Origin of the sequence: Candidatus Nitrososphaera evergladensis SR1 (genome assembly GCF_000730285.1) — an archaeon.
Lineage (GTDB): Archaea > Thermoproteota > Nitrososphaeria > Nitrososphaerales > Nitrososphaeraceae > Nitrososphaera > Nitrososphaera evergladensis.
Genome location: NZ_CP007174.1, coordinates 2,697,441 through 2,751,128 on the forward strand (window position 1 = coordinate 2,697,441; position 53,688 = coordinate 2,751,128).

Below are 53,688 nucleotides of genomic sequence, written 5' to 3' on the forward strand. Positions count from 1 at the left end.
GCCGCCACCATCGGCTACAATGGAGTAGAGTATGACGACATGGTGGCCAGAAATGTCTATGTCTCTGTAGCAAGAACCACAGAAACAATTCCGGACAGGAACTGCTTTGGCGTCACCAGCAGAAACATGGACGAGTTTCCACATGGCCTTGCCAGGTCAATCGCGCAAGCTGATAACAACTATGCAGATGAGAAACAAGAGGTACAAGGCAACCAGCAAAAGACCACGTCCTCTTCAGACGTAGAAGGCGTCAGCAACGATCAGGCTATTGCGCTGCTTCAAAAATACCATTTCAATGCGACGGTTGAAACAACGAGGCAGAATTTCCAGCGGATTTCTGACAATGCCTATACGTTTGAATGCTACTTTGGCTATGGCGACGGCGGCCAGTACCTGATGAGGGTGTTCTTTGATACCTACTATCCAAGGTACGTCCGGTTCGTGACCGTCAACTTTACGGCAAGCAACGGCGGCAGTCCTGCAATATCCAGCCCGAATATAGTCGTGTCAAGCGGCGACGTCAACGCGACCGTGCTTTTTGTCAACAAGCTGGGTTCTGCAGTGCGCCTTGTGTACGAGGACCCGTCGCTGCTGTTGTCGTCATCTAATGGAAAAACAGAGCCGCGCACCTCAGAAAAGACGATACCTGCCGGCAAGATGTTTCAGGTCAATTATGGAAGATACAGCCCACAGGACAAAGAAGATAATAATAATGATGTCGACAACCCGCACAACAACAGGACATTCACTTACACTGTAGAGCCGTACGGCATTTCTGGCACAGTATCGTACAGGCCGCACCCAAGCTGCATTGACAGCATATCATCTGCCAAGTCGTATTACGCTCCCGATGGCGCCTTGCTGAAATTCCCTGCGTACGTGCCTGATGGCTATAGTTTTGCTTGTGGCGTCCATGCAAGCAACTATAGCTTTATTGCCACGTACGCAAACGACCGGCTGCGAGCAAAGTTCCAGGACCGGGAGGGCGCGTTCAGCGACAAGTTCCTAGTCGACGGCGGAATAAGGATCTCTTACAATAATTTCCTGATCTTCAGCGGATGGGATGAAAGCCTGCTTACCTATGACAAGTCAAAAGTTCCAGAGGAATGGGCCAACGTCACAGGCGTTACGATAGACAACATCAATGGCAATCCCGTCATCCTCGGCAGCAGGGCGGCCACCAACAGCTACGGACAGGAAGTAGGAGGCAAGATAAATACGCTCCAGATCTTTATGGATACAGAAAAGTACTATATCCAGAGCAGCCTGCCGCACAACGAATTGCTAAAGATGGCCAAGTCGCTTGGATGAATAATAATATGATATTCAAGCTAGCACTCGCATAATAAAAAATACCGTAAAGGCGCAAGACAGGCTTGCTTTATGCGATATTTGCACACTAGAGATAGGTATGTGTGCAACTAATAATGTTCCAGCTGGCGCTATCAGAACCCGACCGAATAACATGACAAGATAAAACGAAAAAAATCATTCAAGGATGTTCTTTTGTTTGAAAATCTTAACACTTTAAAGTGATTTTGCATAGTATTCTGTATGTCTACACAGGACCTGGCGAATCAACTGGCTCAGCGCGTAGGGATTACTCCGGAACAGGCAAGTACGGCAATCAATCTACTTTCAAAAACACTGTTGCAAAAAGCCGATCCAAACAAGGCATCAAGCCTCCTGTCAAAGCTTCCATCCAGTATCACGAGCATGTTCTCAGACAGCGAAAAGCAACAGTTCACGACGACCCAGCAAAGCTTGAGCGGCGAAGAAGTGGTCAACAAGATTAAGACGGATGCCGGGATAAATGATCAGAAAAAAGCCCAGCAGACAACAGAAGAAGCAGTAAAACTGCTGCAAGAGAAAACAGGAGAAGGCGATCTGCTGGATAATGTCATGGGCAGGTTCAAAAAGATAGATCTCAACCCATTTGACTAGCTGCAACACAATAGTAGCAGCAAAAGAAACACAACATAACACAATCAGCAGTACACAGATCAACGAGAATTTTATTTGAAAATAAAAAGGAAGAAGGAAGAAGCTCTTTTTGAAGAAAAAGAGCCTCCGTCACGTTCCTACGTCATCATATGTGGTTTTGTTGCCCCTCTACTGTGTGTGTATGTATATCATTCGTCACAGCTGCTGTCATCGTCATCATCATCGTCGTCGTGGGAGTGATGGCCGCCGTGGTCGTCATCGTCATCATCACTGTTGCCGCCACCATTACTGCTTCCTCCACTTTCCTCCATTGCATCCTCTATGTCAGAGTTGCCCGCAGGTATTCCTGGAGAGGTGTAAAGTATGTTTCCGTCTCCTGGATCGACGATCACGTGATAGACATTGTGGTTGGCAACGTCTACTACTGTAACCGTGTACACTAGGAAGCCCTGTACCACGTCCAGCTGGCTGTCGACTACGGTGCCATTGGTAACTTGAGCAGCTGCTATCTGGGTAGCATTGCTCTGTGGAACGGCAAGACTGCCTTCGTCAAAGTCGTCTGCGGACATGGTGCTGTTGACGATAATTGTCCCTACTATACCTGAAGTGTCTTCTGCCCCGGTTGTTGTGGCGTTCTCTTCTGGAGCGGTCATGGTGCTGTTGTTTTCTTCGGGAGCGGTTAGTGTGCTATTGCCTTCAGTAGCTGTGCTATTGTCTGCTTGACCGGTTATGCCTTCTTGGTCTGTTGCGGTACTATTGTCCATCTGGTCTGTTGCGGTACTGTTGTCTAGTTGATTTGTTTCTGTACTGTTTGTTGCGGCGGTGCTGTTATTATTTTCTGGAGCTGTCAGCGTGTCGTTGCTATTATTGTCTTCATCCTCATCAGTGGTTGTCTGCGCGAAAGCAGCAAATGGCAATGCTGCTATTGATGCCATCGCCAAGACTGCAACCAACAGGACAGGAACTAGCAACTTTTTATTTCCTGTTAGACTTGACATCATTGAGTCCCGACAGCCATGATTCTTAAGATTTGAGGAGAAGAAACAGAGGTTCAAGATTATTTGGAATAGTCACAGTAAAAATATCAAGAAGTTGTTTTTATCCTGCAAAGGGCATTGTTACCAGAGTCTTTCAGGTTTTTTGTAAAATCCCTTGGGATACTTTTTCTCGTATGCCGCAAGACTGGTTTTTTTCTGCGCCAGTTAATTGCAGTGTGTACGCACTACCATCTTTTTGATAAAAAATAGGATAGGCGTATGCGCGTAGCTATATTCAGCTACGCCTGCGCCTTTCATCCTCAGTCCGCGACCTTGCCTCTCTTGATGCCTGTCCAAACGTCTCGGTAAAGTCTGTGGCTATCCTCACCATTTCCCTTGTGTTGTCTCTTGCATGGTTCATGGTAGCCCGGGCTGCTTCAATGTTTGCAAACATCATGTTGTTGGCCATCCTCGTGGTGGCTATCGTGGCATCTGCAAAGCTGCCCGCCATCCTTGTGTACATGTCTGCCATAGCCTGGGGCGACATCGGCATTCCCCACCACGACTGCTGCTGTTGTTGTTGCATGTACTGCATCCAGCCCGACTGCATGGTATTGATGGCATGCCTCTGAGAGTCAAGGTAGCTCTCTGCAATATCCCTTGTCGCATCTATCGTTTGATTTTGATAATCGTTTACAACTTGATTGTACTTTGGAATCTCTTTTCTCGCTTCTTCTATCGCCTCCCGGATATTCTGCTTGGTTTCATCGATGGACCGCGCTACTGCTTCCTGCTGTTGCTGAAGCTCTTGCTGCTGCGGATTGGGATTGCTGCCGGCTCTGCTTCCGCCACCACCCTCTGCGGCTCTTTTTTCTGATTCTTCTTTGTCGTCCTTTCTAGACGCCATATTTTTCTCATTGCATGAACTGCATCATGAAACAAAAGGGTTTTGAGAGCACGGCACTGGCGAACCATCATACGCACGCACCGTCATACATCCACAATAACAAATAATAGCATAATACTTTAGCAAGAGTGGTACTGACCCTCCTGTATGGGCCTTTCGATAACACCTTTCCTAAAGGACGCACTTGCCGATCTGTATTTTCGCCAGACCTGCGACCAGGAAGGCTGGGCGTACGTCTCGCCCAAGGATGCCTCGTTCATAGAGAAAAACACACTTGTTTTTGCCAAGGGGCCGCGCAGGATCCAGGTCAGGGTGCACGAGCAGATCGCCCAGGAGATAAAACAGGCGATGGCTCTTTTTGATTACCTTGCGTGCAAGGTGGGCCAAAAAGAGCACAGCGCCATCGTGGTTGCCAGCCCGCTTGCGCTCTGCTGGGTAAAGACGAGGGGCGGCAGGAGCTTTACGGACGACCAGCTTGACCAGATGAGCAAGATCCGGCTTCCCCTGGCGGTATTTCGCATCCGGGATGTGCTTGTGCCGCCTGCCAAGATCGAGACAAAATGGGAAACAAAGAGCGGCAAGGAGTGGCTTGACGAGATTGACGACAAGAGGGAAGAGGCCGAGTCCGACGACGACTACCTATAGATAGATAGACCACGAGCTTGCGGCGATACTGAAAAGATTAATTCCCGCAAAATCCAACCAGAGAGTTGTATATGGGCCCAGACCTATCGCAGTTTGAAGGCCAGCAGTGCATCAACCTTGAAACCTACAAAAAGAGCGGCCAGCCGGTGGCTACCCCGGTGTGGTTTACCATAGATGGCGACAGGCTGTTTGTCGTTACAAGGAGCGAGACGGGCAAGGTCAAGCGCCTGCGCAACAACGAAGCGGTCAGGATAATGCCGTGCGGGATGCGAGGCGAGCCAAAGGGCGAGTGGCTGAGCGCAAAGGCGCGGTTTGCCACGCCAGAAGAGACAGAGAAGGCGCTGAAACAGAGGAGCAAGAAATACGGCTTTAAGGTCAAGATCGCCGGGCTTTTTTCGTCCGGCAGGGGCGACCTCGTGGCAATATCAATAGCGCCAGAAGAAGGAGCACAATAGCAGCAATGATCAAGGTAGACATTTCGCGCCTGTGCATAGAACTAAAGCCGGCGATCCTTGGCGCTTTTTCGGCCGACGACAAGGACATTGTAATAGTACATGAGGACGACATACAGAAGGTCAAGGGAGTTTTAGAAAAGGCGCTGCCAGCCGACTATGTGGTTGCAGAAAACACGGAGGACCCGGAAGAGCTTGCGGTCCTGAAAAAGGGCGACTTGGAACAGCTCAGCCTCTACTTTTGCAGCTTTTGCGCGATGGTTTTCAGGTCAGAGACGGAGCGCAACCTGCACCAGAGAGTCCACTATTTCGGGTTCGGCTGATGACGTATAGCAGACCCACAATGCAATTTCCAGGAATTTTATGTTACAAGAAATTTTAATTATTGAAATTTGTACTAGAACAAGAAAATTGTAATTTTTACATAAACAGAATATTTTAATACTAAAAACTCTATATTACTATTGCATGAAGATCGTGCCTACAACCATTGCTTGACGATGGCGCTTGGCGGCACACGCACGCATGAAAGAAAACAAAACTGCATCAGAAAAAAGGTCTAAAAAGCCGCGACTTTAACGGCATGGGCTGTAACAGGTCGTTGGTGCAGGATCGCCAAGCGCCCCTATTATCCCTCTTCTTCTCTTAGCTTTATCTCCTTCACGCCGACATCCATTACCATGTAATAGCGATCTTCGGCAGCTTGTATGATGTCGCCTGCAGCTATCGTTGCGTGCGGCCGCTTCTCCTTTAGCGGGTGGCCAAACGGCCTGCTTCTGCTTTGCTGGAAGCGCAGCCAGATCTTGCCAATGGTGATGACGTTTTTCAGCTCGTGCTCCCACACAAGGTCGTAGATGGTTTCAAGGGCCTGCCTGCTGATCCTTGCGCTGGCAAGATCGATGTCGGCAGCCTCCTCTCTGCAAAAGTAGACCCGGACCTTCATTTCTTTTGTTGCTGCTGCTTCACCTGCGGCGCCTGAAAGTTGCCGATGTCAAAGCCCTTTTCGCGCAGGTATTTCAGCGTCAGCTTGTAGACTATTTCGTCGTGGCCTGCCGCTTCAAGCACGCGGAACCACGCCACCTCTCCTGATTGCGCTATTTCGCCCACCAAAACGCCGGTGACGACCCTTGCCTCCTGGCGGCACTGCTCAAACGTCTTGCCGTTGCGGTAGGTGTGCGTTCGCGAATCGCAGGCATTGTCATCCATGCTTGAGCGATCTTTGACAAGAGATTTAAACAGTGCATCTGCTAATGCCAGCTGACGTGAACAACAAGGGCAGGGTTATCGCAGGCGTCGCTATCGGGGCGGCAGTCGCCTACTTTGCGATTGCAGTCCTTGTCCTGCCGGGGGCATACGTTCCGATGATGACGCCTCCAAAGCCAGAGCCGGTGGTAACGGACGTTTCTGTTTCCAATAGCACGATAGAGCTTGGCCAGAGCTTCGCTCTGCGAGTCAACGCCACGAACCAGGGCGACCACGCCGACAGGCAGATAGTGTCAGTCGCGTTTCCAAACGCCACAAGCACCGACGGCATTGTGACCGTGCAGGAGGAAAACTTCAAGCAGGGGGCCACCTTCATCGAGACAGGCAGGGATATTGGCTCTGGGTATGCAGGCGTAGCCCAGAAGGTAAAGGCGCAGTATCCGTCTGTCGAAATATTCAGCAGCCCGTGGCAGAAAGGCGAGTCCTTTGCCATCACGCTGTCTGTCAAGCCACCGCAGGAGGGCAGGTTCGTGTTTTTCGTAAAGGCAATCGGCTTTCCGCACAACGGCGATCAGGCGCACTGGCCTTCCAGCGGCACGCTTGACCACCAGAACGAGTACGTGAGCGTTTATTCTGTATACGTGATGACAAAGGCTTAAAATTGTCGAAGCTGGTGAATATTACGAACGCATGAACTACTTTCAGCGCGGGACGCTCATTTCTGAACCGGCACAGAGGCTCTCTACGGGGTACATCATCCTCACGCTTGGAGTCCTCATGGCAATATCCGGAGGCACGTGGGATGTCACGAACCACCTGCTGAACAAGCCGGAGACGTTCTTTTCGCCTCCCCACGCCGTGCTCTACTCTGGAGCCGGGACGGCGGTGTTTGGCGCCGTGCTTGTGCTGTCGGCATCCCGTGCCGTCAAAAAAACAGAGTGGCCTGCGAGGCTTGCGATTGCAGGAGTCACGCTCTTGCTGGTGGCCGGCCCGGTAGACTTTTGGTGGCACTCGCTCTTTGGCCTTGACGGACTTCTCAGCCCGCCTCACGCCGTGCTTGTAAGCGGCATGGTGACAAGCGGAATCGGCGCCATGATAGGAATCATTTATGCGTGGCCGAGGATTGACAACAGCAGCAGCAACAGGAGAACGCTTCCAAAGGCGCTCTTGGTGCTTGGCATGCTGCCCGTCTGGCTGGCAGCTGCCGGTTCTATCGACATGTTCTCGCTTCCATTCTCCGATACAGGCTTTTTCCACTTTAATCCGCAGCCGTGGGCAGGCGCGATTCTTGCCATGCTCGGCTTTCCGCTGATAACTGCCGCGATCATGGTTGCGACGTTCAGCCTTGCAGGCAGAAAGTTTGGAGTCGCATCTGCCCTTGCCGGTACGTTCGTGTTTGTCAGCGCGATGACGTCCATAGTTCCCAACGAGGCTCTGTGGCCCACCATCCCGTTCTATGTGTCCGTCATGGTGCCCCTTGTCGCAGTCGACGCCACACTGTCGCACTGGAGGTCCAAGAGCGCGATATTTGCGGCAGGCGCAATTGCCGGCCTCGCGTTTTTCGTGCTCTACTATCCGCTGATAACGCACACGTTCAACGAGGTAGTGATGCCTGACAGGGCGGTGTGGGCAAGCCTCACGGGAATCATCTACTTTGAGATGGTGCAGACGGTGTTTCCTCTTGTTGCAGTGCCGTCCGCGGCCATGGGCATCCTTGGAGCAATAATAGGGCAGAGGATGGCTACAAGGGCAGAGCTTGCTCTTTTGAAATAATAATAGACAGCACCCTCTATTTCTCAGGGCTGCAGGTACACACGCACGCACGCCCATACTGAAAAGAAAAACAGTGAAAATCTGCAATGACACAGGAAGAAAGGAGAAACAAACTGGCACTGGAGCGGATGAAAAAGCTCAAGATAGTGCTTGCCCTGACTTCAGGTTACCTCGTTGCAGAGGTTGTTGGAGGTTTTCTCACCAACAGCCTTGCGCTGCTTGCAGATGCGGGCCACATGCTCACCGACGTTGGCGGCCTTACTCTGGCGCTCTTTGCCGTCAGCTACGCCCGCAGGCCGGCCACCCCGCAGAGGACGTACGGCTTTTACAGGATGGAGATACTTGCTTCTCTGGCAAACAGCATAGTCCTGATACTGCTGTCGATATACATCCTGTACGAGGCCTACAGGCGCATTTTTGAGCCTCCGGAAATCCAGAGCCTGTCCATGACCATAGTGGCCGCAGTTGGCCTTGGAGTGAATTTGGCGGGGCTGCGGCTGATGAGTGGTGGCGGTGGTAGTGATGGCAGTGGTGGGCACGGCCACGACGTGCATGATCATCACCACCATTCAAGCGACCAGCACGGCCAAGAAGAAGAAAAAAGCCTGAACATTGAAGGCGCGCGCCTGGAGCTTTTATCGGATACGCTGGGATCTATCGGCGTAATTGCCGCCGGCGCGGTAATAATGGCAACCGGGTTTTACCTTGCAGACCCCATAGTCAGCATCGGCCTGGCGGTGTTTATCCTCCCAAGGACGTGGTCTCTGCTCAAAAAGTCAATCCACATCCTGATGGAGGGGGTCCCAAGCAACATATCATACGAAGAAGTGAAAAACGCGATACTTCAGGTGAGGGGGGTGACCGGAATATTTGACATGCACATATGGACCATAACATCGGGCATCAACGCCCTGTCTGCGCACGTCGTCGTGATAGACACCGGCAGATCGCACGCGATATTGCAAGAGATAAACTCGCTCCTTGAAAAGCGCTTCAAGATCACCCACGCCACCATCCAGATAGAAGGGTATCACTCTGAATCAGGCGCGCCTTGACTTCTTTGCATGTTCTTTTAATCAAACACGTGCAGCCCGCCGACCATCGACATCAACGCCACGACCACGATTATTATCAGCCCTATCACCAGGCCGACTGCAATGAGCGACATGTCGTCCATCTGGATCTGGTTCAACAGCATCGAATTCTGCTGTTGTGCGTCAAAAAGCGACTGTATGAATGCCGGGTTTATGACAAAGACAGGCGCTGCTGGCATGAAACTTGTAGCCTTGCGCTTTACTTAAGGATTACGTCTTTTGCCGACCTCTGGCATTTTGCTTAAATGCTTGGCAGGAAACTTGCAAACCGTATACACATATGAACAATCGTCCGTACAGGGTGCTGCGCTACGGCAATGACAGTACTGCCACCCTGTACCTCAAGGACTGCATCGCAGGCTTTGGCGATGACGTCAGGGAAGGCTCGGTCGACGTCGTTGTCACCTCGCCCCCGTACAACATCGGAGTCGGCTACAACTCGTACCACGACAGTATGCCCCGCGAGAAATACCTTGCATGGATTGAAGATGTCGGGGTCGCAGTCAAGAGGGCGCTTGCCGACGACGGCTCGTTCTTTCTAAACATCGGCAACAGGCCAAAGGACCAGTGGATCGCATGGGACGTTGCCTCTGTCATGCGCAAGCACTTTGCGCTGCAGAACGTCATAACGTGGGTCAAGTCAATAGCAATAGGCAAGGCAGACGCAGGCAACTATCCCGGGATTGCCGGCGACATTGCGGTGGGCCACTTCAAGCCCGTCGCCAGCGAGCGCTTCCTCAACGACTGCTACGAGTACATCTTTCATTTCACGAAACACGGCGACGCAAAACTGGACAAGCTCGCTGTTGGAATCCCGTACCAGGACAAGAGCAACATAGGCAGGTGGAAAAAAGCAAAACAAGACAGGCGCGACAGGGGAAACACGTGGTTCATCCCGTACGAGACGATACAGAGCAGAAAGGACAGGCCGCACCCTGCCACGTTTCCGGTAAAGCTGCCAGAGATGTGCATAATGCTCCATGGCCACGCCAGGCTCGTCGCCGACCCCTTCACCGGCATCGGCTCGACCGCGCTTGCCGCAAAAAGACTCGGCATATCGTTTGTAGGGTTTGAGATAGACAAGAGCTACCTTGACGAGGCAATAGATAGGTTATTGCTTATTTCGTAGCCGAGATCATCATCACCGGGTTTCGCGCAAGCATCATCGTGCCCGTCGTAACTTTTCGAGCCTTTGCAATCGTCACCTGCGTCACGTCAACATCTTTTAGGCCCATCTCGCCGACTGCTGCAAGTGCCTGGTACATCGTCTCTATCAGTATCGTGTCGATGACAATCCTGCCGCCTTTTTTCAGCCTGTCCATGGCCAGCTGTATCACCTGCCTTGTGTCGCCCCACGTGCCTCCCACTATGACGGCGTCGACCTGCGGGAGCGCCGGGAGCACGTCCTGCGCCTTTCCAAGGATTACCTGCGCTTCAGTTCCAAACTTGGCAAGGTTCTTTTTCGTCAGCTCTATTGCGTTGCTGTCAAAGTCGATTGCATATACTTGCCCTCCTTTTGTCTGCAAGCACAACTCGACAGTGATGCTGCCGCTGCCGCACCCCACGTCAATGGCTGAATAGCCTTCCTTGAGCCGGAGCTTGCTTATTGCAAGGGCGCGCACGTCTTCCTTTGTTATCGGGACATCCTCTGTGCGCTCGAAAAGCTCGTCAGGGATGCCAGGCGTGCGATAAGCCCACAACACGGGCGACGTTACGAAAACCCGCTATTTATTTTAGTATCGAACCTTGGTGCAGCGCGGTGTAGACGATGACCATTGCCAGTATGTTCATGAATATGAAAGGCACGATGCCGTCGTAGCCGGCCTTTTTCTGCACTTCCTTTGGCTGGCCCTTTGCAAACATCCTGCCAATGACTACAGAGATCAGGAAAAACGCGATTGCGATGCCAAGCGCCATCCCGACTGCCGTGCCCTGATCCGTGCCGGGCGCAATCGCAAAACCAGCTATAGTGCCGGCGATTATGCCCAGTACAATGCGCATGTAGTAAACCCTATCCAACGCCACGTTCGGCATTGTGTTTGACTGCGGCCGGTAAAATGCCTTGCGGCTACTAGCCTAACCCCAGCCCATCTTGTGCTTGTAGTAGCTTGCCAACTTGGCGTGCTTCATGCGCTCGCCGGCGTTCTCGGCCTTGTCCATCTTGCGCAGGTGCGTCCTGAACTGGTAGAGGTCGCACATGCAGACGCCCGTCACCGGCTTGTACTTTACTCTCGACACTTCGTGCTTTTTGTGGCTGGCGTACATTATCGCCAGTTTTGGTACGAGCTTGCTTGCGATTATCCCGCCTATGGCGATGTACAGCGCCGGCCCTGTTGCAAACGCGTGATAAGGATTGACGCCGGCCGACTGGAAATACAAAAGGGGCCCCAGTATAGATGCAAGGACGCCTCCAAAGGTGGCTACCGCAGAAACCCGGGAGAGCCGGTCGTACTGGGCGGTCTCTTGCTCAAACTGGTCAATCAGCTTTTCGTATTTCTCGTCTAGCTTGGCCTTTTCTTCTTCAGTAGAAAGTGCCGCTGAAATCTCCATATGTGCTCTGTGTGCGGCAAACTCGCTAATTAAGTTTATTTCAGGGAAGATTTCCAGTTATTTTTCAGTTAGAGATTTCTTCCAAAGCGTATTTTATAATGCAATAACAGGAATATGATAATTATTTGATTGTGACGGTCTGAGTACTGCAGCAAAACATCTCACAAATTACAAACTTTGAGGGGTTTAATTGCAAGTGCTTGCACGTGCCAAGTTGGCCATGATGTAATTCTTGTGTTTTATGATAATATATGGGTATATGATTTATCGTGAGAATATTAATATTTCGTGAAATTTTTTTAACTATTGATGGAACAAGGCCGTCGCCACTCAAAACAGACGCTGAAATTTTCCGCACAGAGGCTGGACAACATGACGCCAGAACTTTTGGCAAAATCGATGTGGGTGAGCACCGGCATGGCAATGATATTTTCGCTTCCGCCCCTTGGGTTGTTTATCGGCCTGTACGAGGCTGAAATGCACATTGGCGTTGCGGCAGGCATTGGCTTTGGAGTCCACTTTGCAACGCTTGCATTCTCTAGGAGAATAGCTGCTGGCCTGTCCAAGCTGTTCGACTGAGCTTTAGCACTAGATTTTTTGACACTCACGGTTTACTTGTCAGACGAAATTTTTTTCATGAAGAAGGGAAATAATTGAGCAGGATATACGAGATCCACAGATACAGGGGCGACGAGTTCCAGTACGTCGTGGCAAGAACCAACAAGCATTCTGAGGATTATGTTAAAGCAGACGTGGAAAAGATGAACGCGCTCTTGTCGCCGGAGATGCGGGCGGAGGGCATCAGGTACGTCTTTGCGCTTGGCACGGTTGACGGCATGAACAAAAAGACGGGCGAGCGGGCGAAAAAGAAGGAGAAGCAGGAGAAGCAACAACAGCAGGATGGCGCGCAGGTGCAGTTGTCCCCTGCGAACTAATGATTTGTTACAATTAATTATTAACAAAATAAAGGACTAAGGTAAAAAGGACACTAATCGCGAGTAACCCGAGTAATTTTGGGGCATTCCCCCTTCACTGAAAACGGAACAGCTGCTTCGAATATTAAAAAAGCAGCATCGAACAGGATAACACCTCATAATCGAAAAGGCTTGCCCCTAGAGCCAACTTTGCATCCTTACAAGTTGGTGCAAGATGGATGTAGATATGGCGTAAAATATGCTGGTATTGGCGCGGTCTTGTCAAGATACTTGCAACCATAGATCCAACAATGCATCCAAGACGACTTCCTGCTTTGGCCTGACCTATGGGACGTAACAGAATGTATGCTTGTCCTTACGTCTAAAGTGTCTTGGATCCTCTTCTGTTAGCTGTTTTGCTTTCCAAGTGGCGTGCCCTCTTTTCCAATCTTCATCTCCGAAGCCAGAAAATTCTGGTAGCCTCTTAACATGCTTATAGAGAGATTCTGTTGTGATGCAGCGTCTCTTATCACCTTCGCCCACGATAAACATCCGTACGATTTCCTTCTGGGACAACTTCGACGATTTGCCCCAATTGATTTCCTCTAAGAGTGGTTTTAACGTGTCCACATAGAGTTTAAGTTTTCTAGATAATTCGTTCAAAAGGCCGTCGTCAAGACTCTTTAGCTGTCCATCCCAGTCTATTCTTTCGTAAACTTTTGTCCAAGCTCTTCCCCACCTTTCAAACTTTGCATCCGGTAATTCTTTCAAAATCTGCCTAGATTTTCTTTTCATCGCATTAAGGATGACCAGATTCCTATTCTTGCTGGTTTCAATATGTAATCCGATCTCGATGAAAGGTCTCTTTTTGCCGAACCATGCCTCAAAGTGAATGTTCTCGTTTCCATATGAATACTGCACAAATTTACCGTTGTAATGCACCTTTGTCCTCGCATTTCCAACCATACCTTTCTGCCGGATTATCTTATCAAGCTCCTGCGCAGCATCTGCAAGGCTAGAATAGGTCGATGTGATCGGTATTTCCAACTTTTCTGCAGCTTTAAAGAAATCACACTTCGAACGTTCAACTAGAATTATTCCAATTTTTCTGTCGAGAAAATGTTCATGCGCCCATTCTAAGAAATCTTCTTATCTTCCACATCCTGTTTCCGGAATGCAACGTAGAATGCAACAGGAATTGTTTTTGACTCTAGCATCCTCGTTATTGTATTTAGAGGAATATTCCATCGTTTTTCATGGAGCACTGCCTCTAGGAAATCCTTGCCATTGCTGGAAATCAGGGCCGTATATGCTAAGAGTTGTCCGAATGTTCCTCCTATGTTCGTGATACGGCTTGTTATCTTGCACTCCACTATTCTCAGTAGGTTTTCGTCATCGTCATAGGAAACCACGTCGAATAAGGAACGCTTAAAGCCAAATTCTAGGACATCAGTTCGAAGACGTCTTGCAACAGGAATGGCGATTTCCTTTTTTTCTCTCGGAGTGATGCCAATTCGTCTTGTGCTAGCCATCCGTGCTTACAGTTTGCTATTAGATGGTTATTATTAAATTTGAAGATATTCAGGTTCTAAAATCTACAGCATCAAAGATCCATTTTCAGCAATGTCTACTACGTTAGTATGCCATTTCTTATGATATTCTTCCTGTTCCGTATGAATTGGAATAATACGCTTAGCATCTGAATACTGTATTATCTTTCTTATCTGGTCGCCAGACTCGTGTTCTGAAACATAGCTATGGTTCCAGTCTTTATCCTTGGAAATCAGATTATGGTGAGCATAGCCGTGAATAAAGTATTTCTAATGCCAAAATCAAGTGCATCTGTGGCTCGGGAGTCGTATCAACAACATCTCGAATCGCTTGATTATCTGAAGAAAATCTTAGATGAAGAATGGATATCGAAGCAGAGTCAAACCAAACCGCCAAAGTTAAACCGAAAACAGATAGACAACATGAGCTTCCTCCGAATTGGAACCCACAAGCACCCTCTAGTTTTGCTAATTGAAGATGCAGAACGTGATCTTGAATCTATGCTGACAACGAATGCATCACCAACTGAAGCCATCCTGAAAGCCTCAAAAATAGCAGAATCCCTGAGAATACTAACGGATAACGGAATAGCTAGAGTAGCGGAGAAGATTGAGAGTATCAAAAATGCAACTGATGATACCTATCAGAAAACAATCTATGAGATTGAAGTCGGTGCGGCGTACCTGAAAAAGGGCCATAAGGTAGAATTTGTGGCAACTCAACATAAAGCGGGTAAGAGAACATTTGATTTGCTAGTGGATTGTGCAATCGAACTAGAATGCAAGAAAAAGGATAGAGCATCTAACTCGGGAAAAAGAAACAAAGACTATTGGACGACAATTGCGACAAGAGCTAACAAGCTAATGACTTATCTTGGCTTGAATTACATGATTATCATTAAGACGCTTCTGAACCTTGAGGAAGAAGATATGGAATTCATATCAAAAAAGCTTGATGAGCTCATCCGGGCGAAGAAAGAAGGCTCGTTCAGCTATCTTGAAAAGGGTGTTAGTATTTTCTTAACAAGAACTGGTGAAAAAGACCAAGATATTGAAGCAACTGAGTTGGAATTCAGAACAAGCGAACCATTAGATTTTACGATTGGTCCAAAGGGTGAATTAATGAAACGGGATGATGGCAAGACCTATTGGAGAAATACAAGATTCTTTGGATTTAAGACAAGTCACTTGCGAGACCGTGCCGGAAGTGTAATTGACTCTATTGCAGATGCAAGTGGGCAATTTTCAGGGACAAGACCCGCAATAATCTACATTGATCTGAATATTTTCATGGCGTCTGATTTAGAAAAAGACCTTCAAGTCATCATTCCAATGATCATGGCAATACTCGCCAAAACAACAAGCATTGCAGCGGTAGTAATTACCAACGAAGTTCTGACAGAAGATAGGCAGAAAATAACTTTCATCAAACGTATACTTATTAATGAAAATGCCAAGCACCGACTACCTGAAAGCTTTGGGATTCCAGAGGATTTACCATAATGTAATTTGAGACGAAATGAACTCGATGTTGATGACCAAGACATTGTGATAAGAAGCGACAATTCAAGTTGACCGTGAAATAGCATACGCTTATGGCGGACCCACATCATGACTTAACGGTCAAGTTCTTTGCAAAGGCCTTTCAAGTTACTAAAACAGAATCTAGCGGTCAACCACAACCTAATGATTTTTATAAAGCGCCAAGGGCATTGAGACTGCGTACACATGGCTAACAAGGTCAGCATTCCAAGCAAGATCTTTGGCACCGTCCTTGCCCACAGCATGAGGGGCAAGATGCTTTCAAGGACCGAGCTCCAGACCCTTGCAGAGTCAAGGGACATTGAGGAGCTCGTAACTAGGATGAAGAACACGATATACCTTGACGCGCTGGCAAAGCTGACCAAGCCGTACACCGCTGAAAAGGTGGAAGGCGCGCTGCGCGAGCACCTTGTAAACACGCACGCCAAGATGGTCACGCTTTCAAGCGGCGCTGGAGTGCTCAACGCATATTTCGTTAAATACATCACGTGGAACCTGAAGATTATCCTGAAAGGCAAGGCGCTTGGCAGGACGTACGAAGAGCTGTTGCCAAAAATCAACCTGCGAGCCGAAGAGCTCGTGGGAAGGCGCGACCTCGTAGTCAAGGCGCTTGTCGCAAAGGACTTTGACGAGGCCGTGGCGTCGCTTCAGGGAAGCGAGTTTGGAGAAGACGCAAGAAAGGCGGCGGTCGTGTACAAGGAGAAGGGCGACGTGAGGGCGTTTGACACCTTCCTTGACCACGCATTCTACAAGTCGCTTGACAAGTCGATGTTCGGCGAGTCGCCCCTGCAGGACGTCCAGAAGCTTGTCACGGTCGACATTGACGCTTACAACGTGCTTGCCGTCCTGAGGGCCAAGTACTGGGGCCTGTCGGCGCAGGAGACAAGCGACCTTGTCGCCATCACGACGACCAAGATAAGCAGGGACACGCTCCAAAAGATGATAAACGTGGAAAAAATCCAGGAGGCAATCGGCGAGCTATCAAACACTGCCTACCGCGACCTGATACCCAAGAGCGCTGAAAACGACATTGACGCGATAATGCAGCTGGAGGAAGGCTTTGAGCGCGTCTCTGTAAGGAGGATAATGGCGTCGTACAGGACGGTGTTTACTCTTGGCAACATGCTTGCGACGCTAAAGCTGATGATGCTAGAGATTCGAAACCTTGCAGCTATTGCCGCCGGCGTCGAGCAAAAGATACCCGCCGACAGGATAATGGCCAACCTGGCCAAGACTACTGTACAGTAGTCACATCCATCTTTTCAATCCCGATATAACTGCGCGGGACATCTCTTCGGCCTTTTGCGCAGGGATGCCAAGGTTCTTTGTCATAAAGTCGACTGATCTTTTTATCATGTCCTCAACAGTCAAGTCCGGCATCGTAAACGCGCCGGCCTGGAAGCAGAACTTGCAGTACTCTTTTGTTGCACTGCCGTTGCCGTCTGTGCCGTAAAACCCGTCGCCAAGGGGTATGCCGCAGCTCTGGCATCTACTTGTAGTAGAAGAAGGATCGGACATTATTCTCCTGTAAAAAAGGAAGAGGGGCGTCGTGTACTTATTGCTTCTTCTTGCCGCTGCCGTCTTCTTTCCATACTAGGTTGGAGTAGAGCATGTTTGGCACGAGCTTCTTGAAGGTGACGCCGTCCGACTTGTACCACTTCGGGAACCACTCGTACAGGTGCAACCTGATGGTCTGGATGTACACTATCAGGCCTTCGATCATCATGATGCCAATGTTGCCGCCAATCAGGATGGCAAGCCCGCCTCCGTGCTCAAACGAGTTGTTCACGGTGACAAGGAGCGCCGAGTGCACAAGGAGCATGATGCCGATACGGGAGTACGATATTGTGTTGGCAAGCATCTCGATGGTCCTTACCATCACGGTCTCGACCACGATGCCGACCATGCCTCCGTGCGGCGACTCTTTGCCTTCTGCCTTCAGGTGCTTTTCTTCCTTCATGCCACCGATGATGGTGATTGCGATGCACGCAAAGATGACAGGCGGAGCGGCTCTTGCCACCATGCCCACCGTCACCCAGGGAAAGACGTCGCTTATCCATGGGATTGGGCCGTACGTCTTGTTTGACAGGAACATGCCAATGATGTCGTACTGGGCCCCGATGGCAGTCAGTATGAGCGAGACTACCGCAAGGTACTGGATGATTGCAGGGATGTCGTGCGTGTATACCATCAGCTTGTTGCCAAGGCGCCAGTCTGCCCTCAAGCGCAGGCCGAACGCCAGCAGCAGGTGCCCTATTCCTATGGCTACCGACACGGCAAGTATCTTTACCACCTGATCAAACGTCAGTTCTGCCACGGACAGCAGGCCGATGAACGGGAGCGCGCTGGCAAGGCCGCTAAGCACCGCAAGCTCGCTGAAGTGGAACCCAAACATTTCGCCTGTCCCAAGGCCTCCAACGGTTGCCGCAAGGCCGCTTGCGGCCACCAGCGTTCCCCACATCTTTAGCCTGCCGTTTCCGCGTATCCGAAACAACATGCCGAGGCCAAAGAGCAGTATGCCGTGGCCAAAGTCTGCAAACATCAGGCCGTAAAATATCGGCCAGACAAAAGAGATTATCTTGGTAGGGTCCGTCTCGCCGTACCTTGGCAGGCCCTGCGTCTCGGTGATTAATTCGAAATTCTTGGAATATCCCTTGTTGGAAAGCAGAGTCGGCATCGTGGGCTTGCCGGCATCTTGGAGGTCAATAGTCACGCCCGTTTCCTCGACCACAGAGACATAGTCGTCGCCGGCAAGTTTCTTGAACTTGCCTTCCATCTCTGCCGGGATATAGCCCTCTATTACTGCAAAGTTTTTCGTCCCGCCCGGCTTTCGGGTCGTTTCAAGAACGTCCTTTGCCATGCCGGCGGCCTCGCGAAGCGAAAGCACCTTTGTGATTATGGACTCTTTTAGTTTCACTACCTCCTTGTCCAGCTGCTCCATTCTGGCTTCAAGCTCCTTGACCTTGGCGCTGGCTTCAGAAAACGCGACGTTTGGGTTCTGCGGCATGTTTGCCGGTATCTGGAGCGGGTTGATGCCAAAGCTGCGCATCACCTTTGCTATCCTCTCGGAATCTTCTGCGGATCCTACTATTGTGAGGGCGGTCTTTTTCTCGCCCAGGTTTGTAGAGTATACCGCAAGGTCTTCAAGGCTCTTTCTTATCTCGGCCTCGTCGGTTGAATCGATGACGTAAATGCCGGCGTAGAATTTGGAAAGGGTGCCAAGGCGCGTCAGGTCCATGCTGAGGCTTGACGCGTTCTCGGTGAGCGCCTTCAGGTTTGAATATTCCTCAAGCGACTTTTGCGTCCTGTTGCGCTCGTCTATTATCTTTCTTGCGCCCTCCAGCTCCTTTGCGGCCCTGTCCTCAAGGTCGGCGATAAAGCCCTGGATGTTGTCGATGTGGTAGTCGGTCTTGCCCTTTGGCGCGCCCCTGAACATCGTTGCCAGGACGCCGGCCTCCGCAGGGATGCCCAGTGCCTTTATCACCTCGTCGATCTCCTGGTAGAGCTTTTGCGCCTTTAGCAAAAGGTCGTCGTAGTACGGGTTAAGGTGCTCAGAAGCAGAAGAGCTCGGTATTGGGTGGAACCATTCAAGCTCGGCCAGCTTGCTGACGGCAGCTTGTGTTTCCATCCTAGGCAGGATCACGGTTGCCTTTTTCAGCTTGGCTAACCCCATAGTATATTGTTCAGCATGAAGAAAAGACGATCTCTTTAAAATCCTTTCCCTGAGATGCAATCACGCTCCTTTCATCTCGTTATAGAAGAAGAAAAGTTCCTGGTTTGAAAATGAAAAAAGGAAAGTGTTCCCGCCATTTTTTGTCGCTGGCGGTAGCGGCTGCTGTGATGTTATTGTTCCTCTTTTACTGGCCGAGGATAATGAACATCATGACTATACCGTAGATGGCGATTGACTCGACCATACCCACGATAATGAACACGCTGGACTGCATCTTTGGGTTCTCGCTGATGGCCGCAAGACCTGCCGCGCCCACAAAGCCAAGACCAAAGCCAGCGCCAAGCGCTGCCAGACCGAATGCTATACCCGCAGCGAGGAACTTGAACGCGCTAGAACTCGTGGCTGCAGCGGCTCCACCTGCTTCCTGTGCATAGGCAGCCGGGCTTGCAAACGCAATGCCTGCAAACACAACTGCCGCGAGAATTGTCAAAAGTGAAAGTGCGCCTCTTACTTTCAGTTGCATCATTAGGGCTTTGGCATGAAGAGCCCTATTTAATAGTAACTACATTGTGAGCGTTATAGGTTCTAATCGTGTAAAATTTACACGCGCAAAAACGGTGCAAGAAAATATAGGAAAAAGGCGCTAGCTAGACCTTTGACAGCGCCTTGCGCTTGCTCTGGGCGATCTCTTCCTTTACCTTCTGCTCCATAGAGTCGCGCTCGGACTTTAGCTGCGCCTTGGCCTTTTCAAAATGATTGGTTATATCATTGCTCATGCGCTTGTTGTCGCCTCTGCCTCTGCCAGCTTTTTCCTGTCAAGGACTACTTTAACCTTCTTGATCCGGACAAACTCTTCGCGCTCGCGCTCTTCAAGCGTCGCCTTGATGAAGTAGATGGCATCCTGGTACTGCGGGATGATGATGTATTCCAGCGCGTTGATGAGTTTTTGCGTGCGTTCCAGCTCTTTTGCAAGGCTGAATATCGCGTTTTCGTACTCGGCGGCCTTGCAGACTGACGGGAGCATGTTCTTTATCAGTTTCGACGCCTTGTCGACTGACGCGTTCGTTTCTATGAAACCATAAGAGAGGTGCTGGCTTCCTTCGCGCGTTTTCACGGTCAGGGTCGGGATCTTGACGTCGACGATCCTGCGCACGTTGACGTCGGTCTCCATCACGCTCGGCGTCGAATCAGAGATGGATTCAAGAGTGGTGGTTCCAAGCGTCATGTATGCGTTGTAGACTGCAGAATAGATCTCGCCAAGCGGTGACCATATGTCTTCCCTTGCCTTGTTGGCTTCCTCTATCATCTCGTCTATCTTTTTCAGGAGCACCTCGCGCTTGTCGTCAAGGATCTTGTGCACCATCTTGGCTACCTGCATCGAGCGGCGTATCTTGATGAGCTCGATCTTTGTTGCGGTTACCCTTCTTGATGACATATTATTACTTGCTGCCCTTGTAGTATGCCTTGATGTACTTTTCCTTGATCTTGGTCAGCTCGGCCTCTGGAAGCGTCGACAGCACTTCCCACGCCCTTGCGAGCGTCTCGTCGAGGTTCCTGTTCTCGTCTGCGGCCTGCTTTAAGAAGTGGTTCTCAAACATGTCGCCTGCGTCCAGGTACTTTAGGTCGGTTCCTGTGAGGCCGGCGCGGCCGACGATTTCTGCCAAGGCGCGCACTTCTTGCGCCCTCGAATAGAGGTCGTACATCTGGTTCCCTACCTCAGGGTGGTCTGCGCGTGTCTTGCCCTCGCCCACTCCGTCCTTCATGAGCCTTGACAGCGATGACAGCACGTTCACCGGCGGGTAGATTCCCTTTCTGAACAGGTCGCGTCCAAGCACTATCTGGCCTTCGGTGATGTATCCGGTAAGGTCTGGAATAGGGTGCGTGATGTCGTCTGCCGGCATTGAAAGGATCGGCACCTGCGTGACAGAGCCGTTCTTGCCCTTTATCCTGCCTGCGCGCTCGTAGTTGTTTGCAAGGTCGGTGTAAAGGTAGCCGGGATAGCCCTTTCTGCCGGGCACTTCTTCCCTTGCCGCGGATATTTCGCGCAGCGCCTCTGCATAGTTGGTCATGTCAGTCAGTATAGCAAGCACGTGCATTCCAAGGTCAAACGCGAGGTACTCTGCCACCGTCAATGCCACTCTAGGCGTGATGATGCGCTCGATTGCAGGGTCGTCTGCGAGGTTGAGGAACAGAACAGAACGCCTGAGCGCGCCCGACTCTTCGAGGCTGCGCTTAAAGTATTGCGCCTCAGAGTACTGCACGCCGATTGCTGCAAACACCACAGCGAAATCCTCCTTGGTGCCGACGACTGACGCCTGGCGCGCGATCTGCGCGGCAAGGATGTTGTGGGGCATGCCAGAGCCAGAGAATATCGGCAGCTTTTGTCCCCTGACGAGCGTGAGCATGCCGTCGATAACTGACACGCCTGTCTGGATGAACGACGTCGGGTATTCCCGCCTTTCAGGGTTCATGGGCTCGCCGTTGACGTCGAGAAACTTGTCGGCTATTGGCTCCGGGAGGCCGTCGTTTGGCCTGCCGAGGCCGTCAAACACCCTGCCGAGGAGCTCCTGCGACACGGGCATCTCCATGGTCTTGCCGAGGAACTTGGCCTTGGTGCCAGACACCGTGAGGCCGGTCGTCCCCTCAAAGACCTGCACTACAGCCTTGCCAAAGCCCACTTCGAGGACCTTGCCAAGCCTGCGCTCGCCTTCCGCCGTCTCGATTTCAACCAGCTCGTCAAAGGACGCCTTGGTTATGCCGTCGATAACCATCAACGGGCCCTTGATTTCTGCTACTTTGGTATATTCAATTCCGGATGCTGTTGATTCAGGCAACTACTTTAACCTCCTCTGTCTTTGCGCCACCCGCGCCCAGTTTGCGGAAGCCCTCGTCAAGCGCCTTGTCAAGGTCTGCCAGCTTGGCAAGCTGGTCTTCTGGGATGTCAAACTTGGCCTTTAGGAGCTGCGGGATTATCGGCATTGCGCGAATGTCCGCAAGCGGGACTTCGGCCTTTAGCGCCTTTTGCGCTTCCTTGAAGAACTTGACCATCAGCTTTACCAGCTTTACCTGTTTCTCCGGGCTGCAGTAGGTGTCAACCTTGTCAAACGAGTTCTGCTGTAAGATGCCGATTTTTATCATCCTTGCAACTTCAAGCACCAGCTTTTCCTCGTCGGGGAGCGCTTCGGGCCCAAGGAGCCTGACGATTTCCTTCAGGGTGTCTTCTCTCTGCAGGATGTGGTACGACTCGCCGCGCAGCTCGTACCAGTCGCCTGACACGTTTTCCTTCCACCACTTGGCCACGTCCTCGAGGTATCCCGAGTAGGACTGCATCCAGTTGATGGACGGGTAGTGACGCGAGTATGCAAGCCTCGTGTCAAGCGCCCAGAAGGTCTTGATGAACCTGATTGTGTGCGTCGTCACCGGCTCGGTAAAGTCTGCGCCTGAAGGCGACACTGCGCCTACGAGCGTCACAGAGCCTGCGCGGTCTGGCGAGCCAAGGGCGCGTACGCGGCCGGCTCTTTCATAGAACTCGGCAAGCCTTGACGCAAGGTACGACGGGTAGCCTTCTTCAGCAGGCATCTCTTCGAGGCGGCCCGACATTTCACGGAGCGCCTCCGCCCACCTGCTTGTAGAATCTGCGACGAGCACGACGTCATAGCCCATGTCGCGGTAGTATTCTGCCATGGTGACTCCAGTGTAGATGGACGCTTCCCTTGCCGCCACGGGCATGTTGCTGGTGTTGGCGACGAGCACGGTCCTTTCCATGAGCGGCCTGCCGGACCTCGGGTCGATGAGGTGCGGGAACTCGACAAGCACTTCGGTCATCTCGTTTCCGCGCTCGCCGCAGCCGATGTAGACAACGACCTTCGAGTCGGCCCACTTGGCAATCTGGTGCATGGTCACGGTCTTGCCCGTTCCAAAGCCTCCGGGGATTGCGCCCGTTCCGCCCTTTGCAATCGGAAAGTAAGTGTCAATGACGCGCTGGCCTGTCACCAGCGGGACCGTCGGGTCGTAGCGCTCTGCATAAGGCCGTGGCTTGCGCACCGGCCACTTGTGGTACATTTTCAGCTGCGCCTTGTTGCCGTCCTTTTCCGTCGTAGCTATGATGTGCTCGATGTCATAGTCGCCTTCCGGCACAATGTCAACCAGTTTTGCGCCCTTGGCGTGGTCCGGCGGGACAAGGATCTTGTTTACTAGAAGCGGCGTTTCTTCGACGGTGCCAAGGATAAATCCCGGCCCTACTTCGTCGCCCTTTTTCATCACCGGCTTGAAATGATATTTCTTTTTCATGTCAACCGGCGTGGTCTGGATTCCCCTGCCGATGAATGCGCCCGATTTGGCCGCAATCTCGTCAAGGGGCCTCTGGATACCGTCGTAGATCTTGCCGATCACGCCCGGCCCTAGGAGCACGGACAACGGCTGGCCTGTTCCGACCACCGGCTCGCCCGGCTTTAACCCGGACGTTGACTCGTACACTTGGATGAATGCGACGTCCCCTGTCAGCCTGATGACTTCGCCTATCAGCTTCGAGTCGCCGACCTCGACTGTCTCGTACATCTTTGCAGCGGACATGCCGTCTGCCTTGACTGCAGGACCGCTAACCCATACAATGCGTCCTTTGGCTACCATACTATTATTCCTCTCCTGCCTCTCCTCTCAGCATTCGTGCAATATTTTTCCTTATTAAAGGTTTGAGTCGCTCGATCCTCGAGTCAAGCGTGTTGTCAAACGACATGGTGCCGTCTGCGGATTTCACGCGGACGCCTCCGATTGCGTTTATCGGCTGGTCGGAGACCCTTGCCTTCAGCTTCGGGTTCTTTTTTGACAGGTCTGCGACTATTTTTTTCACCTGTTCAGTGTCGTTTTTGTTGCACTCGACAATCACGTCGTCAGAGCCGACCGAGGGGATGGCCTCTTCGACCACCTTGGCCAGGAGCGCCCTGTAGCTCTCGTCCTTGCTGGACGACGCAAGCCACGCCTTGGCGCGCTCAAACGCCTCGTTGACGTCGGTTTCTATCATGACGAGCTCCTTGTTGCGCGCCGACAGCCTGCTGGAGCCTACGATCTGGCGCTTTAGGTTCTCGGCCTGCTTTTTTGCAGACTCGATTATCCTTGCGCGCTCGGCGTCAAGCTTGCCCCTTGACGCCTCGAGGTTCTTCAGGGATTCTTGAAAAGCCGAATCAATTTGCGAGATCAACTCTGTTTCCTTTTGAGATAAAACTTTGTTTATGGTTCGCTCTAGAGCAGAATTCGAACTCATACTGTGGACTCTGCCCGTTCCTCGTGATTTTAACCTTTTGATGCGGACAAGCGGTCCTCAAGGTTCCGGGCAAAAGCCCTTATGCGCCCAAGGTGGCCCCCGTCCCAGTACACCTTTTGGCAGTCCGTGCACTGCCAGAACCCGTCGTGCCGGGCAAGGACCGTGGCCGGCACCAGCGCGCCCACCTCTTCCGGCCTTTTCTGTACGAGGGCGCCGTTGCAGGAGGTGCACCTTGACCCTATTCTGGAAAAAAGGTTCGCAGAAATGCCGAGTTTCTCAAAAATGTGCGCCATGTCGTCAAGGTCGCTTGTTCCGTCCACGAGCACGCCCGGCGCACCCTGCTTCATCATGCGCTTGAACAGCTCCTTGTCGGCCGTGAGGATCACCCTGCCCTGCTCGGCGGCAAGGCGCAGGATTTCGTTGTCGCTTGTGTCCGGCACGTACAGCGTGTCAAAGCCGAAAATGCGCAGCTTGCGGGCGACGCTTCCAAGCATGGCGTCCGCAAGGAACTTTATGTCATCTTCTTCTTTTTCGCTCATGCAGGCTCGGGGGTGGTCGTGGCCTCGCCGCGGCATACTTCGCAGATAAAGGTCCCCTCCTCGTCGTACTGCAAAAGGTCGGACCACTCGCCGCACTCGTCGCAATAGCCAGACACCTTGCCTGCCGGCCTTCCAAGCTCGCCACGGATGATCCCGGCTTTTTCCGACACCACGTCCACAAGGTCGGGGGTCACCGCAATAACGTCAGAAGCAGAAATGATGCCCACCAGGCGATCCTTGTAGACTACGCCCAGGCGCTTTATCCCGTGCTTGCGCAAGAGGCGCGCGGCCTCCGTAATGCTCTCTTCGCTTTCAATGGAGTGCAGGTCCTGCATCACGTCGCTTGCCGTAACGGAGCTTGGCTTGGCGTCCTTTGCAACGGCCTGCGTCACGATGTCATAATCTGTGACCAGCCCCACCGGCTTGTCCTTGTCCATTATGATGATGCTGCCTATCTTTTCTGACTTCATCTTTTTTGCAACGTCGCGGACGGTGTCTTTTGGAGATGCGCTAATAACAGGACTGTTCATAATGTCGCGTACAACCACGCGAGTAGTCATGTTTGGGTCGGCGTGCTGCCTGACTGGCTTTTTTACCACGTGCAATGTTGTGCACCGGCATTTTAATTACTTTTGCTGCTAGTACTACCTTTGGAGGCAAACGAGATTTTCGACTGGCCTGTTGGAAGGGAGCGCACAAAGTCGTCCAGGCTGATGCGCTTTATCGTCTCTGCAAGTTCTTCGTTGTCGCCGGCGGCAGCGGACACGAGCGTGGCCTTGGCCTTTTTGGCCGCGTTCATAGGGTCAAGCCCGCCCTGCAAAAGGACTGCGTACACCAGTGACCTCTTTTTTACCGCCTCTTCCGGCCCACACACCAGCGCCTCCCTTTCGTTTATCAGCTCGATGCCGATTGCAAGGCGGACTTCGACGCCCTTGACGTAGCTGCGCTTGCCCTCTATCACGAACGAGCCCTTGGGCAGGAACTGGCCCGTGGGCGCGCCCTTTTTTATCTGGTCCGGAAAAACCCAGTACGCGTCGGCGCTTGACAGGCCGTCCTTCCAGGCCCTGCTAAACGACACGGTTGCCTGCGCGACCTGTACGAGCGACTGCTCCATCTTGCCTTCCCTTGCCGGCGCAGCGGCATTTTTCACGATGAAAAACGGCGAGCCGTGCACCTCGGCGTGAAAGACAATGTCGTCTTCTGTCAGGTGCTTGCGCACGAGGGCAGAGTTGGACGACGCGTCGCGCCCGCCAATCGCAAGCAGGCCGTCGCTTGTCACAAACCACCTGTAGCGCTCGTACCATTCCTTTGCGGCCTGCTTTTGCACCACCATCTTTTTGTGGATGGCAGCGGTCTGGCCGCGCAGCCTCTCGATCTGCGCAAGGAGCTTTGAACGTGCCTCCTCTATCGAGGCGTTGCCCCGTTCCATCTCTTTTGCGCGGGCAAAAAGCATAGAGCTTAGTTTTGCAAGGTTCTGCTGGGCCTCGATGTTTTCGCCTGCTACCTGCACGTATTTTACGCCCTTTTCCGTGACAAGAGAAGCCGAGTTTGCCGCAAGGACGCCCTTGATCGCGTCGTCGGCGGGGTTTGAATATGAAACTGCCATCAATTCGCCGGCAAGCTTGCGTATTGCCGCCGCTTTTTGCAACACCTCCTCCTTGGCCTTGTTCTGCTCCGCAAGGTCGTGCTCCAGCACGGCTATCTGCCTGTCGATTTCTATCGTCCTTGAGCTGCGGCCGATGTCCAGAATCTCGTTGCTGAGCACCTCGTCAAGCGCCTCCATGTAGGTGGGCGCCTTTTTCACCTCCAGTTTTTGGGCTTCCTGCGTGACTATTGGGAGTGCGTCGACAGGTTTTTCACCTTGCATGATGACCACCGGCTCGTGGTTTCTGCCCGCGCTGATGTCGTCAACAAGCGACTTTATGGTAGAAAATATCCTGCCCACCTCTTCGTCTGCCAGCTGGCCTGCCTGCCTTGAAGGCTCGATGCCTGCCCTCTTGGCAACCTCCTCCACGAACTTTTTGGGCATCGAAAGCCCCCTGCCTATCCAGCGCAGAACGTCGAGGTTTTTCGCTTCGTTGCGCAATGCAAGCATCTGCTCAAGCGACAGCGCAAAGACATCAACCCCCCTCTGCGGAGGAAACGCGTACCTAAGGCCGACTTTGAGCGTGCGGTGGCGCACCTCTATGGGCCGCAGTATGGCAAGCATCTGCATCTTTTCGTCGCATATTATGATGTTGCCGTCGCCAAAGAACTCGCACACCACCACTCGCGCCTGCCCGTCAAGCCGGCGCAGCCTTAACGTGGCTATGCGCTCGCTTCCGGCCTGCTCCAGCGACTCCACGCGGGCCCGCTCCAGCTCCGCAATTGCGGCTCGCTCCAGCGAATTGTCCTCCACGGGCTTGAACTTTAGCTTTGTAATCCAGATGCCCCTTGCCGACAAAACCAGCATGATGTCTTCCTGCGTGGGGTGGTGCAGGCGCAAAAGGAGCGAGTCTTTGGTCACGGCGTTTACCGCAGAAATGTAATGCCCGGAGGTCACCCTAGCGCCTATCTCGTTTACAAGGTAGCGCAGTTCGACTCCGGAAAGCTCCATGCGTGTGTACGCTCAATCGTAAAGCAGGCGAGGCACAATATTAGTCCTCGGATGCCACACACACATGCGCCAAGCAAGGCTTAAATTAATTCGGAACGTGGCTTGTCTCTGTGTCAGGCGGCAGCAGTAGTGGCAGCGACGACAGCGGCAAGAACCCGGCGAACATAATCGGCAGGGTGTACGCAGTGAGCACTCTTCTTGCCGTGATAATCGCGGTGCCGGCGGTGGTGGTTGCCGTAATTACGCACTTTGTGTTCCAGACTGACATTGTAGTGACGCTTGCCGCGTCGCTCATCGCGCTTTTCATATCGATGGGGTTTGGCATCAGGCTTGCCAAGCGCTTTGTGAGGGCGCCTCAAAAAGAAGAAAAAGACGGCTAAATTTATGTACGATGCCGTATTATTTGCTCTCATGATGAACAATAGCAATAGTGGAAATGCCACGTTTTTTGTGCGAATAAATGGCGTGCTGCCTGATACCAACAATGGGGCAACAACAGCAGCAGGGGAAGGAAAAGAGGCGCACACCTCGATCTCGGTTTTTTCAGACGGCTTTCATCTGTTGGTTGACGCCGGCGGCGGGGTGGCTGACAGCGTAAAAAAGGGCGCGTCGGATCTTGGCTACAAAGAGGAGCCGGACGCAATACTGGTAACGCACGGCAGGCGCGAGCACACAATCGATCTTGCTTCTTTTTCAAAAAGCAAGATATTCTGCACAAGCGAGTGCGCAGGCCAGATTGCGAAGGAATCGCCGCAGATAGACAAGTCGCGCTTTGCAAACATTGTCCCCGGCCAGCCGTTTGAGGCAGGCCCGTTTTCCATAGTGCCTGTGGCGGCGGACAATGCAGGCGACAGCCCGGGTTTTCCCGGCTCTGTCATCTATGTGATTCGCGCCGGCGACAGAAAGGTTATCGCAGGGTGGGACTTTCTCAGCCTGCAAAACGCAAGTGCCGACCTTATGTGGAATCCCGACCTTGTAGTGCTTGGTACAGAGACGTACAACGACCACCCTTCTACAGGCATGATTTCAGTTACGCAGGCGTACCACACGGTCAAGACCTGGAACGCCAAGGACTGCTACGTCCTCCACTACAGCGGCGAAAAAGACAAAGAAGACGCCAAGAACCAGTGGCACAGAGGGCCGGCTGGACCGCTGCCGCCAGACGAACTGCAAAAGACAATAGATGACTATTTGCGCATGTCAGGTCTGGACGGCAAGATCAGCATCAAAGTTGCGCGGCAGGCAATGGTATGGAGGCCAGCTGCTACTGTGGCCGCTGAAAGCGTGACAGAAGACGACAACAGCCCGGTAGGAAACAAGATCGAGATCGAGGCGCTTGAGAAATACGTGTTTGGAATTGAAAAGAGGCCTGACAACAAGCTGATGTTCGTGCTTGAAGACAGCATAAGCAGGCAGGAAAACGAGTTTGTCAACCCAAGACGCAAGAGCAGCGATTCGCTGCATGCCGACCCGATAAAGAGCATGATGATGAAGGGACCGGAACTGGACCTGGTGGTGTCCGGCACGACGGTAAAGACGAGCATCATAAAAGGCAAAAAGCCGATGTTTGCCGGCGACATACGCGTAAGCGAGCGCGACGCAAAAAAGCTGTCAAGGTACATCCAGGAGAACTTTTAGGCTGGATTTATGGCGGCAGAAAATAAAAGATTACTAGGCGGCAAGCGAATCACCTATAGTTTTGTTGTCGTCGTCCAATACCGAGGGAGATAACGAGAAAGCTTACCTCACGGTCCATGAAGGCTATACGCGCGACATAGGCAGAGGAGTTGCAAGGATCGACCGCGAGTCGATGGATTCCGCAGGCATCGCAGAAGGCGACATTATCCAGATAATAGGAAAGCGCAAAACCGTTGCCAGATGCCATGCGCTCTATCCTTCAGACGAGGGAAGAAGGAAGATTATCAGAATCGACGGCGTGATACGGGCAAATAGTGACACAAAAATAGGCGAGACCGTCCGCGTCAGAAAGATAATTGCTCCTAGTGCAAGCAGGGTTGTCGTCAGGCCACGCGAATCGATACCGCCCTTAGACGAGCATTATCTAACTGACGCCCTCAACGGAGTGCCGCTTGTGCAAGGCGATAATTTTCTTGTTCCATACTTTGGAGGAAGGCTGGCTTTTCAAGCAGTCAGTACCGAGCCGCAAGGCGCAATAGTCGTAGACCAACAAACGATATTCTTTATCGCAAACGGAGAGAGCCTGATCAGATTTACCATAACAGATCTTGTCAGGCAAGAAGAAAGGGGCCGTTCGTACCTGGTGCTAAAGTTCACCCTGCAAGGCTTTGGAGTTTCAGAGGCAGGAGAATTCCAAAGAAGGATTGAGGAGGATTCAGACCTCGCAAAGACTTGCAATAGACACTTGGACGTGATAACAAAAGAGGTTGCAAAAAAGAACGACAACCCATCAACAACAATAGACATCGTGACCGAGGCCAATCGCAAGGACATTCTCCGGGAAATCAAATTTGACATAATCAAAAAGATGATGAATCTGGAAAAATAGTCATATAGCTGAAGGCCGAATTTTCATTTGTAATAATGGCCTTTAGCCTAAAACACGTCGCAATGCAGCTCTGTACGTGCACGTGGATAGAGATCATGACGGGCGCAGGGATAACGCTGTACCTGCTGCTTTACATGCAGAACTATACCCTTGCCGCAGTCACGGTTGCGGCGTTTGGCCCGCTCATCGGCTTTCATTTTGCCATCGACAGGATAAAGCCGGGCAAGGACGGATGGAAGAAGACTGAAAACAACAGGATAGTAAAGATAAGATCGCTTTCAGGAAGGCAAAGTTATCCCCTGCTTGGCAAGTAACAGAAGTCAGGCCGCAAGAAGCCTCTGGCGTCCTGCTGACTCGATCATCGGATGGCAAGAGTAGCAGCGGCCGCACTTTATACAAGTGTGAGGAGTCCTCTTGGCGCAAACAGTACAGTACCTGTACGAAAGCTTCAGTACCGGTAGGTATTCGTGCATATGTGTATGGCTGCAAAGAACCAAATGTGCAATAAAAAGAGCAGAGCACCCCGGGGAGAGGGGGAGGGAGAGATTAGAATACCTAATATAGTAAAAATGCTTCAAAGTATCGGACCATTATAGCAAGTATTAGCAAAAAGTCTCTCATGATGTCCCTGATTGCGGCTGCAATCGTGGTTTCCGTGCTGGGGGTAGCGACTGCCGACACGACGACACGCGATGCGGTGGCAAGAAAAGTCGACCTCTCGACCGTAAGGATCACTGAGGTCGGAAAGGACACCTATACAACGAAACTTCTGAGCAACATGAACGCGGCTGCAACGGCCCAGGTACAAAACGTGGCACAAATTGATACTGCAAATATCGGCAAACAAAGTGCATTCCTGTTTAGCGCCGACTGGATCAAAGCCAACAAGAACGACGAGTCCTTCAAGCAATTCCTGAAAACAGCGATGGACAAGCGCGGTGTAGTGATGGCCGTGGGAAATAATACGGACATACTCGGCAGTGCGCTAGAAAGCGCCGGCGTGCATGGCGGGTTTGGGACAGGTGGAGCAGACACCCCGGTTGTCGCATACAAGATAACTGATTATACGGACGTCGCAGGGAACCCAAGACAGTTATACCACGAATATCATTCCGGCACGCCCGAAGGCTACTACTACGACGATTCAGACATGCAAAAGCTTGCAGAGTGGCTTACCAATTAGAGTTGTACACGCTTTCAGAAAAGCTTGCGGTCTCAGAACACGAGTTCGTCGACAGAGATTACGCGGGCGCAGTAGCGGCATTTCAGCACCAGTTTTTCCTTGTCGATGACGTCTATCTTTGATCTTATTTCTTCGCCCGAGTTTGTTATGCATTTCAGGTTCGGGCACTTGAAGATGCCAGAGATGGAATCTGGAAGCTGGATCTTGCGCTTTTCCACCAGCTTGTAGTCTTTGATGATGTTGATGGTCGCCCTCGGCGCGATGAGGGCCAGCTTGTTGGTCTCGCTAGTCTCAAGGTACCGGTTTTCGACCTTGATGATGTCCTTTTTGCCGTGCTTGCTTGAAGGGACGTTCAGCGCCACGGTCACCACGTTTCCCTCCCTGCCGGTGATCGCAAGGGCTGTGAGAACGAGGAGGGCCTTGCCGCTTTCTATATGGTCGATGACGGTGCCGTCCTTTATCCTGCGAACAAGAAGCTGGCTTGCCTCGGACATATACGGAGAAGCTCTGGCGGCGGATGATATATCAGCATATCGATATGCGCACACACATATACATATGCGATGATTGGAGCAGGCGCGTCAATCCTGTGTGCTTTGGCGCTGCACGCAGACACAATGGCAGCAAAAAGCAGCATGTTGGAGCACTGCGTAACTTTGAACAGCAAGATTGATTATTCGGACTTGTATAGAAGAATTCCCGTGGGATTGTTTAACCGCTGGAAGCCAAAAGGCAAGATGTACAGCCTGAAATGTACGCAGTGCGGAGCAGGCTTTCTATCCAGCTACAACCTGGACGCACCTATATGCGGCAAGTGCCTTCAAAAAGCCAAGTCTCTTGACTCGACTGTTGACCACGAGAAGGTCTGCGTAAAATGCGGCAACTCGGGCGTGATATACGGCAAGGAACTGTGCCACGCCTGCTACTTTGGCTTTAACAAGCAGCAAGAATAACAGTTTACCAAAGGGTCGCCAAAACATTACAGAACGGCATTAATTTTTCAAAGGGGAGAGTCGCGGCGCCGGCAACACCGGTTTTCGACGCCGCGGAGGGAGAACGGGATGCTCGGGAAAGCTTCCATTCTCTCCCCTTTTGTTATCTTGCAGCTAGAGCTGGAATTAAGGAGCGCGCTAGAGTTTGGCAGGTATCACCAGGAAATACCATTTAACGGCATTAAATGTCACTATATGTGCTTTGCCTAAAACGAGGAATTTTACCATGGGCGAGACAAGCTTTTTGTGCTCACCCAAAGGTAAAGGTGTAGATCCTGAATCCTTCTCCCACTATGTCTATTGTAAGGGTGTGGCTGGCGTATCCTCCGTGCGCAGCAAGGTTGTAGAGGCGCTGACCATTGATGTCTGCGGCGTTGTCTTGCTCGCTGACGTCGTCGCCCCTGTCAGCCCCTACCGCGTGGCCGTCTTCTGACACGTACGCCTTGCCTGTTCCGCCGGCGACGATGTTGACAGACTTGGCCGAGTACTCTAGCACTATTCTTCCTGTGTGGCTTTTCAGCTCCATGCTGTCGGGGTTGTTGAGCCAGTCGCCGGAAAGGTAGATGACGTTTGGCTCGATTTTGGCGTCATAGTCGTCTGGCAGCCTGTACGTCACCACCTTGCCGGGGTCAAAGCCCTCCGGGTTTCCAAGGTTTGCGCGGGCGTACTTGTAGCCAAAGTACAGCTCGGGCGTGTTTATCCGGCCAAAGTCGACGCTCTTTGCGCCCTCCGGCTTGGCTGTTGTTGAAGTGTTTATCGTCGCGTTCTGGCCAAGGTTTGCCGCGCGCTCTTGCAACAACGATTGGATCACCTTCTCGGTTTCTGCGTAGTTGCCCTCGCCGATGTGGTCGTATCGGATGAACCCCTCGTCGTCTACAAGGTACTTGTGCGGCCAGTAGCGGTTCTGGTAGGCGTTCCACGTGCCGTGGTCGTTGTCCTGCACGACCGGGTACTTTATGCCAAACTTTTGCACCGCGGCCTGGACGTTTTGCGGATTCTTTTCAAAGTCAAACTCGGGCGAGTGCACGCCGACGATGACCAGCCCCTGGTCGGCGTACTTTTCGTACCACGCGTTCAGGTATGGAATGGTGCGGATGCAGTTGATGCAGCTGTACGTCCAGAAGTCGACCAGCACCACCTTGCCCTTCAGGTCCGCAAGTTTGAACGGCTGCGAATTGATGTAGTTGGAGATGCCTGCAAGCTCTGGCGCTTGCTTGAATTGCGACTTGTCTATGTGTGGTTTTGCGGTCGCCGTCGTCGTTGTTGTTGTGTTGTTGGCGCCTACCGGGACGAATTCGCCGGCCGAGCCTGCCGAGGCCTTTTTGTTCAGCTCGGGGTTGTTAAAGTAAAACCCAAAGCCGGCGATGAGCACCACCACGGCGACTCCCACTGCAAGGGCGCTTGCGTTGTCGCGGTTCATTTCATATCCCCCTCTGCAGGTTGATTATCTGGTCGGCAAGCGGAAAGTTGGCAATGACTGCCAGCTGGTTCGTAAAGACCAAGATGCCAAGCACGATGAGAATGCCTCCCATTATCGGGTTGAAATACTTCAGGTGCTTGACCATCCTGCGGATGACGCCTGTCGCCTGCGAAAAGAACGCGCCCGTTATCAGAAAGGGCACGCCAAGGCCGATGGCGTAGGCAAGGAGCGAGTTGTACGCGGCTCCCGGCGAAGTTGCGGCAAGGGCAAGCGTGCTTCCCAGGATGGGACCGACGCACGGCGTCCACCCTGACGCAAACGCGGCTCCAAAGACAAACGACGTGATATAGCTTGCCTTGAATCTTGGAAGGTTTGTCATGCGCTTTTCAAAGTTGAGCCTTGCAAACCTCGTGGAAAGTATGAGGTAGGCGCCAAAGACGATGATGACAACCCCGCCGGCGGTCTGCAGCGTGCCCTGAAAGCCGGTGCCGACCCCTGCAAGCACCGAATTAAAGATAACGCCAAGCACCGCAAACACGAGCGAAAAGCCCAGCACGAAATACACGGTGTTTAGAAAGATGTTGAGGCGCGTCGAGCGCTTGAGCGTGACTGATGACGATGAGCCACTGCTGCCGCTGGCTGCCGGCTGCTGACCCTGGTTTTGATTCCGCACCTCTGAAAGCGTCGTGCCAGAAAGGTACGAGATGAACGCCGGCAGTATTGGAAGTATGCACGGGGAAAAGAACGACCCGGCGCCTGCCAGCGCGGATACAAGCACGCTTGTCTCTACCAATTCACGCGGTGCTTTGCAGATTTTGCTGATATACTTTTTTCCAGATCTGCACCAAATTAGTCAGTCAGAACGGCCTGACCGTGACCTTCAGGAGCATGGCAATGCCGGCAAGTTCTGTAATGTGCACGCCCACAAAATACGGCAAGAGAGCCTCTGCGTAAAGAGGAGCCATCGCAAAGTACCCATAGACTGCTATGGCGTTGTGGAGGACAAGCATGCTTGCAAAGAACATGAGGCCAAGCGTGAACACCGCTTTTGTGTTGCGGTAGATGCGCCCGTACATGGCAAGGAGCACGGCCAGCATCCCGATGTTTGCCAGGCTCACAGCCGCGCTAACGTCCATCAGCATTACCATGTACCTTACATTGAAGCGCAGTTGATTCATCTTATTTACTTTTTTCCAGATCTGGCACCCATCATCTTTTTGTCTATTGCCGCCTTGACCTCGTCGAATGCTTGGATGTTGTGCTCCAGGTACGGCGATACGAAATACAGCACGCCGTACTTTTCGCCCGCCCTTGTGACCATGTTGTTTTTTTCAAGCACGCTTATGTGGTGCTGGATGGCCTTGTAGTCAAGGCCCATAGCCTCTGCAAGCTGGTTGGTGTTGTACGGCCTTTCCTTCAAGAGGCCGATTATCTTGATGCGGTTTTCGCCTCCCCGGGAGCCAGCAAAGAGGAACCACAAGAGGCGCTTGGCGTCCGGGTCGGTCATTTTTTACTTACACCTTGGCGTACAGGACAAGAGGATTTAAACTTGAAAAAAGCAAAAGCAGGAAATTGCTATATTGTAGCCTCACGCAGTAACATCGTCATATGCCTACAACAAAGTGCGTCGCCTTCCATTCCTACAAAGGGGGCACCGGCAAGACCACCATTGCCGCAAACTGCGCCGCGCTTTTGGCAAAAAAGGGCTTCAAGGTGGCGCTCCTTGACCTTGACGTCTATGCGCCAAGCCTCTACACTTATTTTGGAAGCGAGCCCAGAAAGTGGCTCAACGACTACCTCCTTGGCGACGCGGCGGTAGAAGACGTCATGACCGACGTCACGGAAACGGTTCGTGAATACACCCGGAAATACGACGCGGGCGGAAGGGTGCAGGACGGCGGAAGATTGTGGCTTGGATTTTGCAGCATGCGAAAGGAAGAGGTCTACAAGCTGGACAGCAGCACGGCGGAATCTTCAAAGTCGCAGCTGCGCCGGTTCATACTGTTGCGGGAGCAGCTTATCTCAAACTATGACCTGGACTATATCATAATTGACACCAGCCCCGGCATACGGTACTGGTCCATCAACGCGCTCGCCGTGGCCGACGCGCTCTTTCTCACGCTAAAGATGGGCGACATCGACATCGAGGGCACGAACAAGCTGGCCTCGGAAATATACAGCTCGCTGACAAAGTACGGCACAAGGTCGTTCCTGCTGCTGAACAGGGTGGCAGGCTACTGCGTGCCCGAAGCCCATTTTGCGGGCAGTGATGATGTCAGGATGGCAGTAACAGAAGAAGGAGACAGCGCAGACATTGCCGGCGTGCTTGCGGGCAAGACTGGCATGGAAGTCATTTCTTCGATACCGTGCTATTGCGACATACAGTTCAGCAGGAAGGAGTTCCTGACCGCCCTTGTGCAGCCGGGCCACCCGTTTACAAAGCAGGTGGAAAGGCTCATCGAGGCCGTGCAGATCAAAGTTTAAGTGCAAACTTTGTGCTTCATAATACCTCACACACAAAAGAGGGCACATACAGCGTTTGGTCAAATCCATGCACGACGATGGTGATGTAGCAGTAGTAGAATCGATCCCCGGTCTGCGCCACGTTTTTTTCAAGGGCGCGCTCCCAAAGGGGGCTTTCTTGCTCACCGGGCCTGCCGGCTCGGGCAAGACCATGTACTGTATGCAGTTTCTGCGGGACGGGATTGCAGCAGGGGAGCGCTGCCTGTACGTCAGTTTTGATCCGCTCTTTTCCAAAGAGAAATTCAGAGAATCGCTTGGAAGCCAGAAGGATGATTATGAGGAGTCATTCATTGCGCCCACTACCGCATCTTTTTTCAAGAGCGGAAAAAAAGACCCAGGCAGAGCTGCGGCCCTCCTTGAGCAGGTGCGCAGAGCTGTTGATTCTGGCGCGCCGGCAAGAGTCGCTGTTGACTCTGTAACTCATCTGCTCCCCCACTTTTCAGAAGGCGAGGTGCTGGAGATTGTCGCAGAGCTTGCCAGTGTTTTGAGGGGCGCCAGCGCAATGGCGATAATCACGCTCACGACCGTGCCGTCAAAAGGTGATCTGTCAGACACTATCGCGTCGCTTTTGGACGGCACGCTGCAGATAAAGCTGGAAGACGAGGGAAAAGATCTTGCAAGGAGCCTGCGGCTGCTTGCAGTCAGGGGGACGTACCACAACCCTGCGTGGGCCAGATTCTCGATAACAGAGAAAGGCACCCTGATGTTTGGGCAGGAGGAGCAGGAGGACGACGGGCAGGCGCAGGCAGAGCCGGCGATAACATGCAAGCTGTGCGACAAGCCTATCGCGGGCAAGGTCGCTTATGATGCAGACGCCCCGTTCCACCCGCACTGCCTTGAAACGTACAGGAAGCTGAGCGACATTTACGGATCAAGCGTCGTCTATGCAATTCCCGTCGGCGTCATAAACGCCAGCTTTTTTTTCATAGACATCGTCGGGCTTTCTGACCCCTCTCTGTCCGTGGAAAAGCAGATCAAAAAAATAGAGAACCTCAACAGGCTCATCAGCTCCTGCGACGCAGTAGCCAGGGCGCCAAAGGACAAGAGGATAATCCTCCCCACAGGAGACGGCATGGCCATCGGCTTTCTGATGAACCCCGAGCTCCCCTTGCAGCTGAGCATGCAGCTGCACCGCAAGCTGGGCGCCTTTAACAAAAGTGCCGGCGCGGGCGAGGCCATAGGCGTCAGGATAGGGCTGAGCGCAGGGCCGGTGTTTGTAGTGTCAGACATCAACGGCAACCAGAACGTGTGGGGCCCCGGCATAATCCTCGCCCGCAGGGTGATGGACATTGGAGACGACAGGCACATACTCTTGGCCGACAGCCTCGCAGAGCAGCTGATAAACCTAAAGGACGAGTACAGGAGGATAATAAAGCTGGTCAGTCCGAAATTTACGATAAAGCACGGGCAGGCGATCAAGGTGTACTCGGCGTCGTCTGCAGATTTTGGCAACCCCAAGGTGCCCGCAAGGCTTGCGGCTGGCTAGACGAAAAAGCCGTATCTGCATACGCATATGGCACGAGGCAATAATACTAAAGCGTTAGAGCCGTCGTTTAGGGCAAACAACAACGGTAGTTAGCTAACCTTATATCCTTGTAAAAGGTAACAAGTTCTAGACAAAGGTTTTACGGTTTAAAACGGAAACGTCCGTGCGACTTTTGTGTCAGAAAAAACACACATACGCAAGAAAATACAACAAAAAAAAGAGAAAAAAGTGAAGAATGAAAAATGACGAAGACGTTTGCAGAATTGGGTCTGAGCGCGGAATTAAACAAGGCGCTCAGCGAGAATGGATTTGAGGCGCCGTTTCCTATACAGGAGGCAGCTATACCCCTTGTTTTGCAGGGTAAGGATGTCATAGGGCAGGCGCACACAGGAACCGGCAAGACGGCAGCATTTGGACTGCCCATACTGGCCCGCGTAAGCAACGAGGGCCCCGTCCAGGCGCTGGTGCTTGTGCCGACAAGGGAGCTTGCGGTGCAGGTAACTACAGAGATTAGCCGGTTGGCCAAGTACACGGGAATAAAGACCGTAGCCATCTACGGCGGACAGAGCATAAACATCCAGAACGAGAAATTGCAGAGAGGCGTGCAGATTGTAGTAGCGACGCCCGGCAGGCTTATCGACCACATAAAGCAGGGCTCGATAATCCTTGACGACGTCAAGTTTGTCGTCCTGGACGAGGCTGACAGGATGCTTGATATGGGATTCATCGACGACATCAAGTTCATCCTGTTCTACGTCAACGAGGACAGGCAGACATGTTTGTTCTCTGCGACGATGCCGCCGGAGATCCTCAGGCTGGCAGAGGAGTACATGAAGGAGATAGAGCACGTACGGCTCAACGAGGAGGAAGTAACCCTCGATACGATAGAGCAGTCGTACCTGGTGGTAGAGGAGCGTGAAAAGTTCAGGCACCTCTGCGACTTTATCAAAAAGAACAGGGACGCCAAGGCGCAGACCATAGTGTTTGCCGCTACAAAGCAGCGCGCAGACAGGGTTGCGCACCAGCTAAAGCGCGACGGCTTTTCCGCAATAGCCATCCACGGCGACCTCACGCAGAGGCAGCGCGACCAGGCGATGTTCAAGTTCCGCAAGGGCACCGAGGACATCCTTGTTGCTACCGACATCGCTGCAAGGGGAATCGACGTGCCGGCGGTCGGAAACGTCATCAACTATGACATCCCCGACGATCCCAACGTGTACTTCCACAGAATAGGAAGGACGGCAAGGGCGGGCGCAGAGGGCAAGGCCATCTCGCTCGTTTCAGCCGAGAGGATAGCCGACATGGAGTGCATACTTGCGCAGACCACGCTTCCAATACGCAAGCTCAACGACGAGATGGGCATCGCAGTCCCTGTTGCGCAGCCACGCTCGTACGGCGGAGGAGGATACCGCGGAAGGCAGTCATATGGCGGTGGAGGTTATGGAAGCCGCGGCTATGGCGGTGGCGGGTACGGCAGTAGTGGATACGGAAGCAGGGGCTATGGCAATAGTCGCGGAGGAGGCTATGGCGGCGGAGGAAGGCGCGGGTACGGGCAGCGCCGGGGCGGCTATGGCGGCAGCAGACGCGGCGGCGGGTACGGCCGTAGCAGCAACTACGGCGGAAGATACTGATGAGCGGGAATCGTTTTTAAGTCCCGCAACTCCTTCTTTTTCTAATGTCTTTTGGCGTCGACACGCTTGGCGGCCTGTCTGAGAAGCTAAAGCAGCTGTCAAACGACACGCAGAACATGTACGAGGCCTTCATAGACGCCACGCAGCTGTACAAGCAGGGCAAGATGAACGAAAAAGAGTATTTTGCCAGGATAGGCGACTACCTCGTCGCCACGTCTGCGATGAACTTTCTTGCTATCCGCGTCATATTTGAGATCAAGGGCGCGATGGACAAGGGCACGTCGGTAAAGAACCCGACGGGCGGAGTGGCAACTACCGCGCCGCCGCAGCAGGCAGGCTTTGGCATCGGAGGCTTTGTGAACGCAGGAGGGTCCGTCGGGCCGTCTGCAGGATATACGCTTCCGTCGCCCCAGGCAGAGCCGACGTTCAAGCCTGTAGATATAGAGCTTCCAAGGCCCAAGGCAGGCGGCAGCACAAAGAACTGCGTTTTCTGCGGGGCGTCCATACCGCAGCACGCCAAGTTCTGCAGCAAGTGCGGCAAATCGCAATAATATAATAGAGACTTTGCGGAAAACCACCTATGACCAAGGTCTTCAACGGCAGGTCTGCAACCGACGAGTACATGTCGACGCACTCGCTCACCTTTTCCACGCCCGAGATGACACTGAAAAAATTTGCGCTGTGGCTTGGCGAGCAGGTGAACGCGCCGGGCAAGGGACAGGTGCCACGCCTCATGCTCTACGTCGAGGAAAAGGGCGAGAAAAGCAATTCCGAGTTTGCGCCGGACACGGACGACTCGTTCAAGCCGACAGGAGCCGTTGCAGACATGTACGGCGATGTACAGGCACCAGCTCCCACTGAGCAGATGACCCCGCCCCAGCTGACGCCGTTAAACCGCGAGACGCTAGAGCCGGAGGGCAAGTTCTGCGTCAGCTGCGGAAGCAGGCTCAAGGCAAACGCCAAGTTCTGCAACAAGTGCGGAAGCGCGCAGGGCTGACTGACCTTATTATTGCTTGGCTTCGGCCAGCGTTTTAAAGCCCTCCATGACGTATTTGTGAAGGCGCCTGACGGCAAGCTTGAACAAGAACGCCTTTACAAAATCAAACGCGCCCTTTGTTTCAAACTGGGTAAGGCGGGTCAGCCTGGTGCTATCTTCAACGGCTTCAAGCAGGAACGTGTCCTGCATCTGCTTGATGTGCTTGTACATGCCTATGGTGTCAGACGTTGCGACAAACGCGAGCCGGTATGGCGGATTCCATTCCGTGATCTGCTGGTCGATAAAGCCCTTGCCGGTCCGGCACTGGCGGTGCGACCCGACACCCTTTGCTTCACCCACTATCCTGCATTCTTTTGGGGTCGGCACGCCAATCTTGAAGCACCAGGGGGCTGCATCAGGCATGTGGGCGTCGCAAAGATAGTCTCACACCTTTTCCGGCGGCGCATGGACTTTCACTTCAGTAGAGATCTGGACTTTCATGCTGGTCTGTCTCTTGTTTTGAACGCGGTTAGCAGCATCTTCATTACCGGTATCCACATTTTCTTGTCCTTTGTCTTCTCGGGGTTGGACACAAAGTATCGTAGGATCGCCAGCTATTTAAGATTATGTTGGCCGTCCAACCAAAAACAGATATACTGGCGCCATCTAGTATTTACCGGATGTCCAACCAACATAGCTTGATTGTATACCTTCTTTTGCGGAGGAAAGCTAGTTGCCAGTCTGCCGGGGCGTCTGCTGCCGTATTACCTGAGGAGTCGTACTTTGCATGAAAAAATAGTCAGATTTCTATCGATAGACGGGACCAAGCTGGCAATCTTTCTTGTTTTCTCTTTCATAGCGCTGATGTTTTTTGCCTCAATCGCAGCTTTTCTATGGCCGGCGGTGCTGGTCGGCGGCCTGTACTACTTTTTTCTTCTGGAGGTCTTTCAGGTTCCTTCCCAGCTGCTCGGACTAGATTACCATCCTCCGTTGGCCGACACGACCTTTTTAGTTACTCTTGCAACGACCGTAATGGAGTACTTTTACCTGCTAGCAAGCTACATCACCCATGTTGCGCGGAGGAAAATGGACCTTGCGAACATGCTCATGATCCTATCTCTCGTTCTGGTATTCATATCGCCTTTTGTAATTCTGTCGTATCAGCCTGCTCCATCAACGGGTGCGGTGGTGCGCTACGATATAGCTGACGGGGAATCCTGCGTCGGCGTTCCTGTCAGCGGCGCGCCGATGGAATGGGATCAGGGACGCAGAACCTGTCACATGCGCGGCAGTTTCATAGTCGGAGGCGGTGACGAAATCAGGATAGCAGGCGATGTTACTCTGGAGATACTGTCAGGCGGCAACCTTACCACTACGCGGCTTATAAGCAACAATGGCACGCTCGTTGTGAATGGAGGCATCTTGAAAAATAACGAAGGCTATATCTACAACAATGGCGTCATCTTTCACAGGAACGGGACGTTTGTCAACAGTGGCATAATTGAAAACGGCAGGGACTTTGGCGGTGCAGTTGCAGCAAAAAACCTGCCGGCACCAAGGATTGTAAACGAGGCAACCATTGAAAATAACTACTACATCTACAATTACGCAAATTTTACCAACCGGGGACTGGTTGACAACAAGGGACAGGCCCAGTTTTTTGATGAAAGCGTGGCTATCAACGCCGGAACAATTTCCAACAAAGGCAGAATCAATATGGCCGGAGAGTTTGACAATGAAGGAGGGATATCGAATTCCGGAACTATAGTGATTTATCGCCACTTTGGACCGATTACAGGCGGTGTTGTTACCGTTCTAGACAATTTTGGCGAAATCGAAAACACGGTGGGCGAAATTTACAACCTCGGCACAATCAACAACCACGGCAGGATTTCAAATGACGTGGGCAGGTTTGTGAATCGCTTGGATGAGGACAAGGCGATAATAAACAACGAGGGAGTTATTTCAAATGTAGCAGGGGAATTTCTAAACGATGGAATAATTGCAAATTCGTGCAGCGGAGTAATTGACGGAGAGATTCAGAACAGCCTGCCTGCAGACGTGTGTGATAGATAGTAGCTATTCCTTGGAATCATCGGCGTTTCTTTCCTTCATCTTCAGGTAGCACTCGTTGCACACCGTCTTTGAGAATAGGAAATTGAGCGAGTAGAACCTGACACGCCCGCACGACTCGCAGGTCCGCATATGCCGCGTTTACGGCATGCGGTCGGATAAACCTATAGCGGCGGCAGGCGAAAAGCAGATAGCCAGACGTGCGCTCATGTACACTATTATTTGAAAAAAGCAGTAGTCAGGCTGGTCATCACGGGAAACCCGGGCGTGGGCAAGCACACGAGCGCCCAGATTGTTGCAAGAGAGCTGAAAGCAGAGATAATCGACATCAACAGAGTCGCGCTTGACAATGGCGCAGTGCTGGAAAAGACAGGCAAGGGAATCGAAATCGACACGAAAAAGGCCAGCAAGATAGTTGCAAGCATGTTAAATAAAAAGAAGAAAAGTAGTTTTGTCATAGTTGGCCACCTTGCGCCCTATGTTGTAAAACCAGCGGGCATTGACATGGTCGCTGTCCTGCGCAGGTCGCCCCGAAAGCTTGAAGAGTCATTGCTTGAGCGCAAGTACATTCAGGAAAAAATCAATGAGAACGTCTCGGCCGAGATCCTCGGCATCTCCCTTTACGATTCCATAAAGGCGTTTGGCAAGCGCAAGGTGGCCGAGTTTGACACTTCTGGAAAAACGCCAGAGCAGACTGCCGAAGAGATAGTCGCCACGGTGCAAAAGGAAAAGCCTCGGCGCTCCGGCTCTGTCGACTGGCTTGCGGTGATATCAGAGGAAGAGGTGCAGCGCTACTTTGCCTACTAGGGGACGCATAGGCGACGATACCGTACAAGCCTACACACATGTGAAATGATGAGCTAAACTCCCCCACAGCTTTTTGCCGCTCAGCTCATCAACATCATCATTCTTCCTTTACAAACAGAAGGTAGTGGTTGACGATTTGGTTTGTAAATGTCCCACCGGGTCCGGCCGTGGTGTAGGTATGAAGGTTCCAGCCATCCTTTTGAGCTTCTTGGATAACACCGCCCACTTTTTCATGATGACCCACTTGAACACATAACCATTTTTTCATATATGTCATTGATGCGGGTTTTCTTTCTATCTAACAATGCTTGCTGCGAGAAACTAATTCTTTTATCTTCTTGGGAAGCAGAGAATATGCAATGTACGATAATATTTCTCACGACAATGCGGCTGCAAGGAATTATGCGCAGCCGTGCTCAAATTATGCATTTATGCACACTCAGAAAACGGTCTTATGCAACAACACCTTTTGTCCAATTGCTACAAAGAAAAGCAGATGCGCATAACGTGGCCGGATGGCACGAACGTAAAGGCCAACTTTTACGTAAAGGGCGACAAAAAGAGTAGGGTGGCAGTACAGCAGAACAGGCTTGCCAAGGCTGCGGATATGGCGCGTGCCAAAAAGCGTTGGCACGGCGCTCTTGACCGCCTAGAAGTCCTGCTGGCCTAAAAATTCGTATATATACAACCGAGCAATTGAGAAAGGCATGGCAGCTGTTGTTACAAGAAAATTTGGTGAAGAGACTCTTCAATTCATAGGCAAAAAGGTGGCGGTAGAGACTTCTGATAGCAAGGTTTACAACGGGACGCTTGCTGGCGTCGACGACAAGCTTGACATCGTGCTTGACAACGTCGAGGGCCACGGCATACTGAAAATGATCCTGAACGGCGCGTTTGTCAAGGAAATCCGCTTGATGGAAAAGCCGTTTGACTTTAAGGCGCTTGCAGAAAGGCTGGAAAGGGCGTTTCCCGGCCTTGTCAGGATCCGTGAAGACGTCGGCGCGATCATCGTCATGGACAAGATAAAGGTGACGCAGTCAGGAGTGGAGGAAGGAACGGGCCTTTCTGCCGACAGGGTCAGGTCCATCTTTGACGCCTTTATGAAGGAGACAAAGAAGTAGAGTGGCGTTTGAGGTCCGCTACACGGATCTTGCGGCCCGCATAGGCAGGCTCTCGACGCCCCACGGGGAGGTAGAGACGCCGGCGTTTGTGCCTGTTGTACATCCAGTCAGGCAGACAATAAGCCCGCAATTCCTCAAGGAAAAGATGGGCTTTTCGCTCGTTATTACAAACGCGTACATCACCCTAAAGCACTACGGCGACGAGGCAAGAAAGCGTGGCATACACAACATCATCGGCTTTGACGGCTCGGTGATGACCGACTCGGGCGGCTACCAGGTGCTTGAGTACGGGTCTGTGGAGGTCGAGCCGGCGGCGATGGCGCAGTTTGAAAAAGACATCAAAAGCGACATCCCGATACCCCTTGACAAGCCCACAGGCTACGGCCTTCCGTACGGGCAGGCCAAAGAGTACGTCAGGATTACGCTTGAAAACTGCAAAGAAACACTTGAGGTTGTCGGCAATGACACTGATGCGGTGTGGGTCGGGCCCGTGCAGGGCGCTGAGCATTTCGACTTGGTGGAACATTCGGCGCAAGCCCTTGATGGCATGGGCTTTCAGTTCATGGCACTTGGAAGCCCGGTAGAACTGATGGAGGCATACGAGTTTGCAACCTTGGCGCGCATGATAGCGCGTGCAAAAAAAGTGATACCGGCAAAACCGGTGCACCTCTTTGGCGCAGGACACCCGCTCACCATCCCGCTTGCGATTGCGCTTGGCTGCGACACGTTTGACTCGGCATCATACATGCTGTACGCCAAGGACGGCAGATACATGCACGCAAACGGCACGGCGCGAATGGAAGAGATGACGTACCTGCCGTGCCAGTGCCCTGTCTGCTCCTCGCACACGCTCAAGGAGCTGCGCGACATGCCAAGAGACCAGCGCATGATAGAGGTCGCCAAGCACAACCTGCATGTGCTAAAGGCAGAGGTCGACATGACAAAGCAGGCCATAATGGACGGCAGGCTGTGGGAGTACGTGATGCAAAAGGCAAGGGCGCACCCCAAGCTGATGGAGGCGGTGCAGCTGTTTGGCAACAATGGCGAGTTTGACTTTATTGCAGACGGCACGCCGCTTTTCAAGGAAAAGGCGATCTTTTTCTTCGACCCAATAGACCAGTACAGGCCGGAGGCAAGGCGCTTTAGGCAGGCTGTTTCAAGGTTCGCAACGACCAAGAAAAAGCTGGTCGTGTTCCCGGAAGGCGAGATCCACCCCTTTTACGCGACGAGAGGATTCAAGGCGCTTGCCAAGAAATTCCCTGACGCGCAGATTGCGACGTACAACCCGTACCTCGGCATCATCCCGGCGGAAATATCAGACGTGTTTCCTGCGTCGCACAACCTGACGCCAAGGGCAGAGAGGCGCACAAGCGACTACCAGACGTTTGTAGAATCTCTTCAAGCATTTGCAGGCAAGTTTGACGAAGTGATAATCGTCGCCGACGAGTTCATGAAGCAGGCCGCGCATGAGGCAAGGCTAAAGGCCCGCGTAGAGGATTATCATTCAGATCACGTAATTGACAGGCTATAGGCTGCCTACCACGCCGGCCGGCGCAATCCGGCAGCAAAAAGAGATTGCAAGAAAGGTCATTGCAACAGACGACCACGGCGAAATCAGGTTTGTGTGCGGAGTCGATGTCTCGTACCGCAAAGGCATGGCGCACTGTTCCGCCGTTGTCATGGACATTGCCGATCTAAACATCGTTGTGGAGCAGGCAAGGACAAAAAGCGAGATCAAGCACCCGTACATTCCAGGCCTTTTCATGCTGCGAGAGGCAGGCCCTATCCTTCGCACGCTAAAACGGCTGAAACATTACGACCTTGTGATGGTTGACGGTCATGGGCTGTTGCACCCGCGCAGGTGCGGCCTTGCGTGCTATGTCGGAGTTGTCAAGGACAAGCCGGCGATAGGCGCTGCAAAGAGCCTGCTGTGCGGAAGCGTAAGAGACGACAATTACATAGAGCTTGGCGGCAAAACTCTTGGCTACATGATAACGGCAGAGGGTCGAAGGAAGAAAAATCTGTACGTGAGCATCGGCCACAGGATGTCTCTCGAATCTGCAGTTTCTCTAGTGAAGAGCATGACAAAGAAAGAAGAGTGGCTGCCAGAACCTCTTCGGCTGGCAGACACGTATTCTAGGCTTTGACTACGATCGGCTTTTCTTCTTTTTCCATTGGCTCCAGTTCCGGCTCTGGTTTAGGTATCTGCTTTCTGATCTTGTGCTTGCGCAACTCTTCATAATACATGTAGTCGCACATATTGTAGCAGTACGATCGACGAACTAGTAGAAATAAGTTTTGAAAAAAGGAGAAAAAGAGAAGAGAAAAGAGTGTTGGGGATGGACTTAACCTTCTTCCCAGCCCTTGCTGAACACACCGTTCTTGTGCAGCGGGACTGGCTGTCCTGGGGTGTATTCCATCGGCCTCATCCAGAATATAGCGTGTGTTGGGCACACACCGACGCAAGCTCCATCGGAGATGCATCTCTCTGGATAGAAGACAAATGCCTTACCCCTCTTCCATCCTTCCACCGGCTTTACTCTGAGCACATCTGGACCGAGAGCGGTGCAGATTTCTACGCAGAGCGCGCAGCCGATGCATCTTTGCTCATCGACGTCTGGAAGTATAGCAATTGGCATCTATTAATTCACTAAGCGTTGACAGTGCGTGAAACTATTTAAACTCTATGCATATCCCAAAACGCTGTTATAACTTTCTCACAATATGCAGCAAGATAGCGTTCGCTCGATGCTAAAAAGATGAAAAAGAAAAGGAAAAAAAGAGATGTATTTTTCTTGCTTACTTGCCGCCCTGTCTCAGGACGTCAACCTGGCCACTGTGCAGCCAGTCCTTCAGCTCCTCGTGTGTTGGCTTGGCGTCGTGCTTGCCTGCCAAATGAAGGTGCAGAAGAACGTAGTTAACCTGGTTGAGCAATGGCTTGTTGGACTCGTCACCTTTGCGAGCCTTTGCCTTCAAGTCAGCTGGAACTGTCTTCCACCAGTCGTCAAATTTCCTAACCATAAGTCAGGAGTAACGAACGGAACTTAATAAGCGTTATGGGGTTTTGTAAACGGTGTTATAGGGTAAAAACCTCTATGCGCGTGAAGCAAAATATAGGGACATGATGGTGTGCAGCACTGCGCGCACAAGCTATGCCTTTCAAGCTGGAAGAATTGCAGAAAGCACATGAAGCTTATCGGCAGTTTGCTGAGAAAAATCCGCCGGCTCACCACGCGCGATACATTTTCCCGTTTTTCACAGGATCGTATTTTGCATACCGCAAGGTCGACGTGCTGCGCGTTGTTGCAGTAGCAAAAGCTGTCAACGACAACCCCGATTATCTAGACGTCGGCTGCGGCTACGGAGATTTCCTGAAAAGGGTGAGAGAGTATTTGCCGGGCGCGTCAGGCGTCGAAAAGGAAGGCGGAATATTTTACGCGCTTGGCGCGACCAAGCCGGATTACATCGGGATTGCGCCTGTCGAGTCACTGTCGAGGCCGGTAGACATTGCATTTGTCGGGTGGATGGAGCCGGGCACCGACTTTCGCAGGCAGGTGGCAAAAACTGCCAGGTGCATCATTACGACGTTTGACGCAGGCGGCCAGTGCGGGATAAACGGCGGATGCGAGTACGACGAGTTTGGCTTTGAAAGAATAGCGTGGTGGCGTACGCCTTCGTGGATAGACGTAAACGCCGAGCTTATGAACCGCTACTACACGCCGTCGCTTTCTGAGGAAAAAAAGCGCCACCTTGCAAGCCTGCGCAGCGCGCACAACTTTTGGTACGTCTATGCAAAGCCAGAGCTTGCTGACAAGATAAGAGAGGCACTAGCATATATCGCAAAAAAAGAGGATGCAAAAAAAGAAGAGCGGTACGACTTTGAATCCGTGCTTGACGAGTGTGGGTTTGGGTACAAAGAAGAGCTTGCAACTGTTACGACTGCAAAACGACTGTGGGAAGTGATCCTTGACTAGCAATGCCGTTTGTCACTGACGACCTGCGAAAGGCGATGGCGTCGTACGTGCAGTTCCAGAGAAATGCCGCGTCGCCGCACCACGCGCGATACAGCTTTCCGTTCTTTGCAGGCACCTACTTTGGCTACCGCAAGGTAGACGTGCTGCGCGTCACGGCAATAGCAAAAGCGGTGAACGAGAAGCCAAGCTACCTTGACGTCGGCTGCGGCTATGGCGACTTTTTAAAGAGAATAAGAGAGTTCCTGCCGGGCGCACAGGGGCTTGAAAAGGACGCGGGCATATTCTACGGCCTAGGCATCGCAAAACCCGACTACATCAGGATAGCCGACGCGCACTGGATCGACAGGAAATACGACGTTATCTTTGTAGGATGGATGGAGCCGGGGCAAGACTTTCGCGATCCAGTTGCCAAGAGCACTGACGTCATTGTCACGACGCTTGATCAGGGCATCAGCCTTGCTGCCGAGTTTGACGGCCACGGCTTTGAGCGCGTCGCTTGGTGGCGTACGCCTTCATGGGAGGATGTTAACGTCGAGATCATGAACTGCCATTACACGAGGATGCCTGAGGAAAAACGCGCACAGCTGGCAGGGATGCGCGGCGCGCACAATCTATGGTACGTCTATGCCAAGCCAAACACGGCTGCAAAGGTAAAGAATGCTCTGGAAACGCAAATCGCGGCCGAGACCTCGGTGAAGGAAAGGTATGACTTTGAATCCGTTCTTGACGAGTGCGGGTTTGGGTACATGCAGAAGCTGGAAAACCCTGCCGTGCAAGATCCGCTGTGGCATGTGCGTTTCGAATAGCTGAATAAGAGACTAGAACCTCTTACAGAAGTCTAATATGTAATGAGAATATTACCGAGTCACCCAAAAATGCGCCGGTCAATATCCGCCATCATGCTGGCCGTGGTTATGTCGCTTTTACTTGCAAATATTGCCGGGCAAGCAATTCCTGCCACAGACGCACTATGCTTCGCTCATGGCGTGTACAACATGCAGGCAATATCACAGGGCGACAACCTGTACATCCTCTGGGAGCACGACACAGTCGCTAACAACGGACAAGGAGACCATTACATTTTGTTCAAGCGCAGTACCGACAATGGTAAGACATTTGGCGAAACCACAAGCCTATACCATTCAAGTCCCTTATGCACAGCATATCCGCACATGGCCGTTGAAGGGAGCAACGTCTATGTCATGTGGGAAGGAGGTGATGGAAATGTACTATTCAAAGCGAGCAACGACGATGGTACAAGCTTTGGCAGCACCATTCCCCTAGGAAAGGGGATTCTAGGTAGTGCTGGAACAGCCGGGTATATAGCAGATGGCGGAAAGGTTCTTGCCAGCGGCAACAGAGCATACGTGGTTTGGAATGATGATCAGTTTGACATCATCCTTAGAAAAAGCGACGATGGCGGAAAAAGATTTGGTGATCCGGTTAATATCAGCAAAAATGTCGCTGAATCCATCAATCCAAGGATCGCAATATCAAGCGATGATGTCTATGTTGTTTGGTTAGAGGACATGGAGTGTGCGTTCCAGAGCGAGCCAGTCTGCTCGTCCAAGGCGTTGTTCGCAAAAAGCGACGACTCTGGCAGGAGCTTTGGTGATCCGGTGCCGCTGGACAAACTGATCGGCAGCAGCCTGTCAATGCCGAGACTTTTCAGCGTCGCGGCTGACGGAACAATGTTTATCTCATGTGGAAGGAAAAAGACGACAATCTCTATTTTTCCTCAAGTAGCGACCGCGGCCAGACATTTAGCGGCAAGGTAAACCTGTCAAAAGATTATGTGGAGGGATGGCGGTCAATTTCCATCCCATCTTTATGGGCGCAAAATGGGAACGTGTACGTTCTGTGGCAGGCGGCAGGAGAAAATGGCTACTTGCTGCTGAAAAGCGCGGATGGCGGCAGGAGCTTTAAGAGAGTGACGCTGCCTTCGCCCGGCGAATTCAACTCGGATCAGAGCGGCATCAGACAGATGATAATCACGGAAGACGGCAAGGCGTACATCTTATGGGGCGACTTTTCAGAGATGGAAAGAAGGATATCGTTTGCCACAGGTTATGAGGGCAAGCCAAGCACGGGAAATCAAACTGATCTAGTCAAAAAAAAGAGTATTCGCCAGAAACTAGTCCACCATCCAACGTGCTGCTTGTGGCATCGCACGACAACATCTATGCACTATGGCTTGAGGACGTTAATGCAACAGAATCGTCCTACGAACAGCGCATACTCATGAGAGCAAGCATGGATGGCGGCAAGACATTTAGCAGCGTTACAACCCTTGAAGACGTTATAACGGTGCCGGAATTTGAGGCAGCCGCCGCAGTCGTTGCGGCGCTTGCAGTAGGAGGGGTTGTAGCCGCTGCACGGTTTACAAAGTATAAAAGAACTAGCGCCCAATGACGCGTTTCCACTGGAAGCACGCCCCTCCCCTCCACAATTAGCAAGCTTTAAAGCGCCTACAGACAAGATTTTCAGATGTAAACAGATTGAAAGTTAAGGTAATGGGGGCCGCCAAAGAAGTCGGCCGTTCTGCTTTTCTCGCAAGCTGCAACAATACGAACATACTGATGGATTATGGCGTGCTATTAAAGAGGGAGCCGGTTTTCCCGATGCACGTCAAGCCAAAGGAGGTCGACGCCGTCGTAATCACGCACGCGCACCTCGACCACTCTGGGTTTGTTCCGTCACTGTATCTTTCAGGAACCACAGACATACCAGCACTGGGCACGCTGCCAACGTTTGAGCTTTCCGAGCTTTTGATAGAGGACATGATAAAGCTGTCCGGCTTTTACCTGCCGTTTGAATACATCGACGTCATGACCATGCTGAAAAGCTCCAAGAAACTGCAGTACAGAGAGCCGTACATGGTAAACGACGCCAAGGTGACGCTATATGAATCGGGCCACGTGGTCGGAGGCTCGACGGTCACTGTAGAACACGAAGGCAAAAAGCTGTTCTACACAGGCGACATCAACACCCGGGGCTCCAAACTCTTGAGGCCGGCGGACCTTGACCTTGGGCCGATTGACATGATGATAATAGAGAGCACGTACTCTCAGAACGAGCAGACGCCCCGCGAGCAGTCAGAGCGGGAGCTGATAGAGTTCTGCTACGAGGTCATCGAGCGTGGCGGCACGATGTTCATACCCTCCTTCTCTGTCGAAAGGGCGCAAGAGATCGCATGTGTTTTGGAACATTACAATTTCAAGCACAAGGTCGTCATGGACGGCATGGCGCTCAAGGCAAACGAGATCATGGGCCGTCACCCTGCGTTTTTGCGCGACCCAGAGATGTTCAAGCGCGCAATCGGAGGCGCCGAGTGGATTACCGGCTGGGGCAGGCGCAGGAAGGTCGTCAACGAGCCATGCGTAATAATATCGCCGGCAGGAATGCTGGTCGGCGGTTCCGCAATTTTCTACACGCAGGAGATGATGGGAAGCGAAAAGAACGGCATAGCCCTCGTCTCGTACCAGGGAGAGGGAACTCCAGGCAGGATGCTCCTTGACAAGCGCGTGGCAAACTTTGACGGCAAGATGAAAAAGTGCTATGCCGACGTGAAGCGATTCGAGTTTTCCGGCCACAACAGCCGCAGTGAATTATTTGAGATACTGGACCGCGTGCAGGGCAACCCCAAGGTGCTGACGGTGCACGGCGACGGTCCCTCTTGCGAGAAATTCGCGCAAGAGATCAAGGAGAAGTACGGCTATGACGCACACGCGCCTGTGCAGGGCGAAGTGGTGGAAGTGTAGAGGATGATAACTAAAAACACCGACCCGTACAAGATGAAAAAGTGCGTCAAATGCAAGAAGGATATTGCCCTAAACGAGCGCTATTTTGCATACCCGCTTTCTCTCCAGCAAATGTGCCTCGACTGTGCCGAAAAAGAGATACCAAAGACCATAGAAGGGTTGCAGAAAGACTTGGAAAAGATCAAGCAGACAAAGAATACTACAACAACAGCCAGCTAGGCTGACGTCACTTTTCCTTCCTTCTTTACGTGGGCGTTTTCAATGCCGCCCACTGCCGCACCAGGATTTACGTAGGTGTAGCCCAGCTTTGATATCACCTTGCCGTGAACTGCGCCAAACACCTCAAGGTCGCCCTTCTCGTTCACGGCATTTCCCTTGACGATGCCTGTTAGCCTGCACGAGCCGCCCCGTACAAGCACGTTTCCAAGAACCTTGCCCTTCAACTCAAGGTAACCGCCGTTGACGATAACGTCGCCCAGCACCTCGCCTATGAGCATACCGTCTTCCTCAAAGGTCACAGTGCCTACGCGCTTACCGTCCAGTATCTTCATATCGTCGCTTGCCTTGCGATACTTGCCGCCTCTGTTTCACATTAGTGCTAGTGTCCACAATGATGCACCAAAGTGTGAAAAACTACTACTGCTCCGGCCGCTCTACCTTCTTCCAGACCGTGCGGCCCTTGTGGTCCATAAGCTCTATCGAGCGTGCGAGCAGGCTTTTTCGGATCTCGTCTGCATCCTTGAATTTTTTCTCGGCCCTCAGCCTGTTGCGGGCGGCGACCATCTCTTCAACTTCTTTTTGCTCCTGCGCGCCTGTCTCTGCCACCTTCAAGCCCAGAACGGACATTATCCGGCCAAACGCCGGCAGCGCGGCTTTTGCCATGTCGCCTGTCAACTTGTCAGACGCAGCATACTGGTTCAGTTTCGTGACAAACTGCAGAAAAGCAGTGAGCGCAAGCGACGTGTTCAGGTCATCGTCCATCGCCGCATCAAACGCTTGCTCGGACTCGGCTGCCATTCTGGCTACAGCATCTGCATCTCCTCTGTCGCCGCTATTTCCAGCAGCCGCTGCCGATGCAAGCTCAAAGGCGCACGTCTCTATCTGACGCCAGCGCTGCGCCGACTCTTTTAGCAACTCTTCCGTGTAGTCAAGCGGCTTGGCATAGTGCACCGAAACGCAGTACAGGCGCAGCGTGTTTGCGCCCCACCGCTCAAGCGCCTTTTCTATCGTGACGATGTTGCCAAGCGACTTGCTCATCTTTTGCGAGTTTATCGTGACCATGCCGGAGTGCATCCATATTTTTGCAAACTGCGCGCCCGTGAACGACTCGGACTGCGCAATCTCGTTTTCATGGTGCGGAAAGACGAGGTCGTGGCCGCCGCCGTGGATCTCAAACGTGTTTCCGAGGTATTTTAGCGCCATTGCCGAGCACTCTATGTGCCAGCCGGGCCGGCCCTTGCCCCACGGGCTGTCCCAAAAGGGAGGCTCGGAAGAGAACTTCCACAGCGCAAAGTCCATCGGGTCTTCTTTTGACTGGTCGACTTCTATCCTTGCGCCTGCCTCCAGCTCTTCCACAGGCTTTCTTGACAGCTTGC

Annotated in this window: 71 protein-coding genes (2 of these 71 running past the window's edge); 37 read left to right on the forward strand and 34 right to left on the reverse strand. The window is 52.2% G+C overall.

Going from position 1 to position 53,688, the window contains the following annotated elements:
• Both NTE_RS14755 and NTE_RS14760 read left to right on the forward strand, forming a co-directional pair.
• Window positions 1-1,311, forward strand: the 3' portion of a protein-coding gene (locus NTE_RS14755) for a hypothetical protein (protein WP_148701710.1). The gene continues 96 nt to the left of window position 1, outside the view; only the last 1,311 of its 1,407 coding nucleotides appear in the window; its start codon lies off the left edge, out of view; the stop codon is at window positions 1,309-1,311.
• 243 nt (window positions 1,312-1,554) lie between these two features.
• On the forward strand, window positions 1,555-1,944 hold the full coding sequence (locus tag NTE_RS14760) for a DUF2267 domain-containing protein (RefSeq protein WP_148701711.1): 390 nt from the start codon (window positions 1,555-1,557) through the stop codon (window positions 1,942-1,944).
• Window positions 1,945-2,132: 188 nt separating this feature from the next.
• Here the strand turns inward: NTE_RS14760 and NTE_RS14765 are convergent, their stop codons facing one another.
• Together NTE_RS14765 and NTE_RS14770 are read right to left on the reverse strand one after the other, a co-directional pair.
• Complete coding sequence (locus tag NTE_RS14765; protein ID WP_158385641.1) at window positions 2,133-2,879, reverse strand: PepSY domain-containing protein; 747 nt, start codon at window positions 2,877-2,879, stop codon at window positions 2,133-2,135.
• Between the two features lie 337 nt (window positions 2,880-3,216).
• Window positions 3,217-3,828 carry a hypothetical protein gene (locus NTE_RS14770; protein ID WP_148701713.1) on the reverse strand — a complete coding sequence of 204 codons (612 nt, stop codon included), beginning with the start codon at window positions 3,826-3,828 and terminating at the stop codon, window positions 3,217-3,219.
• 147 nt (window positions 3,829-3,975) lie between these two features.
• Between NTE_RS14770 and NTE_RS14775 the strand changes: the two genes are divergently transcribed.
• The 3 genes from NTE_RS14775 (at window position 3,976) to NTE_RS14785 (ending at window position 5,248) form a co-directional block, all read left to right on the forward strand.
• Entirely contained in the window at window positions 3,976-4,473 is a 498-nt protein-coding gene (locus tag NTE_RS14775) for a hypothetical protein (RefSeq protein WP_148701714.1), read from the forward strand.
• A gap of 71 nt (window positions 4,474-4,544) precedes the next feature.
• Window positions 4,545-4,928 (forward strand): PPOX class F420-dependent oxidoreductase, encoded by a 384-nt coding sequence (locus tag NTE_RS14780; protein WP_148701715.1) that lies wholly within the window; start codon window positions 4,545-4,547, stop codon window positions 4,926-4,928.
• Between the two features lie 5 nt (window positions 4,929-4,933).
• Entirely contained in the window at window positions 4,934-5,248 is a 315-nt protein-coding gene (locus NTE_RS14785) for a hypothetical protein (RefSeq protein ID WP_148701716.1), read from the forward strand.
• 305 nt (window positions 5,249-5,553) lie between these two features.
• Here NTE_RS14785 and NTE_RS14790 read toward each other — a convergent pair whose 3' ends face one another.
• Together NTE_RS14790 and NTE_RS14795 are read right to left on the reverse strand one after the other, a co-directional pair.
• The gene (locus NTE_RS14790) at window positions 5,554-5,868 is read right to left on the reverse strand and encodes a hypothetical protein (protein ID WP_148701717.1); all 315 of its coding nucleotides are present in this window, start codon (window positions 5,866-5,868) and stop codon (window positions 5,554-5,556) included.
• Entirely contained in the window at window positions 5,865-6,131 is a 267-nt protein-coding gene (locus NTE_RS14795; protein WP_148701718.1) for a hypothetical protein, read from the reverse strand. The genes NTE_RS14790 and NTE_RS14795 overlap by 4 nt, the downstream gene beginning before the upstream one ends.
• Window positions 6,132-6,175: 44 nt before the next feature.
• Here NTE_RS14795 and NTE_RS14800 point away from each other — a divergent pair, with 44 nt between their 5' ends.
• From NTE_RS14800 to NTE_RS14810, 3 genes are all read left to right on the forward strand, one after another.
• A complete protein-coding gene (locus tag NTE_RS14800) occupies window positions 6,176-6,787 on the forward strand; it encodes a hypothetical protein (RefSeq protein ID WP_148701719.1) in 612 nt (203 codons plus the stop codon).
• 31 nt (window positions 6,788-6,818) lie between these two features.
• Entirely contained in the window at window positions 6,819-7,901 is a 1,083-nt protein-coding gene (locus NTE_RS14805; protein ID WP_148701720.1) for a hypothetical protein, read from the forward strand.
• 86 nt (window positions 7,902-7,987) lie between these two features.
• Window positions 7,988-8,956 (forward strand): cation diffusion facilitator family transporter, encoded by a 969-nt coding sequence (locus tag NTE_RS14810; RefSeq protein WP_148701721.1) that lies wholly within the window; start codon window positions 7,988-7,990, stop codon window positions 8,954-8,956.
• Window positions 8,957-8,973: 17 nt separating this feature from the next.
• On the opposite strand, the gene NTE_RS14815 is transcribed toward NTE_RS14810, so the two are convergent.
• Window positions 8,974-9,174, reverse strand: a complete 201-nt coding sequence (locus NTE_RS14815; protein ID WP_148701722.1) for a hypothetical protein — start codon at window positions 9,172-9,174, stop codon at window positions 8,974-8,976.
• Between the two features lie 101 nt (window positions 9,175-9,275).
• Between NTE_RS14815 and NTE_RS14820 the strand changes: the two genes are divergently transcribed.
• Window positions 9,276-10,124 (forward strand): DNA-methyltransferase, encoded by an 849-nt coding sequence (locus NTE_RS14820; RefSeq protein WP_148701723.1) that lies wholly within the window; start codon window positions 9,276-9,278, stop codon window positions 10,122-10,124.
• On the opposite strand, the gene cbiT is transcribed toward NTE_RS14820, so the two are convergent.
• The 3 genes from cbiT to NTE_RS14835 are packed head-to-tail and all read right to left on the reverse strand — an operon-like array spanning window position 10,114 to window position 11,545.
• On the reverse strand, window positions 10,114-10,695 hold the full coding sequence (cbiT, locus tag NTE_RS14825) for a precorrin-6Y C5,15-methyltransferase (decarboxylating) subunit CbiT (protein WP_148701724.1): 582 nt from the start codon (window positions 10,693-10,695) through the stop codon (window positions 10,114-10,116). The genes NTE_RS14820 and cbiT overlap by 11 nt on opposite strands.
• A gap of 28 nt (window positions 10,696-10,723) precedes the next feature.
• Window positions 10,724-11,020, reverse strand: a complete 297-nt coding sequence (locus NTE_RS14830; protein ID WP_148701725.1) for a hypothetical protein — start codon at window positions 11,018-11,020, stop codon at window positions 10,724-10,726.
• Between the two features lie 51 nt (window positions 11,021-11,071).
• On the reverse strand, window positions 11,072-11,545 hold the full coding sequence (locus NTE_RS14835) for a hypothetical protein (RefSeq protein ID WP_148701726.1): 474 nt from the start codon (window positions 11,543-11,545) through the stop codon (window positions 11,072-11,074).
• Between the two features lie 309 nt (window positions 11,546-11,854).
• Between NTE_RS14835 and NTE_RS14840 the strand changes: the two genes are divergently transcribed.
• Together NTE_RS14840 and NTE_RS14845 are read left to right on the forward strand one after the other, a co-directional pair.
• Window positions 11,855-12,124 (forward strand): hypothetical protein, encoded by a 270-nt coding sequence (locus NTE_RS14840; protein WP_226987051.1) that lies wholly within the window; start codon window positions 11,855-11,857, stop codon window positions 12,122-12,124.
• 74 nt (window positions 12,125-12,198) lie between these two features.
• On the forward strand, window positions 12,199-12,480 hold the full coding sequence (locus NTE_RS14845) for a hypothetical protein (protein WP_148701727.1): 282 nt from the start codon (window positions 12,199-12,201) through the stop codon (window positions 12,478-12,480).
• A 324-nt stretch (window positions 12,481-12,804) separates the two neighbouring features.
• Here NTE_RS14845 and NTE_RS14850 read toward each other — a convergent pair whose 3' ends face one another.
• Together NTE_RS14850 and NTE_RS14855 are read right to left on the reverse strand one after the other, a co-directional pair.
• Window positions 12,805-13,506: a hypothetical protein gene (locus tag NTE_RS14850; RefSeq protein WP_148701728.1), complete on the reverse strand. Its 702-nt coding sequence runs from the start codon at window positions 13,504-13,506 to the stop codon at window positions 12,805-12,807.
• 89 nt (window positions 13,507-13,595) lie between these two features.
• The gene (locus tag NTE_RS14855; protein ID WP_148701729.1) at window positions 13,596-13,991 is read right to left on the reverse strand and encodes a hypothetical protein; all 396 of its coding nucleotides are present in this window, start codon (window positions 13,989-13,991) and stop codon (window positions 13,596-13,598) included.
• Between the two features lie 225 nt (window positions 13,992-14,216).
• On the opposite strand from NTE_RS14855, the gene NTE_RS14860 reads away from it, so the two are divergent.
• Window positions 14,217-15,512 carry a hypothetical protein gene (locus NTE_RS14860; RefSeq protein ID WP_148701730.1) on the forward strand — a complete coding sequence of 432 codons (1,296 nt, stop codon included), beginning with the start codon at window positions 14,217-14,219 and terminating at the stop codon, window positions 15,510-15,512.
• A gap of 225 nt (window positions 15,513-15,737) precedes the next feature.
• On the forward strand, window positions 15,738-16,799 hold the full coding sequence (locus tag NTE_RS14865) for a V0D/AC39 family V-type ATPase subunit (RefSeq protein WP_148701731.1): 1,062 nt from the start codon (window positions 15,738-15,740) through the stop codon (window positions 16,797-16,799).
• Here the strand turns inward: NTE_RS14865 and NTE_RS14870 are convergent, their stop codons facing one another.
• The 11 genes from NTE_RS14870 to rqcH all read right to left on the reverse strand — a co-directional run bounded on the left by NTE_RS14870 (window position 16,800) and on the right by rqcH (window position 27,619).
• Window positions 16,800-17,069: a zinc ribbon domain-containing protein gene (locus NTE_RS14870; protein WP_148701732.1), complete on the reverse strand. Its 270-nt coding sequence runs from the start codon at window positions 17,067-17,069 to the stop codon at window positions 16,800-16,802.
• Between the two features lie 37 nt (window positions 17,070-17,106).
• On the reverse strand, window positions 17,107-19,224 hold the full coding sequence (locus NTE_RS14875) for a V-type ATP synthase subunit I (protein ID WP_148701733.1): 2,118 nt from the start codon (window positions 19,222-19,224) through the stop codon (window positions 17,107-17,109).
• Between the two features lie 184 nt (window positions 19,225-19,408).
• Window positions 19,409-19,750 (reverse strand): ATP synthase subunit C, encoded by a 342-nt coding sequence (locus NTE_RS14880; RefSeq protein ID WP_226987052.1) that lies wholly within the window; start codon window positions 19,748-19,750, stop codon window positions 19,409-19,411.
• A 121-nt stretch (window positions 19,751-19,871) separates the two neighbouring features.
• Window positions 19,872-20,000, reverse strand: a complete 129-nt coding sequence (locus NTE_RS17395; RefSeq protein ID WP_264357919.1) for a hypothetical protein — start codon at window positions 19,998-20,000, stop codon at window positions 19,872-19,874.
• On the reverse strand, window positions 19,997-20,659 hold the full coding sequence (locus NTE_RS14885; protein ID WP_148701734.1) for a V-type ATP synthase subunit D: 663 nt from the start codon (window positions 20,657-20,659) through the stop codon (window positions 19,997-19,999). The genes NTE_RS17395 and NTE_RS14885 overlap by 4 nt, the downstream gene beginning before the upstream one ends.
• Before the next feature lie 4 nt (window positions 20,660-20,663).
• Window positions 20,664-22,058 carry a V-type ATP synthase subunit B gene (locus NTE_RS14890; protein ID WP_148701735.1) on the reverse strand — a complete coding sequence of 465 codons (1,395 nt, stop codon included), beginning with the start codon at window positions 22,056-22,058 and terminating at the stop codon, window positions 20,664-20,666.
• Window positions 22,051-23,853: a V-type ATP synthase subunit A gene (locus NTE_RS14895; RefSeq protein ID WP_148701736.1), complete on the reverse strand. Its 1,803-nt coding sequence runs from the start codon at window positions 23,851-23,853 to the stop codon at window positions 22,051-22,053. The genes NTE_RS14890 and NTE_RS14895 overlap by 8 nt, the downstream gene beginning before the upstream one ends.
• A gap of 4 nt (window positions 23,854-23,857) precedes the next feature.
• Window positions 23,858-24,484, reverse strand: coding sequence for a V-type ATP synthase subunit E (locus tag NTE_RS14900; protein WP_148701737.1), 627 nt, complete (start codon window positions 24,482-24,484; stop codon window positions 23,858-23,860).
• A 29-nt stretch (window positions 24,485-24,513) separates the two neighbouring features.
• Complete coding sequence (locus NTE_RS14905) at window positions 24,514-25,023, reverse strand: DUF5615 family PIN-like protein (RefSeq protein WP_158385643.1); 510 nt, start codon at window positions 25,021-25,023, stop codon at window positions 24,514-24,516.
• Complete coding sequence (locus tag NTE_RS14910; protein WP_148701739.1) at window positions 25,020-25,622, reverse strand: CBS domain-containing protein; 603 nt, start codon at window positions 25,620-25,622, stop codon at window positions 25,020-25,022. Before NTE_RS14910 ends, NTE_RS14905 begins: the two co-directional genes overlap by 4 nt.
• 23 nt (window positions 25,623-25,645) lie before the next feature.
• The gene (rqcH, locus tag NTE_RS14915) at window positions 25,646-27,619 is read right to left on the reverse strand and encodes a ribosome rescue protein RqcH (protein WP_148701740.1); all 1,974 of its coding nucleotides are present in this window, start codon (window positions 27,617-27,619) and stop codon (window positions 25,646-25,648) included.
• A 110-nt stretch (window positions 27,620-27,729) separates the two neighbouring features.
• Between rqcH and NTE_RS14920 the strand changes: the two genes are divergently transcribed.
• The 5 genes from NTE_RS14920 to NTE_RS14940 all read left to right on the forward strand — a co-directional run bounded on the left by NTE_RS14920 (window position 27,730) and on the right by NTE_RS14940 (window position 31,329).
• Window positions 27,730-27,999 carry a hypothetical protein gene (locus NTE_RS14920; RefSeq protein ID WP_148701741.1) on the forward strand — a complete coding sequence of 90 codons (270 nt, stop codon included), beginning with the start codon at window positions 27,730-27,732 and terminating at the stop codon, window positions 27,997-27,999.
• Window positions 28,000-28,030: 31 nt separating this feature from the next.
• Complete coding sequence (locus NTE_RS14925) at window positions 28,031-29,257, forward strand: MBL fold metallo-hydrolase (RefSeq protein ID WP_158385645.1); 1,227 nt, start codon at window positions 28,031-28,033, stop codon at window positions 29,255-29,257.
• Window positions 29,258-29,321: 64 nt separating this feature from the next.
• A complete protein-coding gene (locus NTE_RS14930; RefSeq protein WP_226987053.1) occupies window positions 29,322-30,146 on the forward strand; it encodes a CDC48 family AAA ATPase in 825 nt (274 codons plus the stop codon).
• A 35-nt stretch (window positions 30,147-30,181) separates the two neighbouring features.
• Window positions 30,182-30,460: a hypothetical protein gene (locus tag NTE_RS14935; protein WP_148701743.1), complete on the forward strand. Its 279-nt coding sequence runs from the start codon at window positions 30,182-30,184 to the stop codon at window positions 30,458-30,460.
• A gap of 305 nt (window positions 30,461-30,765) precedes the next feature.
• Complete coding sequence (locus tag NTE_RS14940; protein ID WP_148701744.1) at window positions 30,766-31,329, forward strand: hypothetical protein; 564 nt, start codon at window positions 30,766-30,768, stop codon at window positions 31,327-31,329.
• Between the two features lie 32 nt (window positions 31,330-31,361).
• Here NTE_RS14940 and pyrI read toward each other — a convergent pair whose 3' ends face one another.
• Window positions 31,362-31,823 (reverse strand): aspartate carbamoyltransferase regulatory subunit, encoded by a 462-nt coding sequence (pyrI, locus tag NTE_RS14945; protein ID WP_075055279.1) that lies wholly within the window; start codon window positions 31,821-31,823, stop codon window positions 31,362-31,364.
• Window positions 31,824-31,946: 123 nt separating this feature from the next.
• Between pyrI and NTE_RS14950 the strand changes: the two genes are divergently transcribed.
• Window positions 31,947-32,282 carry a hypothetical protein gene (locus NTE_RS14950; RefSeq protein ID WP_226987054.1) on the forward strand — a complete coding sequence of 112 codons (336 nt, stop codon included), beginning with the start codon at window positions 31,947-31,949 and terminating at the stop codon, window positions 32,280-32,282.
• Between the two features lie 289 nt (window positions 32,283-32,571).
• On the opposite strand, the gene NTE_RS14955 is transcribed toward NTE_RS14950, so the two are convergent.
• The 4 genes from NTE_RS14955 to NTE_RS14970 form a co-directional block, all read right to left on the reverse strand.
• On the reverse strand, window positions 32,572-33,741 hold the full coding sequence (locus tag NTE_RS14955) for a thioredoxin family protein (protein ID WP_148701745.1): 1,170 nt from the start codon (window positions 33,739-33,741) through the stop codon (window positions 32,572-32,574).
• Window position 33,742: 1 nt separating this feature from the next.
• A complete protein-coding gene (locus NTE_RS14960) occupies window positions 33,743-34,534 on the reverse strand; it encodes a cytochrome c biogenesis CcdA family protein (RefSeq protein ID WP_148701746.1) in 792 nt (263 codons plus the stop codon).
• A gap of 64 nt (window positions 34,535-34,598) precedes the next feature.
• Window positions 34,599-34,889 (reverse strand): DUF8036 family membrane protein, encoded by a 291-nt coding sequence (locus tag NTE_RS14965; protein ID WP_148701747.1) that lies wholly within the window; start codon window positions 34,887-34,889, stop codon window positions 34,599-34,601.
• 35 nt (window positions 34,890-34,924) lie between these two features.
• Complete coding sequence (locus NTE_RS14970) at window positions 34,925-35,248, reverse strand: ArsR/SmtB family transcription factor (protein ID WP_148701748.1); 324 nt, start codon at window positions 35,246-35,248, stop codon at window positions 34,925-34,927.
• Window positions 35,249-35,349: 101 nt separating this feature from the next.
• On the opposite strand from NTE_RS14970, the gene NTE_RS14975 reads away from it, so the two are divergent.
• From NTE_RS14975 to NTE_RS14995, 5 genes are all read left to right on the forward strand, one after another.
• Entirely contained in the window at window positions 35,350-36,225 is an 876-nt protein-coding gene (locus NTE_RS14975; RefSeq protein ID WP_148701749.1) for a MinD/ParA family ATP-binding protein, read from the forward strand.
• A 55-nt stretch (window positions 36,226-36,280) separates the two neighbouring features.
• A complete protein-coding gene (locus tag NTE_RS14980; RefSeq protein ID WP_148701750.1) occupies window positions 36,281-37,750 on the forward strand; it encodes a DUF7504 family protein in 1,470 nt (489 codons plus the stop codon).
• A gap of 242 nt (window positions 37,751-37,992) precedes the next feature.
• The gene (locus NTE_RS14985) at window positions 37,993-39,381 is read left to right on the forward strand and encodes a DEAD/DEAH box helicase (protein ID WP_148701751.1); all 1,389 of its coding nucleotides are present in this window, start codon (window positions 37,993-37,995) and stop codon (window positions 39,379-39,381) included.
• Window positions 39,382-39,425: 44 nt separating this feature from the next.
• Complete coding sequence (locus NTE_RS14990; RefSeq protein WP_148701752.1) at window positions 39,426-39,932, forward strand: zinc ribbon domain-containing protein; 507 nt, start codon at window positions 39,426-39,428, stop codon at window positions 39,930-39,932.
• Between the two features lie 29 nt (window positions 39,933-39,961).
• Window positions 39,962-40,378 carry a zinc ribbon domain-containing protein gene (locus NTE_RS14995; RefSeq protein WP_148701753.1) on the forward strand — a complete coding sequence of 139 codons (417 nt, stop codon included), beginning with the start codon at window positions 39,962-39,964 and terminating at the stop codon, window positions 40,376-40,378.
• A 9-nt stretch (window positions 40,379-40,387) separates the two neighbouring features.
• On the opposite strand, the gene NTE_RS15000 is transcribed toward NTE_RS14995, so the two are convergent.
• Window positions 40,388-40,780 carry an SRPBCC family protein gene (locus tag NTE_RS15000; RefSeq protein ID WP_148701754.1) on the reverse strand — a complete coding sequence of 131 codons (393 nt, stop codon included), beginning with the start codon at window positions 40,778-40,780 and terminating at the stop codon, window positions 40,388-40,390.
• A gap of 360 nt (window positions 40,781-41,140) precedes the next feature.
• On the opposite strand from NTE_RS15000, the gene NTE_RS15005 reads away from it, so the two are divergent.
• The gene (locus NTE_RS15005) at window positions 41,141-42,433 is read left to right on the forward strand and encodes a hypothetical protein (protein WP_148701755.1); all 1,293 of its coding nucleotides are present in this window, start codon (window positions 41,141-41,143) and stop codon (window positions 42,431-42,433) included.
• Between the two features lie 3 nt (window positions 42,434-42,436).
• Here NTE_RS15005 and NTE_RS17400 read toward each other — a convergent pair whose 3' ends face one another.
• Window positions 42,437-42,562 (reverse strand): hypothetical protein, encoded by a 126-nt coding sequence (locus NTE_RS17400; RefSeq protein WP_264357920.1) that lies wholly within the window; start codon window positions 42,560-42,562, stop codon window positions 42,437-42,439.
• 90 nt (window positions 42,563-42,652) lie between these two features.
• Here NTE_RS17400 and NTE_RS15010 point away from each other — a divergent pair, with 90 nt between their 5' ends.
• On the forward strand, window positions 42,653-43,237 hold the full coding sequence (locus tag NTE_RS15010; RefSeq protein ID WP_148701756.1) for an adenylate kinase family protein: 585 nt from the start codon (window positions 42,653-42,655) through the stop codon (window positions 43,235-43,237).
• Between the two features lie 97 nt (window positions 43,238-43,334).
• Here the strand turns inward: NTE_RS15010 and NTE_RS17405 are convergent, their stop codons facing one another.
• Complete coding sequence (locus NTE_RS17405) at window positions 43,335-43,463, reverse strand: hypothetical protein (protein WP_264357921.1); 129 nt, start codon at window positions 43,461-43,463, stop codon at window positions 43,335-43,337.
• 243 nt (window positions 43,464-43,706) lie between these two features.
• Here NTE_RS17405 and NTE_RS15015 point away from each other — a divergent pair, with 243 nt between their 5' ends.
• From NTE_RS15015 to NTE_RS15030, 4 genes are read left to right on the forward strand one after another with little or no spacing between them, the layout of a single operon-like run.
• Window positions 43,707-43,907, forward strand: coding sequence for a hypothetical protein (locus NTE_RS15015; RefSeq protein ID WP_148701757.1), 201 nt, complete (start codon window positions 43,707-43,709; stop codon window positions 43,905-43,907).
• A 37-nt stretch (window positions 43,908-43,944) separates the two neighbouring features.
• A complete protein-coding gene (locus tag NTE_RS15020; protein WP_148701758.1) occupies window positions 43,945-44,358 on the forward strand; it encodes an Lsm family RNA-binding protein in 414 nt (137 codons plus the stop codon).
• A 1-nt stretch (window position 44,359) separates the two neighbouring features.
• Window positions 44,360-45,889, forward strand: coding sequence for a tRNA guanosine(15) transglycosylase TgtA (gene tgtA / locus NTE_RS15025; protein ID WP_148701759.1), 1,530 nt, complete (start codon window positions 44,360-44,362; stop codon window positions 45,887-45,889).
• The gene (locus NTE_RS15030) at window positions 45,876-46,505 is read left to right on the forward strand and encodes an endonuclease V (protein ID WP_148701760.1); all 630 of its coding nucleotides are present in this window, start codon (window positions 45,876-45,878) and stop codon (window positions 46,503-46,505) included. Before tgtA ends, NTE_RS15030 begins: the two co-directional genes overlap by 14 nt.
• Here the strand turns inward: NTE_RS15030 and NTE_RS17410 are convergent.
• The 3 genes from NTE_RS17410 to NTE_RS15040 form a co-directional block, all read right to left on the reverse strand.
• On the reverse strand, window positions 46,495-46,617 hold the full coding sequence (locus NTE_RS17410; RefSeq protein ID WP_264357922.1) for a hypothetical protein: 123 nt from the start codon (window positions 46,615-46,617) through the stop codon (window positions 46,495-46,497). The genes NTE_RS15030 and NTE_RS17410 overlap by 11 nt on opposite strands.
• A gap of 86 nt (window positions 46,618-46,703) precedes the next feature.
• Window positions 46,704-46,997, reverse strand: a complete 294-nt coding sequence (locus NTE_RS15035) for a 4Fe-4S dicluster domain-containing protein (RefSeq protein WP_075055255.1) — start codon at window positions 46,995-46,997, stop codon at window positions 46,704-46,706.
• A gap of 160 nt (window positions 46,998-47,157) precedes the next feature.
• Complete coding sequence (locus NTE_RS15040; RefSeq protein WP_075055254.1) at window positions 47,158-47,379, reverse strand: hypothetical protein; 222 nt, start codon at window positions 47,377-47,379, stop codon at window positions 47,158-47,160.
• 152 nt (window positions 47,380-47,531) lie between these two features.
• Here NTE_RS15040 and NTE_RS15045 point away from each other — a divergent pair, with 152 nt between their 5' ends.
• From NTE_RS15045 to NTE_RS15070, 7 genes are all read left to right on the forward strand, one after another.
• Window positions 47,532-48,332 (forward strand): hypothetical protein, encoded by an 801-nt coding sequence (locus NTE_RS15045; RefSeq protein ID WP_148701761.1) that lies wholly within the window; start codon window positions 47,532-47,534, stop codon window positions 48,330-48,332.
• A gap of 2 nt (window positions 48,333-48,334) precedes the next feature.
• Entirely contained in the window at window positions 48,335-49,138 is an 804-nt protein-coding gene (locus NTE_RS15050; RefSeq protein WP_148701762.1) for a class I SAM-dependent methyltransferase, read from the forward strand.
• 93 nt (window positions 49,139-49,231) lie between these two features.
• A complete protein-coding gene (locus NTE_RS15055; protein WP_148701763.1) occupies window positions 49,232-50,110 on the forward strand; it encodes a sialidase family protein in 879 nt (292 codons plus the stop codon).
• Window positions 50,035-50,577, forward strand: a complete 543-nt coding sequence (locus NTE_RS15060; protein WP_148701764.1) for a hypothetical protein — start codon at window positions 50,035-50,037, stop codon at window positions 50,575-50,577. The genes NTE_RS15055 and NTE_RS15060 overlap by 76 nt, the downstream gene beginning before the upstream one ends.
• Window positions 50,574-50,744: a hypothetical protein gene (locus NTE_RS16815; RefSeq protein WP_158385647.1), complete on the forward strand. Its 171-nt coding sequence runs from the start codon at window positions 50,574-50,576 to the stop codon at window positions 50,742-50,744. Before NTE_RS15060 ends, NTE_RS16815 begins: the two co-directional genes overlap by 4 nt.
• An 86-nt stretch (window positions 50,745-50,830) precedes the next feature.
• On the forward strand, window positions 50,831-52,093 hold the full coding sequence (locus tag NTE_RS15065) for an MBL fold metallo-hydrolase (protein WP_148701765.1): 1,263 nt from the start codon (window positions 50,831-50,833) through the stop codon (window positions 52,091-52,093).
• 3 nt (window positions 52,094-52,096) lie between these two features.
• A complete protein-coding gene (locus NTE_RS15070; RefSeq protein WP_148701766.1) occupies window positions 52,097-52,312 on the forward strand; it encodes a hypothetical protein in 216 nt (71 codons plus the stop codon).
• Here the strand turns inward: NTE_RS15070 and NTE_RS15075 are convergent.
• Together NTE_RS15075 and cysS are read right to left on the reverse strand one after the other, a co-directional pair.
• Window positions 52,309-52,644 (reverse strand): hypothetical protein, encoded by a 336-nt coding sequence (locus NTE_RS15075; protein WP_148701767.1) that lies wholly within the window; start codon window positions 52,642-52,644, stop codon window positions 52,309-52,311. The two genes, NTE_RS15070 and NTE_RS15075, sit on opposite strands and share 4 nt — an antisense overlap.
• A gap of 85 nt (window positions 52,645-52,729) precedes the next feature.
• Window positions 52,730-53,688: the 3' portion of a cysteine--tRNA ligase gene (gene cysS, locus NTE_RS15080; RefSeq protein WP_148701768.1), read on the reverse strand. The gene runs 451 nt beyond the window's last position; 959 of the gene's 1,410 nt are visible here — the last part of the coding sequence; its start codon lies beyond the right edge, outside the window — the gene reads right to left on this strand; its stop codon occupies window positions 52,730-52,732.

Coding starts and splice junctions, on each gene's coding strand:
- NTE_RS14760 (WP_148701711.1), top strand. CDS start 1,555: ATGTCTACACAGGACCTGGCGAATCAACTGGCTCAGCGCGTAGGGATT.
- NTE_RS14765 (WP_158385641.1), bottom strand. CDS start 2,879: ATGGCATCAATAGCAGCATTGCCATTTGCTGCTTTCGCGCAGACAACC.
- NTE_RS14770 (WP_148701713.1), bottom strand. CDS start 3,828: ATGGCGTCTAGAAAGGACGACAAAGAAGAATCAGAAAAAAGAGCCGCA.
- NTE_RS14775 (WP_148701714.1), top strand. CDS start 3,976: ATGGGCCTTTCGATAACACCTTTCCTAAAGGACGCACTTGCCGATCTG.
- NTE_RS14780 (WP_148701715.1), top strand. CDS start 4,545: ATGGGCCCAGACCTATCGCAGTTTGAAGGCCAGCAGTGCATCAACCTT.
- NTE_RS14785 (WP_148701716.1), top strand. CDS start 4,934: ATGATCAAGGTAGACATTTCGCGCCTGTGCATAGAACTAAAGCCGGCG.
- NTE_RS14790 (WP_148701717.1), bottom strand. CDS start 5,868: ATGAAGGTCCGGGTCTACTTTTGCAGAGAGGAGGCTGCCGACATCGAT.
- NTE_RS14795 (WP_148701718.1), bottom strand. CDS start 6,131: ATGGATGACAATGCCTGCGATTCGCGAACGCACACCTACCGCAACGGC.
- NTE_RS14800 (WP_148701719.1), top strand. CDS start 6,176: ATGCCAGCTGACGTGAACAACAAGGGCAGGGTTATCGCAGGCGTCGCT.
- NTE_RS14805 (WP_148701720.1), top strand. CDS start 6,819: ATGAACTACTTTCAGCGCGGGACGCTCATTTCTGAACCGGCACAGAGG.
- NTE_RS14810 (WP_148701721.1), top strand. CDS start 7,988: ATGACACAGGAAGAAAGGAGAAACAAACTGGCACTGGAGCGGATGAAA.
- NTE_RS14815 (WP_148701722.1), bottom strand. CDS start 9,174: ATGCCAGCAGCGCCTGTCTTTGTCATAAACCCGGCATTCATACAGTCG.
- NTE_RS14820 (WP_148701723.1), top strand. CDS start 9,276: ATGAACAATCGTCCGTACAGGGTGCTGCGCTACGGCAATGACAGTACT.
- NTE_RS14835 (WP_148701726.1), bottom strand. CDS start 11,545: ATGGAGATTTCAGCGGCACTTTCTACTGAAGAAGAAAAGGCCAAGCTA.
- NTE_RS14840 (WP_226987051.1), top strand. CDS start 11,855: ATGGAACAAGGCCGTCGCCACTCAAAACAGACGCTGAAATTTTCCGCA.
- NTE_RS14855 (WP_148701729.1), bottom strand. CDS start 13,991: ATGGCTAGCACAAGACGAATTGGCATCACTCCGAGAGAAAAAAAGGAA.
- NTE_RS14860 (WP_148701730.1), top strand. CDS start 14,217: ATGGTTCCAGTCTTTATCCTTGGAAATCAGATTATGGTGAGCATAGCC.
- NTE_RS14865 (WP_148701731.1), top strand. CDS start 15,738: ATGGCTAACAAGGTCAGCATTCCAAGCAAGATCTTTGGCACCGTCCTT.
- NTE_RS14870 (WP_148701732.1), bottom strand. CDS start 17,069: ATGTCCGATCCTTCTTCTACTACAAGTAGATGCCAGAGCTGCGGCATA.
- NTE_RS14875 (WP_148701733.1), bottom strand. CDS start 19,224: ATGGGGTTAGCCAAGCTGAAAAAGGCAACCGTGATCCTGCCTAGGATG.
- NTE_RS14880 (WP_226987052.1), bottom strand. CDS start 19,750: ATGATGCAACTGAAAGTAAGAGGCGCACTTTCACTTTTGACAATTCTC.
- NTE_RS17395 (WP_264357919.1), bottom strand. CDS start 20,000: ATGAGCAATGATATAACCAATCATTTTGAAAAGGCCAAGGCGCAGCTA.
- NTE_RS14885 (WP_148701734.1), bottom strand. CDS start 20,659: ATGTCATCAAGAAGGGTAACCGCAACAAAGATCGAGCTCATCAAGATA.
- NTE_RS14895 (WP_148701736.1), bottom strand. CDS start 23,853: ATGGTAGCCAAAGGACGCATTGTATGGGTTAGCGGTCCTGCAGTCAAG.
- NTE_RS14900 (WP_148701737.1), bottom strand. CDS start 24,484: ATGAGTTCGAATTCTGCTCTAGAGCGAACCATAAACAAAGTTTTATCT.
- NTE_RS14905 (WP_158385643.1), bottom strand. CDS start 25,023: ATGAGCGAAAAAGAAGAAGATGACATAAAGTTCCTTGCGGACGCCATG.
- rqcH (WP_148701740.1), bottom strand. CDS start 27,619: ATGGAGCTTTCCGGAGTCGAACTGCGCTACCTTGTAAACGAGATAGGC.
- NTE_RS14925 (WP_158385645.1), top strand. CDS start 28,031: ATGATGAACAATAGCAATAGTGGAAATGCCACGTTTTTTGTGCGAATA.
- NTE_RS14935 (WP_148701743.1), top strand. CDS start 30,182: ATGGCCTTTAGCCTAAAACACGTCGCAATGCAGCTCTGTACGTGCACG.
- NTE_RS14940 (WP_148701744.1), top strand. CDS start 30,766: ATGATGTCCCTGATTGCGGCTGCAATCGTGGTTTCCGTGCTGGGGGTA.
- pyrI (WP_075055279.1), bottom strand. CDS start 31,823: ATGTCCGAGGCAAGCCAGCTTCTTGTTCGCAGGATAAAGGACGGCACC.
- NTE_RS14950 (WP_226987054.1), top strand. CDS start 31,947: ATGGCAGCAAAAAGCAGCATGTTGGAGCACTGCGTAACTTTGAACAGC.
- NTE_RS14955 (WP_148701745.1), bottom strand. CDS start 33,741: ATGAACCGCGACAACGCAAGCGCCCTTGCAGTGGGAGTCGCCGTGGTG.
- NTE_RS14965 (WP_148701747.1), bottom strand. CDS start 34,889: ATGGTAATGCTGATGGACGTTAGCGCGGCTGTGAGCCTGGCAAACATC.
- NTE_RS14970 (WP_148701748.1), bottom strand. CDS start 35,248: ATGACCGACCCGGACGCCAAGCGCCTCTTGTGGTTCCTCTTTGCTGGC.
- NTE_RS14975 (WP_148701749.1), top strand. CDS start 35,350: ATGCCTACAACAAAGTGCGTCGCCTTCCATTCCTACAAAGGGGGCACC.
- NTE_RS14985 (WP_148701751.1), top strand. CDS start 37,993: ATGACGAAGACGTTTGCAGAATTGGGTCTGAGCGCGGAATTAAACAAG.
- NTE_RS14990 (WP_148701752.1), top strand. CDS start 39,426: ATGTCTTTTGGCGTCGACACGCTTGGCGGCCTGTCTGAGAAGCTAAAG.
- NTE_RS14995 (WP_148701753.1), top strand. CDS start 39,962: ATGACCAAGGTCTTCAACGGCAGGTCTGCAACCGACGAGTACATGTCG.
- NTE_RS15000 (WP_148701754.1), bottom strand. CDS start 40,780: ATGCCTGATGCAGCCCCCTGGTGCTTCAAGATTGGCGTGCCGACCCCA.
- NTE_RS17400 (WP_264357920.1), bottom strand. CDS start 42,562: ATGCGGACCTGCGAGTCGTGCGGGCGTGTCAGGTTCTACTCGCTCAAT.
- NTE_RS15020 (WP_148701758.1), top strand. CDS start 43,945: ATGGCAGCTGTTGTTACAAGAAAATTTGGTGAAGAGACTCTTCAATTC.
- NTE_RS17410 (WP_264357922.1), bottom strand. CDS start 46,617: ATGTGCGACTACATGTATTATGAAGAGTTGCGCAAGCACAAGATCAGA.
- NTE_RS15035 (WP_075055255.1), bottom strand. CDS start 46,997: ATGCCAATTGCTATACTTCCAGACGTCGATGAGCAAAGATGCATCGGC.
- NTE_RS15040 (WP_075055254.1), bottom strand. CDS start 47,379: ATGGTTAGGAAATTTGACGACTGGTGGAAGACAGTTCCAGCTGACTTG.
- NTE_RS15050 (WP_148701762.1), top strand. CDS start 48,335: ATGCCGTTTGTCACTGACGACCTGCGAAAGGCGATGGCGTCGTACGTG.
- NTE_RS15055 (WP_148701763.1), top strand. CDS start 49,232: ATGCTGGCCGTGGTTATGTCGCTTTTACTTGCAAATATTGCCGGGCAA.
- NTE_RS15060 (WP_148701764.1), top strand. CDS start 50,035: ATGTGGAAGGAAAAAGACGACAATCTCTATTTTTCCTCAAGTAGCGAC.
- NTE_RS16815 (WP_158385647.1), top strand. CDS start 50,574: ATGAGAGCAAGCATGGATGGCGGCAAGACATTTAGCAGCGTTACAACC.
- NTE_RS15070 (WP_148701766.1), top strand. CDS start 52,097: ATGATAACTAAAAACACCGACCCGTACAAGATGAAAAAGTGCGTCAAA.
- NTE_RS15075 (WP_148701767.1), bottom strand. CDS start 52,644: ATGAAGATACTGGACGGTAAGCGCGTAGGCACTGTGACCTTTGAGGAA.